Annotated in this window: 53 protein-coding genes, 4 pseudogenes and 4 other annotated features (2 of these 61 running past the window's edge); of the genes and pseudogenes, 14 read left to right on the top strand and 43 right to left on the bottom strand. The window is 35.2% G+C overall.

Features of this window, described 5'->3' with window-relative positions:
• From BAU28_RS16910 to BAU28_RS16875, 8 genes are all read right to left on the bottom strand, one after another.
• Nucleotides 1–366, bottom strand: the 5' portion of a protein-coding gene (locus tag BAU28_RS16910) for an NUDIX domain-containing protein (RefSeq protein ID WP_071719248.1). The gene continues 90 nt to the left of window position 1, outside the view; the window shows 366 of its 456 coding nt (coding positions 1–366); the start codon lies at nucleotides 364–366; its stop codon lies off the left edge, out of view.
• Between the two features lie 241 nt (nucleotides 367–607).
• Nucleotides 608–1,768, bottom strand: coding sequence for a GNAT family N-acetyltransferase (locus BAU28_RS16905; protein WP_071719247.1), 1,161 nt, complete (start codon nucleotides 1,766–1,768; stop codon nucleotides 608–610).
• 246 nt (nucleotides 1,769–2,014) lie between these two features.
• Nucleotides 2,015–3,304 carry a 3-phosphoshikimate 1-carboxyvinyltransferase gene (aroA, locus tag BAU28_RS16900; RefSeq protein ID WP_071719563.1) on the bottom strand — a complete coding sequence of 430 codons (1,290 nt, stop codon included), beginning with the start codon at nucleotides 3,302–3,304 and terminating at the stop codon, nucleotides 2,015–2,017.
• Nucleotides 3,305–3,320: 16 nt separating this feature from the next.
• The gene (gene tyrA / locus BAU28_RS16895) at nucleotides 3,321–4,421 is read right to left on the bottom strand and encodes a prephenate dehydrogenase (RefSeq protein WP_071719246.1); all 1,101 of its coding nucleotides are present in this window, start codon (nucleotides 4,419–4,421) and stop codon (nucleotides 3,321–3,323) included.
• Nucleotides 4,414–5,514 (bottom strand): histidinol-phosphate transaminase, encoded by a 1,101-nt coding sequence (hisC, locus tag BAU28_RS16890; protein WP_071719245.1) that lies wholly within the window; start codon nucleotides 5,512–5,514, stop codon nucleotides 4,414–4,416. The genes tyrA and hisC overlap by 8 nt, the downstream gene beginning before the upstream one ends.
• 18 nt (nucleotides 5,515–5,532) lie before the next feature.
• Nucleotides 5,533–6,705, bottom strand: coding sequence for a chorismate synthase (gene aroC / locus BAU28_RS16885; RefSeq protein ID WP_071719244.1), 1,173 nt, complete (start codon nucleotides 6,703–6,705; stop codon nucleotides 5,533–5,535).
• A gap of 53 nt (nucleotides 6,706–6,758) precedes the next feature.
• Nucleotides 6,759–6,977 (bottom strand) — a binding site (T-box leader).
• Nucleotides 6,978–6,986: 9 nt separating this feature from the next.
• On the bottom strand, nucleotides 6,987–8,063 hold the full coding sequence (locus BAU28_RS16880; RefSeq protein WP_025150835.1) for a bifunctional 3-deoxy-7-phosphoheptulonate synthase/chorismate mutase: 1,077 nt from the start codon (nucleotides 8,061–8,063) through the stop codon (nucleotides 6,987–6,989).
• A 195-nt stretch (nucleotides 8,064–8,258) separates the two neighbouring features.
• Nucleotides 8,259–8,495: a binding site (T-box leader), on the bottom strand.
• Nucleotides 8,496–8,549: 54 nt separating this feature from the next.
• Nucleotides 8,550–8,786: a binding site (T-box leader), on the bottom strand.
• 108 nt (nucleotides 8,787–8,894) lie between these two features.
• A complete protein-coding gene (locus BAU28_RS16875; protein WP_071719243.1) occupies nucleotides 8,895–12,377 on the bottom strand; it encodes a DUF4020 domain-containing protein in 3,483 nt (1,160 codons plus the stop codon).
• Between the two features lie 180 nt (nucleotides 12,378–12,557).
• Between BAU28_RS16875 and BAU28_RS16870 the strand changes: the two genes are divergently transcribed.
• Nucleotides 12,558–12,995, top strand: coding sequence for a YndM family protein (locus tag BAU28_RS16870; RefSeq protein ID WP_025150834.1), 438 nt, complete (start codon nucleotides 12,558–12,560; stop codon nucleotides 12,993–12,995).
• Nucleotides 12,996–13,173: 178 nt separating this feature from the next.
• On the opposite strand, the gene BAU28_RS16865 is transcribed toward BAU28_RS16870, so the two are convergent.
• The 4 genes and pseudogenes from BAU28_RS16865 to serS form a co-directional block, all read right to left on the bottom strand.
• Nucleotides 13,174–13,698, bottom strand: a complete 525-nt coding sequence (locus tag BAU28_RS16865; protein ID WP_071719242.1) for a cysteine hydrolase family protein — start codon at nucleotides 13,696–13,698, stop codon at nucleotides 13,174–13,176.
• Nucleotides 13,695–14,252, bottom strand: a complete 558-nt coding sequence (locus tag BAU28_RS16860) for a GNAT family N-acetyltransferase (RefSeq protein WP_071719241.1) — start codon at nucleotides 14,250–14,252, stop codon at nucleotides 13,695–13,697. Before BAU28_RS16860 ends, BAU28_RS16865 begins: the two co-directional genes overlap by 4 nt.
• Before the next feature lie 9 nt (nucleotides 14,253–14,261).
• Nucleotides 14,262–14,435, bottom strand: a pseudogene (locus BAU28_RS16855) (YfzA family protein); the annotation flags it as partial.
• Nucleotides 14,436–14,720: 285 nt separating this feature from the next.
• A complete protein-coding gene (gene serS, locus BAU28_RS16850; RefSeq protein ID WP_071719240.1) occupies nucleotides 14,721–15,995 on the bottom strand; it encodes a serine--tRNA ligase in 1,275 nt (424 codons plus the stop codon).
• 106 nt (nucleotides 15,996–16,101) lie between these two features.
• Nucleotides 16,102–16,334 (bottom strand) — a binding site (T-box leader).
• A gap of 288 nt (nucleotides 16,335–16,622) precedes the next feature.
• Here serS and BAU28_RS16845 point away from each other — a divergent pair.
• Nucleotides 16,623–17,126 carry a kinase gene (locus BAU28_RS16845; protein ID WP_071719239.1) on the top strand — a complete coding sequence of 168 codons (504 nt, stop codon included), beginning with the start codon at nucleotides 16,623–16,625 and terminating at the stop codon, nucleotides 17,124–17,126.
• Between the two features lie 29 nt (nucleotides 17,127–17,155).
• Here the strand turns inward: BAU28_RS16845 and BAU28_RS16840 are convergent.
• Nucleotides 17,156–17,464: pseudogene (locus tag BAU28_RS16840) on the bottom strand (hypothetical protein); the annotation flags it as partial.
• Between the two features lie 22 nt (nucleotides 17,465–17,486).
• On the bottom strand, nucleotides 17,487–18,362 hold the full coding sequence (locus BAU28_RS16835; protein ID WP_071719238.1) for a LysR family transcriptional regulator: 876 nt from the start codon (nucleotides 18,360–18,362) through the stop codon (nucleotides 17,487–17,489).
• Nucleotides 18,363–18,652: 290 nt separating this feature from the next.
• On the opposite strand from BAU28_RS16835, the gene BAU28_RS16830 reads away from it, so the two are divergent.
• Complete coding sequence (locus tag BAU28_RS16830; RefSeq protein ID WP_071719237.1) at nucleotides 18,653–19,960, top strand: purine/pyrimidine permease; 1,308 nt, start codon at nucleotides 18,653–18,655, stop codon at nucleotides 19,958–19,960.
• A 28-nt stretch (nucleotides 19,961–19,988) separates the two neighbouring features.
• Nucleotides 19,989–20,450 carry a nucleoside deaminase gene (locus tag BAU28_RS16825; protein ID WP_048371213.1) on the top strand — a complete coding sequence of 154 codons (462 nt, stop codon included), beginning with the start codon at nucleotides 19,989–19,991 and terminating at the stop codon, nucleotides 20,448–20,450.
• A gap of 219 nt (nucleotides 20,451–20,669) precedes the next feature.
• On the opposite strand, the pseudogene BAU28_RS31435 reads toward BAU28_RS16825, so the two are convergent.
• Together BAU28_RS31435 and BAU28_RS16820 are read right to left on the bottom strand one after the other, a co-directional pair.
• Nucleotides 20,670–20,897: pseudogene (locus BAU28_RS31435) on the bottom strand (GNAT family N-acetyltransferase); the annotation flags it as partial.
• 51 nt (nucleotides 20,898–20,948) lie between these two features.
• Nucleotides 20,949–21,440 carry a nitroreductase gene (locus BAU28_RS16820; protein ID WP_071719236.1) on the bottom strand — a complete coding sequence of 164 codons (492 nt, stop codon included), beginning with the start codon at nucleotides 21,438–21,440 and terminating at the stop codon, nucleotides 20,949–20,951.
• Between the two features lie 261 nt (nucleotides 21,441–21,701).
• On the opposite strand from BAU28_RS16820, the gene BAU28_RS16815 reads away from it, so the two are divergent.
• Nucleotides 21,702–22,082, top strand: a complete 381-nt coding sequence (locus BAU28_RS16815; protein WP_071719235.1) for a VOC family protein — start codon at nucleotides 21,702–21,704, stop codon at nucleotides 22,080–22,082.
• 52 nt (nucleotides 22,083–22,134) lie between these two features.
• Nucleotides 22,135–22,620 (top strand): GNAT family N-acetyltransferase, encoded by a 486-nt coding sequence (locus BAU28_RS16810; RefSeq protein ID WP_071719234.1) that lies wholly within the window; start codon nucleotides 22,135–22,137, stop codon nucleotides 22,618–22,620.
• A 337-nt stretch (nucleotides 22,621–22,957) separates the two neighbouring features.
• On the opposite strand, the gene BAU28_RS16805 is transcribed toward BAU28_RS16810, so the two are convergent.
• Entirely contained in the window at nucleotides 22,958–23,515 is a 558-nt protein-coding gene (locus BAU28_RS16805; protein ID WP_002172441.1) for a class I SAM-dependent methyltransferase, read from the bottom strand.
• A 549-nt stretch (nucleotides 23,516–24,064) separates the two neighbouring features.
• Between BAU28_RS16805 and BAU28_RS16800 the strand changes: the two genes are divergently transcribed.
• Nucleotides 24,065–24,901: a COG4705 family protein gene (locus BAU28_RS16800; RefSeq protein ID WP_071719233.1), complete on the top strand. Its 837-nt coding sequence runs from the start codon at nucleotides 24,065–24,067 to the stop codon at nucleotides 24,899–24,901.
• A gap of 133 nt (nucleotides 24,902–25,034) precedes the next feature.
• On the opposite strand, the gene BAU28_RS16795 is transcribed toward BAU28_RS16800, so the two are convergent.
• The 5 genes from BAU28_RS16795 to BAU28_RS16775 all read right to left on the bottom strand — a co-directional run bounded on the left by BAU28_RS16795 (nucleotide 25,035) and on the right by BAU28_RS16775 (nucleotide 29,515).
• Nucleotides 25,035–25,580, bottom strand: a complete 546-nt coding sequence (locus BAU28_RS16795; RefSeq protein WP_071719232.1) for an NADPH-dependent FMN reductase — start codon at nucleotides 25,578–25,580, stop codon at nucleotides 25,035–25,037.
• A gap of 118 nt (nucleotides 25,581–25,698) precedes the next feature.
• Nucleotides 25,699–27,249 (bottom strand): MFS transporter, encoded by a 1,551-nt coding sequence (locus tag BAU28_RS16790; protein WP_071719231.1) that lies wholly within the window; start codon nucleotides 27,247–27,249, stop codon nucleotides 25,699–25,701.
• An 11-nt stretch (nucleotides 27,250–27,260) separates the two neighbouring features.
• Nucleotides 27,261–27,845, bottom strand: coding sequence for a TetR/AcrR family transcriptional regulator (locus tag BAU28_RS16785; protein WP_071719230.1), 585 nt, complete (start codon nucleotides 27,843–27,845; stop codon nucleotides 27,261–27,263).
• Between the two features lie 103 nt (nucleotides 27,846–27,948).
• Nucleotides 27,949–28,947 carry a hypothetical protein gene (locus BAU28_RS16780; protein ID WP_071719229.1) on the bottom strand — a complete coding sequence of 333 codons (999 nt, stop codon included), beginning with the start codon at nucleotides 28,945–28,947 and terminating at the stop codon, nucleotides 27,949–27,951.
• Nucleotides 28,937–29,515, bottom strand: a complete 579-nt coding sequence (locus BAU28_RS16775; protein ID WP_071719228.1) for a sigma-70 family RNA polymerase sigma factor — start codon at nucleotides 29,513–29,515, stop codon at nucleotides 28,937–28,939. Before BAU28_RS16775 ends, BAU28_RS16780 begins: the two co-directional genes overlap by 11 nt.
• Before the next feature lie 128 nt (nucleotides 29,516–29,643).
• Between BAU28_RS16775 and BAU28_RS16770 the strand changes: the two genes are divergently transcribed.
• Nucleotides 29,644–30,126 (top strand): hypothetical protein, encoded by a 483-nt coding sequence (locus BAU28_RS16770; RefSeq protein WP_071719227.1) that lies wholly within the window; start codon nucleotides 29,644–29,646, stop codon nucleotides 30,124–30,126.
• Nucleotides 30,127–30,205: 79 nt separating this feature from the next.
• Here BAU28_RS16770 and BAU28_RS16765 read toward each other — a convergent pair whose 3' ends face one another.
• Nucleotides 30,206–31,252, bottom strand: coding sequence for a DUF2332 domain-containing protein (locus BAU28_RS16765; protein WP_071719226.1), 1,047 nt, complete (start codon nucleotides 31,250–31,252; stop codon nucleotides 30,206–30,208).
• A 430-nt stretch (nucleotides 31,253–31,682) separates the two neighbouring features.
• Between BAU28_RS16765 and BAU28_RS16760 the strand changes: the two genes are divergently transcribed.
• A complete protein-coding gene (locus tag BAU28_RS16760; protein ID WP_071719225.1) occupies nucleotides 31,683–33,185 on the top strand; it encodes a malate:quinone oxidoreductase in 1,503 nt (500 codons plus the stop codon).
• 161 nt (nucleotides 33,186–33,346) lie between these two features.
• Here the strand turns inward: BAU28_RS16760 and lsrB are convergent, their stop codons facing one another.
• Genes lsrB through BAU28_RS16740 form a run of 4 tightly spaced genes read right to left on the bottom strand, consistent with a single transcriptional unit; the run spans nucleotide 33,347 to nucleotide 37,840 of the window.
• Nucleotides 33,347–34,390, bottom strand: a complete 1,044-nt coding sequence (gene lsrB / locus BAU28_RS16755; RefSeq protein WP_071719224.1) for an autoinducer 2 ABC transporter substrate-binding protein LsrB — start codon at nucleotides 34,388–34,390, stop codon at nucleotides 33,347–33,349.
• On the bottom strand, nucleotides 34,387–35,385 hold the full coding sequence (locus BAU28_RS16750; RefSeq protein WP_071719223.1) for an ABC transporter permease: 999 nt from the start codon (nucleotides 35,383–35,385) through the stop codon (nucleotides 34,387–34,389). The genes lsrB and BAU28_RS16750 overlap by 4 nt, the downstream gene beginning before the upstream one ends.
• Nucleotides 35,382–36,350 (bottom strand): ABC transporter permease subunit, encoded by a 969-nt coding sequence (locus tag BAU28_RS16745; protein ID WP_071719222.1) that lies wholly within the window; start codon nucleotides 36,348–36,350, stop codon nucleotides 35,382–35,384. The genes BAU28_RS16750 and BAU28_RS16745 overlap by 4 nt, the downstream gene beginning before the upstream one ends.
• Nucleotides 36,347–37,840, bottom strand: a complete 1,494-nt coding sequence (locus tag BAU28_RS16740; RefSeq protein WP_071719221.1) for a sugar ABC transporter ATP-binding protein — start codon at nucleotides 37,838–37,840, stop codon at nucleotides 36,347–36,349. The genes BAU28_RS16745 and BAU28_RS16740 overlap by 4 nt, the downstream gene beginning before the upstream one ends.
• A gap of 197 nt (nucleotides 37,841–38,037) precedes the next feature.
• Between BAU28_RS16740 and BAU28_RS16735 the strand changes: the two genes are divergently transcribed.
• The 4 genes from BAU28_RS16735 to lsrF are packed head-to-tail and all read left to right on the top strand — an operon-like array spanning nucleotide 38,038 to nucleotide 41,709.
• Nucleotides 38,038–38,970 (top strand): sugar-binding transcriptional regulator, encoded by a 933-nt coding sequence (locus BAU28_RS16735; RefSeq protein ID WP_071719220.1) that lies wholly within the window; start codon nucleotides 38,038–38,040, stop codon nucleotides 38,968–38,970.
• A complete protein-coding gene (gene lsrK, locus BAU28_RS16730) occupies nucleotides 38,970–40,532 on the top strand; it encodes an autoinducer-2 kinase (RefSeq protein WP_071719219.1) in 1,563 nt (520 codons plus the stop codon). The genes BAU28_RS16735 and lsrK overlap by 1 nt, the downstream gene beginning before the upstream one ends.
• Nucleotides 40,533–40,557: 25 nt before the next feature.
• Entirely contained in the window at nucleotides 40,558–40,920 is a 363-nt protein-coding gene (locus tag BAU28_RS16725; protein WP_071719218.1) for a cupin domain-containing protein, read from the top strand.
• 6 nt (nucleotides 40,921–40,926) lie between these two features.
• Nucleotides 40,927–41,709 carry a 3-hydroxy-5-phosphonooxypentane-2,4-dione thiolase gene (gene lsrF, locus BAU28_RS16720; protein ID WP_048376645.1) on the top strand — a complete coding sequence of 261 codons (783 nt, stop codon included), beginning with the start codon at nucleotides 40,927–40,929 and terminating at the stop codon, nucleotides 41,707–41,709.
• Between the two features lie 140 nt (nucleotides 41,710–41,849).
• Here lsrF and BAU28_RS16715 read toward each other — a convergent pair whose 3' ends face one another.
• The 8 genes from BAU28_RS16715 to BAU28_RS16680 all read right to left on the bottom strand — a co-directional run bounded on the left by BAU28_RS16715 (nucleotide 41,850) and on the right by BAU28_RS16680 (nucleotide 50,194).
• Nucleotides 41,850–42,353 (bottom strand): GNAT family N-acetyltransferase, encoded by a 504-nt coding sequence (locus BAU28_RS16715; RefSeq protein WP_048376646.1) that lies wholly within the window; start codon nucleotides 42,351–42,353, stop codon nucleotides 41,850–41,852.
• A 386-nt stretch (nucleotides 42,354–42,739) separates the two neighbouring features.
• The gene (locus BAU28_RS16710) at nucleotides 42,740–43,159 is read right to left on the bottom strand and encodes a VOC family protein (RefSeq protein ID WP_071719217.1); all 420 of its coding nucleotides are present in this window, start codon (nucleotides 43,157–43,159) and stop codon (nucleotides 42,740–42,742) included.
• 236 nt (nucleotides 43,160–43,395) lie between these two features.
• Nucleotides 43,396–44,100 (bottom strand): nucleotidyltransferase family protein, encoded by a 705-nt coding sequence (locus tag BAU28_RS16705; protein WP_071719216.1) that lies wholly within the window; start codon nucleotides 44,098–44,100, stop codon nucleotides 43,396–43,398.
• Between the two features lie 206 nt (nucleotides 44,101–44,306).
• Nucleotides 44,307–44,729 (bottom strand): VOC family protein, encoded by a 423-nt coding sequence (locus BAU28_RS16700; RefSeq protein ID WP_002084855.1) that lies wholly within the window; start codon nucleotides 44,727–44,729, stop codon nucleotides 44,307–44,309.
• 182 nt (nucleotides 44,730–44,911) lie between these two features.
• Nucleotides 44,912–45,238, bottom strand: a complete 327-nt coding sequence (hmoA, locus tag BAU28_RS16695) for a heme-degrading monooxygenase HmoA (protein ID WP_025147923.1) — start codon at nucleotides 45,236–45,238, stop codon at nucleotides 44,912–44,914.
• Between the two features lie 108 nt (nucleotides 45,239–45,346).
• Nucleotides 45,347–46,549 (bottom strand): MFS transporter, encoded by a 1,203-nt coding sequence (locus tag BAU28_RS16690; protein WP_071719215.1) that lies wholly within the window; start codon nucleotides 46,547–46,549, stop codon nucleotides 45,347–45,349.
• 62 nt (nucleotides 46,550–46,611) lie between these two features.
• Nucleotides 46,612–47,655 (bottom strand): ArsR/SmtB family transcription factor, encoded by a 1,044-nt coding sequence (locus tag BAU28_RS16685; RefSeq protein ID WP_071719214.1) that lies wholly within the window; start codon nucleotides 47,653–47,655, stop codon nucleotides 46,612–46,614.
• Between the two features lie 247 nt (nucleotides 47,656–47,902).
• Nucleotides 47,903–50,194, bottom strand: coding sequence for a glycoside hydrolase family 3 C-terminal domain-containing protein (locus BAU28_RS16680; protein ID WP_071719213.1), 2,292 nt, complete (start codon nucleotides 50,192–50,194; stop codon nucleotides 47,903–47,905).
• Nucleotides 50,195–50,453: 259 nt separating this feature from the next.
• Between BAU28_RS16680 and BAU28_RS16675 the strand changes: the two genes are divergently transcribed.
• Complete coding sequence (locus tag BAU28_RS16675) at nucleotides 50,454–51,686, top strand: helix-turn-helix domain-containing protein (RefSeq protein ID WP_071719212.1); 1,233 nt, start codon at nucleotides 50,454–50,456, stop codon at nucleotides 51,684–51,686.
• A gap of 259 nt (nucleotides 51,687–51,945) precedes the next feature.
• Here BAU28_RS16675 and BAU28_RS16670 read toward each other — a convergent pair whose 3' ends face one another.
• The 8 genes and pseudogenes from BAU28_RS16670 to BAU28_RS16635 all read right to left on the bottom strand — a co-directional run.
• On the bottom strand, nucleotides 51,946–52,320 hold the full coding sequence (locus BAU28_RS16670) for an HsmA family protein (RefSeq protein ID WP_071719211.1): 375 nt from the start codon (nucleotides 52,318–52,320) through the stop codon (nucleotides 51,946–51,948).
• A 560-nt stretch (nucleotides 52,321–52,880) separates the two neighbouring features.
• On the bottom strand, nucleotides 52,881–53,279 hold the full coding sequence (locus BAU28_RS16665) for a DUF1259 domain-containing protein (protein ID WP_071719210.1): 399 nt from the start codon (nucleotides 53,277–53,279) through the stop codon (nucleotides 52,881–52,883).
• Nucleotides 53,280–53,549: 270 nt separating this feature from the next.
• A pseudogene (locus BAU28_RS16660) lies at nucleotides 53,550–53,630 on the bottom strand (histidine phosphatase family protein); the annotation flags it as partial.
• 105 nt (nucleotides 53,631–53,735) lie between these two features.
• Nucleotides 53,736–53,966 (bottom strand): hypothetical protein, encoded by a 231-nt coding sequence (locus tag BAU28_RS16655; protein ID WP_025147917.1) that lies wholly within the window; start codon nucleotides 53,964–53,966, stop codon nucleotides 53,736–53,738.
• A 235-nt stretch (nucleotides 53,967–54,201) separates the two neighbouring features.
• Nucleotides 54,202–55,137: a GNAT family N-acetyltransferase gene (locus BAU28_RS16650; RefSeq protein WP_071719209.1), complete on the bottom strand. Its 936-nt coding sequence runs from the start codon at nucleotides 55,135–55,137 to the stop codon at nucleotides 54,202–54,204.
• A 150-nt stretch (nucleotides 55,138–55,287) separates the two neighbouring features.
• On the bottom strand, nucleotides 55,288–56,001 hold the full coding sequence (locus BAU28_RS16645) for an ABC transporter ATP-binding protein (protein WP_071719208.1): 714 nt from the start codon (nucleotides 55,999–56,001) through the stop codon (nucleotides 55,288–55,290).
• Entirely contained in the window at nucleotides 56,001–57,065 is a 1,065-nt protein-coding gene (locus BAU28_RS16640) for an ABC transporter permease (protein ID WP_071719207.1), read from the bottom strand. The genes BAU28_RS16645 and BAU28_RS16640 overlap by 1 nt, the downstream gene beginning before the upstream one ends.
• A 179-nt stretch (nucleotides 57,066–57,244) precedes the next feature.
• Nucleotides 57,245–57,671: the final stretch of a sensor histidine kinase gene (locus BAU28_RS16635; RefSeq protein ID WP_071719206.1), read on the bottom strand. 977 nt of this gene lie beyond the right edge of the window; the window shows 427 of its 1,404 coding nt (coding positions 978–1,404); the start codon falls outside the window, past its right edge; it ends in the stop codon at nucleotides 57,245–57,247.

The raw sequence follows: 57,671 nt of genomic DNA, 5'->3' as shown, positions 1-57,671 counted from the left end.
AACCTGGCTTATTTCATTATCTTTTGGATTTAAATCTGTTCTATCACCTATATATTCTACATAAAACATAGTAGTTTCTTGCTTTTCATATCCAATTTTAACTTTGAGTTCTTCAGGAAACTCAAAGCAAATCTTATCTTCAAATTGGCTAATAACTTTAAATTTTCTAGAGCCTGTTTCTTCTTCCAACTCTCTCAACATAGCACTTTCTAAGTCATTATCTGTATGTTTTACACCGCCTTTAGGAAAATCCCATTCCCCTTTTGACAAAGTATATTCTCCTTTTATATCACTAATTTTCACCTTATGTATTAATAACAATTCATTATGTTGGAATACGATTGCACCTACTGCTTGCCTAATCATTCTACTTTCCCTCCTAAAACTTCACTAAACATTTTTGAGGTTTTGAACTCTTTCTAGCATTTACACTCCATGCTAATTTATAAAATAGAATATAAATTCCGTTATATATATTTTTGCATGTTTGTATTACTCTCTTACCTCTCTTAAATCAATGGTTTCACACTATTAATAGAAAAGTACCATAATAAAAATATTTTCATTATAGTACTTTTTCTTGATCATATATAGCATATAGTATGAATTAAAAGAAATCATAAATAAATACTTCACGCACCGGTACTACATTCTCAAATGCTCGTATTTCCTCTTTATTTCCGCTAATTAATTCTAGTTCATATAGTTCTAACGGACGTTTGTAGCCAAACAGTATTGTCGATAACGCATTGATATCTAGTCTAATTCCTTTATTTAATGTCTCTTCTTTTATAATTGTTATTTCATGATTTGCAAGCCTCACTGTTACGTTATTCCACGGAGCAAATGAATCAGTAATATGTAAAATCACTTCTTGCTGTACATTGTTCCAGTTCAACTCATATTGATTTAAGAACGCCTGCACATCTACAATTCTACCCATAAAATATGGTTTCATTTCTGCCTTCACTCGTGGCTCTTGCAATGTATATAACAACGGTTCTTTTTCACTTAGTATCATTTCAAGTTCTTTAATCATAGAATCATGTTGGCAGATGAAGTTCCAAAGGCCATTTCTCGCTTCATTATGCAGTGGAACAAATTCTTCTACTGTCATTTTATAATTTTCTATTTTATATAACATGTAACCAGCTGCAGTTTTATTTTCATCATAGTAAATCGCTAATGTTAAGTCATGGTAAACCGCTTGTAACCACCATTTTTCACTGCGAACTAGCATACCTGAAAAGCGTTCAGCAAATGTTTCATAGATCTTCTCTACTTCTTCTGAGTGATTTTCTTTATTGAAACGTTTCACAGTACCTTTCACTTGTTTTTTCATTACTAAATCGCTCTTCTCCATATGACATGCAAGGCGATTCGCACAAAGTTCCCAGCCATATTTACGGTAAAAAGACACTGCAAATGGATGTAACATCGATACTGTATAACCATCTTTTTTCATCGTTTGAAGTGAGTGTTGAAGCAATTCTTTCACATACCCGCTTCTTCTATACTCAGGATACGTTGCTACCCCTGCAACGCCAGCCATTTTAAATTTTTCTTGTCCTATGTAAATATGAAACGGAATAAGGTGGAGTTTTGCTGCTAATTCTTCCCCCTCCATAATGCCGTATATTTGATGACTTTCCTTCATTCGTTTAATTTTCTGCTCTACCCATTCTTCATTTGCTTTATATTGAAAAGCATATTCTGATAAACGTATTGCTTCTCTAAACTTATCTTCTTTTAATTGTATAACGTTCATATATTTCTCCTCCATTCCTTGTTTGAATTGTACCATAATTCTCAATATTACAGTTCGGTGAACGAAATGATATGAACGGAAAATGAAATATTGAGAAACACAACTCCAATTACATCGACGGAAACTGGAATATATCGAATACAACTTTATATCGACGCTTCGACATAGAATATCGATTTACCGACAAATATCAACATCTATCTTATATAAAAAAGCAGATACATTATGTATCTGCTTCTCACCATATTATTTAGCTAACGTTTGCAGCTCTTCAAAAAATGTAGGGTATGATACACCTACTGCTTCTGCATCTTCAATCGTTGTTTTCCCTTTAGCTATACAGCCGGCAATCGCAAGCATCATTCCAATGCGGTGATCTCCGTGACTATGTACTGTATCGCCCTTTAAAGTTGCTTTACCGTAAATAATCATTCCATCATCAGTTGCTTCAATGCGGGCTCCGAGTTTCGTTAATTCAGCAACGACTGTATCGATACGATTCGTTTCTTTCACTTTTAACTCGTGTGCATCTTTAATGACTGTAATTCCTTCTGCTTGTGTTGCTGCTAAAGCGATAATTGGTATTTCGTCGATCAATCTTGGAATAATGTCTCCGCCAATTTCAATTCCTTTTAGCGAAGATGTTTCAATTGTAATGTTTGCAGCAGGTTCTGATGCATCTTCATTAATTCGTTCTATAGTAAATGTAGCGCCCATTTGCTCTAAAACATCTATAATACCTGTTCGAGTCGGATTCATTCCTACATTTTGTAATAGTAGTTTACTATTTGAAATAATCGCTCCTGCTACTAAGAAAAATGCGGCTGATGATACGTCACCTGGAACTTGAACATCTGTTCCTTTTAGCTTTTGTCCACCAGCTAGTTTTACAGTTTTTCCTTCACGAGTTACTGTAACGCCAAACGCCTCAAGCATTCTTTCTGTATGATCACGAGAAATATGCGGTTCTGTAACAGCTGTTACACCTTCTGCACGAAGACCTGCAAGTAAAATAGCTGACTTTACTTGTGCACTTGCGACAGGTGAAGTATATTCGATCGCTTTTAAATCTCCACCACGTATTGTAAGCGGCGTAAACGTTCCTTCTTCTCGGCCATCAATATTTACGCCCATTTGCTTTAATGGATTTGTTACACGTTGCATCGGTCTCTTCGCAATTGATGCATCACCCTGTACACAAGAAAAGAACGGTGTGTTTGCCAATATACCTGACATTAATCGTATCGTTGTACCAGAATTACCTACATCTAAAACTTGTTTCGGTTCTTGTAAACCTTCTAATCCTTTTCCAACTACCGTAACTTCGTCTCCATTTTGCGTAATTTCTACTCCCATTTCTTTAAAACAAGAAATGGTACTTAAACAATCTGCACCAGGTAGAAACCCTTGAATTGTTGTTTTTCCTTCTGCGATTGCGCCAAACATGACAGCGCGATGCGAAATGGATTTATCACCAGGGATTTTAATTGTGCCATTCAATCCATTAGTTACAGGTTGTATTGTTGTTTCTTTCACGTTCTCACCTTCTTTTTTAAATTGTTTCATACGTTTGGTATTCTTCTATTCCTAGTGCTAGCTTTGCCTGCATGCGATCTTCTTCTCTTTGGAAACTAATTCGTAACACTCCAAGTAGTCCTTCGCGCGCTTCTAATATTTGCAAGTTTGTAATACTAATTTCTTCTTCTGCCAGAATACTCGTAATATGAGCTAAAGCCCCTACTTTATCTAAAACATCGACGTATAAGTCGTGATAGGCAGGAATTGCGCCCCTCTTTCGTACTGGTAAAGAATCACGGTATTCTTTTGCGTCAGCAAAATAGTTTTGTATTTCACCTTCGTCTCCTTTAGAAACCGTCTTATATAACTCTTCCATTTCAGAAATCCATTCTTCTAATAGTTCCAATAAATGCTCGCGGTTTTGTTTTACAATATCACTCCACATTTTCGGACTACTTGATGCAATACGTGTAATATCTTTAAATCCGCCTGCAGCTAGTTGATGAATAAGCGGATTATCACCAGCGTGCTTCTCAACTTGTTTCACTAATCCTGCTGCTATCAGATGCGGAAAATGACTAACAATTCCTGTTACATAATCGTGTTCCTTTGTATTTAAAACGAGAAAATGCGAGCCTGTTCCTTTTAACCATTCTTTTAGCTCATCCACTTGATCAGTTGGTACGTGATTCATTGGTGTTAAAATGTAAAATGCGTTTTCGAATAAGTGTGCCTTTGCACTTTCAACGCCAGTTTTATGAGAACCTGCCATCGGATGTCCGCCGATAAAAGAAACTTTCTTTGATAATAAAGCTTCCGCTTCATTCATAATTGTCCCTTTTGTACTTCCTACATCGGTAACGATAACATCTTCTCGTAAATGAAATGATGCTAGTTTGTGTATTAACTTTTTTGTTTCTTCAACTGGAGAGGCAAAAATAATTAAATTTGCCTCCTCACATGCACGCTGTATATCTACTGCTACTTCGTCAACTACATGTAATTCTTTTGCGCGCTCTACTTGTTCTTTAAATATATCATAGCCGATAATCGTTGCATCGTGCTCTTTTTTTATCGCTAACGCAAGAGAGCCTCCTATTAATCCTGCTCCAATTAATACTACCTTTTTACACATGTGCCTCATCTCGAGACTTACTTTTTTTATTTTCAAAGTGTTGTTTTAACACTGAAATCACTCCCTCATTTTGTTCCCTTGTACCAATTGTAATGCGTACGCCATTTGGAAACGGACGAATAATAAACCCAGCGTGCGCACAAGCTTCATAAATTTCTCCAGCATTCTCTACTGGCAAAAAGATAAAGTTCGTTTGTGATGGATAAAACGGGATTTCATTTTCTTTACAAAAACTTTCGTACTGTTGTAATCCCTCTTCGTTAACACGTACTATTTCTTCAATAAACGCTTCATCACTAAAGGCAATCGTTGCAGCTTTTTGTGCTAATGAAGACACGTTAAACGGCAAACGAACGACATTTAATTTCTCGATTAATTCTTCTTGTCCAATCGCATACCCAACGCGAAATGATGCTAAACCGTACGCTTTAGAAAACGTTCTTAATATAAGAAGGTTTTTATGTTTTTCTAATAGTGGTAACGTCTCTGGGAAATCTTTCGCGGTTACATATTCATAGTATGCTTCGTCAATGACAATTAACGTCTTTTCACTAACTCCCTCAATAAATTGATTTAATTTTCGCTCATTAACATGTGTGCCTGTCGGATTATTCGGGTTACAAATCCAAACGATTTTTGTATGTTTATCAATCACTGAAGAAATTCCAACTAAGTCATATACACCGTTATTTAAAGGAACTTCTTTCACTTCACATCCTTCAATAACCGCATGATGACGATACTGAGGAAATGTTTCGCCAGCTGTTACGATATTATCTCCTTTACATAGCACTGCACGGCTTATAATTTGAATAACTTCATCAAGTCCACTACCACAAAGCACTTGTTCCATTTGCACTTGTAATTTCTCTGCAATCGTTTGACGGAGCTTTGCAGCACCTCCGTCAGGATATAAAGCATGTTCTTGCCACGATTTTTGTAATTCTCCTAAAACACGAGGTGAACAGCCAAATGGATTTTCATTTGATGCTAACTTAACAAATGAATGATTCCCGTATACTTCTTTCATTTGCTCTGGTGATTTACCTGGTTTATACGGTTGTAATGATGATAGTTGATCTTTTACTCGCATGTTAAACCCGCCTTTTTATTAAAATTCTTTTGCGTATTTGTTATGTTGCGTAATGTTTTGCTTTAATAATGCCATGCGATCTTTTCCGAATTGTTCGACTAGTGCATCTGCAAGTTCCCATGCCACAACAGCTTCAGCTACTACACCTGCTGCGGGTACTGCACAGCTATCAGATCTCTCAATACTCGCTTGGAACGCTTCCTTCGTATCAATATCTACGCTTGCTAACGGTTTATATAATGTAGGAATTGGCTTCATCACACCTCTTACTACAATTGGCATACCTGTTGTCATACCGCCTTCTAAGCCACCTGCATTATTTGTTTTTCTTGTGTAGCCTTTTTCTTCATCCCACTTAATTTCATCGTGCACTTTACTTCCTGGCTGTCTTGCCGCTTCAAAACCAATTCCGATTTCAGCACCTTTAAACGCATTCACGCTCATAATAGCACCGGCAAGTTTTGCATCTAATTTACGATCGTAATGAACGTAGCTACCAACTCCAATTGGCATACCTTCTGCAATTACCTCAACAATACCACCGATTGAATCTCCGCTACTTTTCGCATCATCAATCGCATCCATCATTTCTTGTTCTACTTCTTTATCTAAGCATCGAACTGGTGAGTTTTCAGTAATCATTTGAATTTCTTCAATCGGTAAGTGAGTAATATGCTTCGCTTTTACTCCGCCAATTTCAAGGACATGCCCTGCAATTTCCACACCTAATTCTCTCAAAATTTGTTTCGCAACTGCACCAGCTGCAACTCTAACTGTCGTTTCTCTTGCAGAAGAGCGCTCTAACACGTTTCTTATATCACGATGGCCGTATTTAATTGCCCCGTTTAAATCCGCATGTCCTGGACGTGGTTTCGTTATAGTACGTTTCATTTCTTTACTTTCTTGTTCTGAAATTGGCTCTGCACCCATTACTTTCGTCCAATGTTTGAAATCATCATTTTTTACGATTAACGTAATTGGTGAACCAAGTGTCATTCCGTGACGTACACCACTTACAATTTCAACTGTATCTGTTTCAATTTGCATGCGTCTTCCGCGTCCATGCCCTTTTTGTCTTCTTAATAACTCTTTATTAATATGTTCCGCCGTGAGTGTTAAACCTGCTGGTACACCTTCTAAAATAACTGTTAACTGCGGACCATGTGATTCTCCAGCTGTAATATATCTCATTTCTCTTGCCCCTTTATTATTTTTTTGTACAAAAAAGTCCCTACTGAGCGCTCAGTAGGGACGATGTTTATCGCGGTACCACCCTAGTTGTAGACTTATTTCGTCTACCTCTCTTCTTCTTTAACGATCATTTGACCGTCTTTCCCTCCATAAGTGGCGGGAAAGATGCTCCAAGGCTGTAATTCATGCTTACCTTTGTACTGATTCACACCGACCATCAGCTCTCTTTAACAGTGAGATAAGCACTACTGTTTCCTCTTCAGCGCATATATGATATGGAATTAAGATAATTTATTTTTGAAACCTTTTAACTCATCCATGAATCTATGGAATTCTGGAATATCCATTTGCTGTGCAGAATCTGATAACGCAACTGCTGGGTCTGGATGTACTTCCGCCATTACTGCATCTGCTCCAATTGCAAGTGCCGCTTTCGCTGTTGGTAATAATAGATCTCTACGTCCAGTTGAATGCGTTACGTCAACGATAACTGGTAAATGTGTTTCTTTCTTTAAAATCGGTACTGCTGAAATATCTAATGTGTTACGTGTCGCTCTTTCGTATGTGCGAATACCGCGCTCACAAAGAATAATTTGGTCGTTACCTTGCGCAATAATGTATTCCGCTGCATTAATGAACTCATCAATTGTTGCTGCTAAACCACGTTTTAATAATACTGGCTTGTTAACTTTACCTACAGCTCGTAGTAAATCAAAGTTTTGCATGTTACGTGCCCCAACTTGAATTACATCAACGTATTTTAGCGCCATTTCTACGTCATTCGGATTTAAAATTTCACTAATAATCGCTAAGTCGAACTCATCTGCTACTTGGCGTAAAATTTGTAAACCTTCTACTCCTAAACCTTGGAAATCGTATGGAGATGTTCTCGGTTTGAAAGCACCACCACGCATTAATTTAAGTCCTTGATCTTTCATCGCTTGCCCTACTTGGCGAACTTGCTCTAAGCTTTCTACTGCACAAGGTCCCATAATGAACGTTTGTGTTCCGTTTCCAATTAATTCACCTTTAACATTAACAATTGTATTTTCTTTTTTCTTTTTACGTGATACTAGTAATGCTTTACGGTTATCATCTTCTTGTAGTTCTAAGCTTGCTTTGAAAATCGTTTTGAAAATATGTTGAACCGTTGACGTTTCGAATGGTCCTTCGTTATGCTCTGCAATCATATCAAGTACTTCACGCTCACGTACTGGATCAAAGCGTTTCGTACCTTGCACTTGTTTTTGCTCCCCAATTTTTTGAACGATTTCACCTCGTTTGTTTAAAAGGTGTAGTAATTGTAAATTGATTTCATCTACCTGTTTACGTAATTGATCTAATTCATGATTTGCCATTTGGAAATCCTCCTCTAATGTTTTAAAAGTATAGTAAGAGAATGGAAAATTCTCTATTTTCTGAACTGATAAATTATACAAATTCATTGTGGAATCGATACCTCTTCTTATTTTAAACTAATAATTAGTACAAAGACACTATCTACTAGTTAAAATCCCACTTTTTTTGTACAAAAAATCCCTACTGATCCAATCAGTAGGGACGATATTTATCGCGGTACCACCCTAGTTGTAGACTTATTTCGTCTACCTCTCTTCATTGTTAACGATCATTTGACCGTCTTCCCCTTCATAAAGACAATAAGTATCTTTACTTTGAAAAAGATGCTCCAGGACTGTAATTCGCTCTTGTTTTTGTACTGGTTCGCACCAACCACCAGCTCTCTGTTACAGGGAAACAACAACTACTCCTTTTCCTTTCAACGCATGTTTATTTTATTTTCAAGTTGGGCCACCAAAATACAAAAAGTCCCTACTGAATAAATCAGTAGGGACGATATTTATCGCGGTACCACCCTAGTTGTAGACAATATTTCTGTCTACCTCTCTTCACTGTTAACGATCAATTGACCGCTCTTTCTTCATAAAGACAATCGTATCTTTACTACGAAAAAGATGCTCCAAGACTGTAATTCATGATTATCCCTGTACTGGTTCACACCAACCACCAGCTCTCTGTTACAGTAAGACTAACCACTACTGTGATCTCTTCATTGCACTTTGTTTATTCAAATGTTTTTGAAATTGAATAAGTATGATTCGTATTATAGAACGCTTTTTAAAATACTGTCAACAACTTTTTATTTATTTTTTAAAAATTCCGCTACCGCCCTATAGTCCCTCTTGTAAATTCCCCATTACAATTCCGATACGAATCATCTCATTTTCAATTAAATTTAATACATGTTTTTCTACTTCATACTGGATTAATAGTTCTTTTATTTGTATGATTTCATTTTCAAGTAAATCAGCTTCTTGACGTGTTTGAAGTAAAATAAAAAACACATTTGCAAACAGCTCTTTATATTCTTTCATACTATCCTTCTTTTCAAGCATCTCAATAAATAACTGTTTCATTTCTTCTTGATTACATTGCCCTTCTACACCTAGAAATTTACTCGAAATAATACAAAGTCCTTTTTCTAAAATTTCATCCATGCATAAAACAATACGTAAAAGCATCATATACTCTCTCGTTGTTATTACGCCCATTTTCGGACGTTCTCTTAAAAATACACTTAGCCACGCTGTCCAAAATTTTTGTTGTTCCTTTCCGCTTAACGTTTTTACGTAGTAGCATACATACTGCATAAATTTAATTTTATTATTTTCGTTTACTTGCATTAAAAGTGGATACAACCAATCTGTTTTTTGCTCCCAATACAGCACACATTTAATAAATACAAAACTAAGCCATTTTAAAAATGCTTCTCTCGTATACGGATGTAGCGCCTCTAAATGCTCTACTGCATATTTAATATATCTCTTCATTTCTGTAAATAGAGGTAAATTAATTTGCGTATAACATAATCCCGCCCACGCATATTTGGTCAGCTCATTTTCTTTCTTTAAATCTAAGTAAGGTAATACATATTTTCGACACCATTGCTTCTCAATATGGTATAAAAACGTAATATCTGCTGTTAAACGAGCTAACATAAAGTTCGTTCTTTCCGAAGAAACCCTTACCTGTTCCTCAAATAAAAATAAATATTCATACACATTGCGATCATATAAGTGATCGTATGCTAACAGTTTTAGTAATACAGCAGTCATCTTCCCCACCGGATGCTGTATAGACTCATTGTAAAACTCTTGTTTTCCAATTTTAAAATCCGTTTCCCCTCTCATAACTTGTGGAAATACTGAAAAAGCAAAGCGCTTTACAACCCGTATACTATTCTCTTCTAGCTCTTCTAATCGATTGCTAATTTCATATAAAAAACTACTAATTAACCAATGAAAAGTAGTATTTCTAACAAACTTCTGTAATAACGGAATGATCCTTTGAATTTGCTCATTCGTCAAATTCCTATTATTTCGCCATTCTCTAATACAAACAAACCAAACTTCATTACTAATTTCGTGCACGCCTACTAGTTGATAAGCAAACGAAATACTCCACTCTACATTTAATTTACATGCTTTTGATAACATCTCTAAAAAATGGCGTTGCTCAAAAACACCATCTTGAGAAAACTGCCGAACTTGCTTCATTATTTCATCGTCTTTCAGCTGTAGTAATCCGTCTGCTGTTACATTACACGTAATGCTTTGTTCAATAGACTCTTTCTTTGGAACACTGTATCGATCAGAAGAAAAATGAGGGTGCTTCTGTTTCATTAATTCATATCCTTCTATCGTGCATCGACTATTCGAATCGCATGCAAATAATGAATCTAAAACGAGACAAGCATCAAACGCCCTCTCTTCTGCAAGATGTTCTAATACATTTTGAATAATTTCTTCTTTTGTTTCTTCTAAAGCGTCAGCATAATAAATCTTTAAAAGTTGAAACACTTCATGTTTATATGTGAAATCTAAAAGAAGGCCTTCATATAGTAACCACTTTAATTTGACATCCGCAGTAACGAATACATTTTTACTCATTGCTTCAATCGCAATTCGCTTTTGAAGTACACTATCTGTTTCTATCATTTCTGTAATATAATAATTCGCTTTTTTCTCATTGTTTTCACATAAATATGTAAGACATTCTTTTACAATTTGAATTAAAAATGTAAAATCATTTTGCTGTAACTCTTGCTCTGAAATTTCTCTATCTCTTTTTTTCAGTGCATTTTGTCTTAATGACAATAATTGTATCTTTTCTAATCCCATAACCATAATCGGAGCGGCATAGTAAGAGATATGTGGTCTCATTTTCTCCTTCCAAATTCGCTCTACATGAGAAAAAATAGGCACCGACAAACGACTCGATTCCTCAAGTTCTATCGATTCTTGCGTATCATTTCCCCATTTTCTTACACGCTTCAATTTCAGTTTTCCGTCCAAAATAAACGTTAACAACAACAAGCCAATTTCTTTATGTTCAGGGAAAGAACATTTTTGCAATAAGTATGAAATCATTTCAATAGAGCTACTATCTTTTTCTGCCGTTTCTAATACAAGCAATGTCCATTTTGCAAACAACAAAGGGTCCATCGTTTCTTTCGTTTCGTTCAAGTAAGTACAAATTGTTCGCCATAATAACGGGGATATTTTAGAATGATTTTTAAAAATCAATTGAAATAGTTCTTTTTGATGGCTAAAAAGAAATTGCTCCACTAACCATTCCGCAAGTAACTCATCTACTTCATCATAATTTGGCGTAAGCAAAAATAAATTTCTTAGTTTCCCCTCTGCTTCAAGCCATTCCACCCATTCATACTCACGTGCAAATTCAACAAAGTACCGAACTGTTTCTATTTTTTTTATTGACTGTTTTACATACGATAATTGCTCCTGCTCTACTGATGGAGGAACTGTTACAATATCACGAATACGCATTCTTTTTGTAATATAATTATCACCCATTAATTCCGCCCATCGCTTCACCGCTTTCACAAGTGATTGGTGATTATTTGCTTTATTTGGATACACAATTGGTCTTATCCCTAAATGCTCCCAATGGTATGTATTATCACCTTGTGCGACGAAAGCATAACGCCTTGTACTCGGTGGTAAACCTGTTGCTAAATATTTCATTACTGGGTCATTATGACTATACCCAACGAATAAAACGGTGTAATTTGAGAATAGATCCACTAAAAATCGTCTCGCCCAACCTTCCGTTAAGTAAGCCCTTCCAAAATCACCATCTGTTAAAATTAAAGCTTCTTTCTCCTGTTCTATATTTCCATGTATGTAAGCCAATCCTTTAAACGCTCTCCCTGTCGGTAAAGCAGGTGCATAATAAATATTCAGCTCTCTATTCATTTCAGCAATTACAGACGTAAAATGTTGATCAAAGTTTGTCGTTACAATTCGAACATCCGTATCTAATGGAAACAACCTTGGAATGGCATAATGTAATGGGTTCGGTTTTGATTTTTCTATATTAACGAGATCTCTTGCAACTTGATGCACATCTTTCGTTTTCGCAATTTTACCAAGATAATAATCGTGGGGTTCTGTCATCTCACGCTTTTCGACATATAAAGCTTTCGAAATTTCATCAACTAAATCATCGAAATTCGGTAAGTTTGATTTCCCCTTCATAGAAACTCCTGCTCCAACGAATAATACTAACTTCCCTTGTTCAAGGTGATCGATTAACTCATCTGGAATTTCTACTTCTGAAGTAATCCACATTTGGATTCCCCCTTACCTAAAAATGTCATACGCTCTCATTTTACTATAACATTTTTTCGTTGTTTTTTTAATATTTAGACAAAAAATCAAACATGAAAAAGTTTTATATAAATTAAACCGTTACAATGTATGAACTCCTGAATTTATTGTAAAACTATGTATAAATCGGAGGTGTAAATATTGAATGATTTTACTGTAATAGTAATCAAATTTATATCGTGTATCATCGCTTTTAGTATCGGATTAGCTTTATTTTTCCCAGCAACGCTCGTCCAAATTATTTCTTTTAGTCTATTTGTCACAATCGTTTCTTATATGTTTGTTAATAAAATTATTTTAAATCGAATTGGCGATTCTGCTGCCATTATGACAAACTTTTTACTAACGTATTTAAGCGTTTGGATTTTCGGTAATATATTATTAGACAACTACATGCAAATTGCATGGGGTAGTATCCTTTCTGCTATCGTCTTTACATTATCAGAAGTAATCGTCCATCGTTTTTCACATTCACGCACGCGTCATAACAACGATAATATTCGTATTAATCGCAGATTTGCATATGGTACAGAGTTCGCTGAAGAGCAAAATATATTAGATAAAGATAAGAAGAAATAACATTTTGGTGAAGGAGCTCCCTTTTTGATAAAGTGGTGCTCCTTTTTTTTGTACAATCATTTCGGTACATGAAATTACACCGGCGATTTTTTAGATAGATCGGTTCTCCGACATTATTCGACAACTTGTCTTTCAATAAAAAAAGCTGCCTCCCATTCAGAGACAGCAACTTCTGTAATTACGCTTCTACTTTTAAATCTTTTAACGTAATAACATCCGCAAATGATCCAAGCACTACGTTATGATGTTTCACAATATCTTCAGCACGTAATACATCTGTATCAAACGTGCTATGGGCATCACTTACTAACGTTACTTTATATCCTTCACTAAACGCTCTACGCGTTGTTGTATCAACACAATACTGTGTTTGCATTCCTGAAATAATAACATGTTCAATTCCTTTTTCTTGTAAAACTTCATTCAAGTTCGTCTTATTAAATGAATCGGGTGTTGTCTTTTCAACAATACTATCACCCTCTTGCGGAGCTATCGCCGCATGTACTTTCCAACCATCTGTCCCCTTTTCTAACGGATGATCTTTTGGCCCGTTATGTTGCACATAAATAACCGGAATACTATTCGAACGACATTCTTGAATAAGTCCTTGCAACGTTTCTAATAACTTTTCCCCATTATGTACTGGCATTCCCGCTGTATACATACCCGCTTGTACATCAATAACTATTAATGCTTTTTTCATTTCACACAGCTCCCTTTATTTTTATTATATTCCACCATCCAACAATCTTCTAATTTCCCCTCATGTAATTCATGTTCTTTTAGTACTTTCACCTTTCTAAACCCGCATTTTTCATAACAGCTTATCGCACGTACATTATTTACTCTAGGGTCCATCGCTATCGCTTCCACACCTATTTTCTCCATAATGTATGTAATTGCTGCTTGAACGAGATCAGTTCCAATTCCTTTTCCCCAATACGCTGGTTCACCGATGAATTGGTCCATGCCCCATACATTTTGTGATTCTTCATATCCATATAAAGCTTTCCATTCGGAATCAACAGGGTACATTTGTATGTAACCAATCGGCATTTCATCAAATTCTACTAAACATCTTTTTTCATTACTGTTTGGGTTATGTATAAAATGATCGAGTACCTTTTCTACAGATTGCGGATTATCTCTTCCTTCGTAATACTGTAAAACTTCTGGATCTGTTAACCATTTAGAGATGATAGATGCATCTTTGTCGTTAACATATCTAACAAATAAATTTCCTTCTTGAAATAGCATGTGACACCTCTATTGTTCATTTATATTTTTTCTTGATGTTAAATCTTTAATTGCACCTATTAATGCGTATGGTAGTAATGTAAGGGTAAAAAATGCTGTATACAAGTTGAATTGTGAGGTTTTATACGGAGCAAATGTTTCTGTAAAGAACTTTGAGTTTGCAATTCTTTCAAATAATCCCCCTTTGTTATTCATCATATTGATTATACAATTAATTGTATTTACCTTCCATAAACTCTTAAATTATGTAACTTTCAAATAAAGTTTGAGCAAAATTCAGCTACTAAATTGATTTTTCAGCCAAAGAAACCCAAACATTTCGAAAAAATATTTTTCAAAGTGTTTGGGTTGTTTATTGTTAGTGAATAATTTGTTATTAATTTAATAAAAATTAATAACTATTTTATATACACAACGATTTGACTCTTCTGTAAATAATTAGATTTACACTTCAAATTAGCATCTTACTTATTTAATAACTTCTAATCCACCCATGTATGGACGTAATACTTCTGGGATAATAACTGTGCCATCTTTTTGTTGGTAGTTCTCTAAAATAGCTGCTACTGTACGACCTATAGCTAATCCAGAACCATTTAATGTATGTACAAATTCTGGTTTAGCACCTTGTGTACGACGGAAACGTATACTTGCACGACGCGCTTGGAAATCTTCACAGTTTGAGCAAGAAGAAATTTCACGATATATCCCATAGCTAGGTAACCAAACTTCAATATCATATGTTTTCGCAGCTGGAAATGCCATATCAGCTGTGCATAATACGATTACTCGATAAGGTAATTGTAATAATTGTAGTACTCTTTCAGCATTTGCTGTTAATTTTTCTAACTCGTCGTATGATTCTTCTGGCTTTGTATATTTAACCATTTCAACTTTACTAAATTGGTGCCGACGAATAAGTCCTCTCGTATCACGTCCTGCACTACCAGCTTCAGAACGGAAACATGGCGTATAAGCGGTAAAATTAATAGGTAAATCTTCACCATTTAAAATTTCATCACGATAATAGTTTGCTAATGGCACTTCCGCCGTTGGAATTAAAGAGTAATCTGTGTCTTTTAATGTAAATACATCCTCCTTAAATTTCGGGAATTGTCCTGTTCCTAATAAACTATCGCTATTTACGATAAATGGTGGAATCACTTCCGTATACCCATGTTCTTCAACATGTAAATCTAACATAAAGTTAGCTATTGCTCGCTCTAAACGTGCTCCCAAGCCATTGTAATATACGAAGCGACTTCCTGTTACTTTTGCTGCCCGTTCAAAATCTAGTAATCCTAATTTCTCAGCAACTTCCCAATGTGGTTTTGCTTCAAATGAAAATTCGTTTATTTCTCCCCACTTACGTATTTCAACATTATCATCTTCTGATACTCCAATAGGCACTGCTTCATTAGGGATATTTGGTAATGCCAATAATATAGAATTCAATCCCTCTTCTACATTGCGTAACTCATCATCTAACGTTTTAATCTTGTCGCCTACTTCACGCATTTCACTAATAAGTTCATTAGCACCTTGTTTTTCACGCTTTAACTTCGCAATTAGCTCAGATACCTCGTTACGTTTACTTTTTAATTCTTCAACTCCTACTAACAATTCACGACGCCTTTGATCCAATTCTTCAAATTTATCTAATTCAAGAAACTCTCCGCCGCGATTAATCAATTTTTTCTTTACTTCTTCAAAATTAGCACGTAATACTTTTACATCTAACATGTCTTATCTCTCCTTTAATAAATGAATAATGCCATCTTCTTCGTTCACGTTAAACTTTTAAGGTAGGGAATTTTACTAAAAAAACACAAAAAACTCCCGTCCCTATAAAAGGGACGAGAGTTAACCCGCGTTGCCACCCTAGTTAAAAGCGCAGAAAATATACGCCTTCCACTTAAAATATTAACGGCTTTTAGCCGGAAACGATTACTAACTTCATATTTTGAAGTGTTCCACATTTCGCTCAAGGACGGATTCACAAGCTCTTTCTATCGGTTCACACCACCCACCGACTCTCTAAAAGAAAAGATACCTGTTACTATTTCCTTTCATCGTTTTCAAACAATATAAATTTTAATTATCATTACTTTACAATAATTCTGTTTACTTATCAAGGAATTATTGCATCTTTAAAATAAAGAGTTCATATAATCAAACCACAAATACACTGGAGGTTTTTTACGATGATTTTACATATTCGTTTTATCTTAAAAATCCCCAAATCAAATCACAATAAGAGCTTATACTGTTCAACTCAAATTTAATATCATAAACTATTACTTAACCAAATAAGAAATTTTCCATATAAAGATATTTTTACAAAAACTAAAACAATCTGGAGATGAGACTTTGAAATCAACATTAATCATTCTTCGAGGAAACTCCGCAAGTGGCAAGACAACAATCGCAAAAGAACTGCAAGAACATTTCGGTCAAGGTACACTATTAGTCTCTCAAGATGTTGTGCGTAGAGATATGTTAAAAGTCCACGACACTATGGGCAATCTATCTCATGATTTAATTTTTGAGATTACGAAGTACGGAAAAGGAAAATGCGAATTTGTTATTTTAGAAGGTATACTAAACAGTCGTAGGTACGGTGATATGTTAAAAGAATTAATACATTATTTTGAAGGAAACGCTTATACATATTATTTTGACTTATCACTTGAAGAAACGATTAGACGGCATAATACGAGAGAAAAACGACTTGGATTTGGAGAAGATTTATTAAGTAAATGGTATAACCCGCACGATACAATTGAAGTTGATAGAGAAACTGTCTTTACAGATGATTTTACGCAAAAAGGCATATTTCATGCGATTGTTAATGATGTGACGCAACAAAAATAAGACTGACTCATCATGTCAGTCTTACTTTATTATGTTCCTTGTATTTCAGTTTTCATAACTGAACACTCTTTACATAAGTAAAAATATATCTTCATTTCACCAAACCGAGAATCAACTACTGAAATAAGTTCCCGTTCTTCAAGATCTTGTGTAATTGTAGCAACATATTTCATCTCTTTAGAACAAGTGGGACATCCTAAATCTTCTGGAACATCATCGTATAAAGGCACTCCTAACAATCTACATACATATTCCGAACCGAATAAGTCAAAGGCTTCCCAATAACTGTCTTCATCAGTAGGTATATCTTCATTTTTCATATTCGTTAGCTTTACATTAACTCAGTAGGTCCGTGTTTTGCTAGATGTTCATCCTTAACAGTTTTATAAAGTTTTGAGCGTTTTTTGATAGGTAATGATTCTTCAGCCATATTAAGCTCGCGGATGCAGATAGCTCTGCATCTGTAATTTTGAAAGCCTGGATATTGTAGTTTTTGTATTGCTTAATTACAGTTTCTGGTACAATAGCTTCTCCAAAATTACCTGCGACTAACTCTAATAAAAGTGAGATGTCAGAGCATTCGGCAATAATATTCGGATGTAGTTGCGCTTTTGAAAATGCCTCTAAAATCATATAATAAACTCCCAATCCTTCTGTACTCGGTATTATTAGAGGGCAGTTTTGAATTTCAGCAAGCGTAACTTGATGATTAAAAGGGTGCTTTTTATTTGAAGTAATAAAGTAAAAAGGTTCTGTATAAAGATGGATAGTTGAAAAATCATCTAACTCGAGCGGTAATCGTATAATCGCCAGCTCTACAATCCTGTCTCTCACTAATTGACAAAGATGAGATGACTCATTTTGATGAACTTTATATGTAACCTTAGGATATTTTTTGTGAAATTGGTTAAGTAATTCAGGTAATCCGTCTACTGAAAAAGTATTGATACCTATCGTTAGTCTTCCGCTTACCCCGTTTCCGACCTCCTTTACTTCCATTTTGGCTTCTTCCATTAAATGAGTCATTTGTAGTGCATATTTATATAAGGCTTTTCCTGCTTCCGTCACTTCTAAAAATTTCCCAGTTCTCTCTATTAATTTCGTTCCTAATTCCTCTTCCATTGCTTTTAGATGCTGGCTTAGCGGCGGCTGGGAGATATGAAGTCTTTCAGCAGCAGCAGAAATTTTTCTTTCTTCTACAATTGCTATGAAATATCGCAGTTGTCTAATATCCATAAATGGAAAAAACCCCCTCATCATATGAAAACCTTTAGTAAAATTAATTTTTTTTATATTTTTCATATACCAAATTCTAAGATATCATAATTTTAGATGAAAAGAAATTTCCCGTAGTAGCCTTAAAAAACGATGCACTTTTAAGCAAAAAAATTTACAGAGGTTAGTTAGGGCATCTAGATAGATTAATAAAAGCTTTTCTCGCGGGAAATCTTCATTTTCAAGTCAATTAGAACTAATTTCTATTGGTACTTGGAAAAAATAAATATTTTATATGAAGGTGAAACAATATGGAGAAACAACGTTTTTACAGCGCATTAAGCATCTTTCAATGGTTCTTTTTCCTGCTGGCCACTTCTGTTGCATTGCCAATCGTAATCGGAGGCGTATTTCATTTATCAATCGAGGAAATATCCAATTTGATGCAACGAACTTTTTTTGTGGTGGGCATTAGCTCTTTTATACAAGGATGTTTCGGACATCGCTATCCGATCGCTGACGGACCTGCAGGTTCATGGGTCAGTGTATTTGTCATCTTAGCGGGTATGGCGACCCAGCAGGGAGAAAGCATGAAAGAAACATTACAACTTTTAGAAGGTGGTTTGCTAGTTACAGGGTTTTTACTAGTTATTCTTGGCATAACCGGCCTGGTTAATCGGCTGTTGTTTTTGTTTACTCCTTTAGTTACTGGTTCTTTTCTTTTGATTCTGAGTCTTCAACTTAGTGGTGTTTTTTTAGAGGGAATGCTCGGTATACAAGGACAATCCAACCTAGATTATCAAACAGCAGCGATTTCATTTGGCGTATTTGTTCTAGTAATAGTGCTATCAATTAAAGGAAAAGGATGGATGAAAAGTTACTCCGTACTGTTAGGGATTTTATTTGGATGGTTACTATATTTCTTATTAGGAAAAAGCTCCAACACGATTTCCACACCAGATTCCTTTATTAAATTACCAGACATTTTTGCTTGGGGGACTCCGCAGTTAAATGCTGGAATGGTTATAACCTCAATTATATTTACGTTTATTTTAGTCTCTAATACGATAGCGGCCGTTACGGCTGTTAAACAAGTGGTTCCAGAATCAGGAGAATCCGAAAAACAAATCATTAATCGCGCCAGTTGGGCAGGCGGTATTACACATGTTATATCAGCTCTTTTTTCGACAATTGGAATTGTACCATTGCCAGTATCGGCGGGTTTTATCCGATTAACCGAGCAAAAACGAATAATGCCTTTCCTAGTAGCAAGTTTAGCCTTAGCAGGTATAGCCGTTGTTCCGTCAGTCGTCGACTTCTTAGCTACGCTTCCTGGCCCTGTCGCTTGTGCCGCAAGTTTAGCATCCTTTGTCCAAATGATTGGGATCTCGTTTCAATCCCTTTTGAAAGACGAATTAGATCAACGTCGGCTAACTATATTAGGAATCACATTGCTAATCGGTATTGGATTAATGTTTCTGCCTAAAGCAATATTTAATGGTCTGCCTACTATTTTTCAATATATTTTAAGCAATGGTCTCATTGTTGGGACAATCATCGTAATTGTGCTAGAACAACTATGGAAAACAAAAAACATGAGTGAAAAAAATCATATTTAAAATTTAATTTTTAAAGGGGTGTTTTTTAATGAATCACGAAAAATTCATGAAATTGGCAATTGATTTAGCTTACGAAAATACCAAAAACAAAAAAGGAAAACCATTTGGTGCAGTGCTTGTTAAAGATGGTGAGATTGTTGCGAAGGGAGTAAATGATGTTCTTAAAACACATGATCCCACTGCGCATGCTGAACTTCTAGCTATCCGTCAGGCTTGTCGCATTCTTGGTACATCTGATCTTTCCGACTGCATACTATATGCAAGTGGAGAGCCCTGCCCGATGTGTTTAAGTGCCATTTACTGGGCGAATCTTCAACATGTTTATTATTCTTATACTGCACAAGAGGAAGAAGAAATTGGATTAGGAACAAAATACGTTTATCAGCAAATAGCTCTTCCAAAGGAACAACGCGACATAAAATTATTAAAACTCGATAAAAATCATCACGAAAAGAATCCTTTTGCACTTTGGAAAGAAAAGAATAAATAAATTTTATATGTAACAGAATGTGTTTTCTAAGAGAGAACACCACAGAATATAAAAACATCCACTCCTCAAATAAAAAGAGTGGATGTCACTTTTACATAAAGTCACGGTGTTTATAAAAAAGACGCTATGTTGTGCCCTTTAGATTTGTTTATCTAAGGGGCTGTTTTATAGTGAAAAGAGATCCCAATTCTTTTTCACTATCATAACTTCTACGATCTAGTTATGTGAGAGCGCTATGTAAATCATTTAATTAGGATTATTTATATATTCATTTTACGCTAGTTCTTCATCTTCTTCGTATTGATCTTCTAAATAACTTTTTTCATAGCTAGACACTTCTTCGACTGTATATTCCATTTTGTTATTTATTTTTGAAACAGAAAGAACTAACCGAGCATTTACTGTAAAACTATCATCTATTTCTAATTCTCTAATCAAAAAGCTAATTATTTTCTCTTTTAAGTATAGTATTTACGTTTCCTCCCCCTCTTCCTTATACTAAATAGTTGTCGCAATTCCTGCCAAAAATAAACTTACAATTGCTAAAAATGGCGTTCCGGCTATTGCACATCTTAAGTGAAACATATAGTCTTTATACCCTTTCATTCCTTCTGTACTAGGAATAACAACAAACCTTGGAGTAATCCAGCAAAATATAAGCCAATCGATTATTAATAAATCTACTAAATTGAAAATCATTACAATCTCGAAAGTATGTAAATAGGCCTCAATATACAATAATTTTTCATGGTGATGTAGTATATGTGTAGAAATTACAGGTGTTCCGAAGAGAATAATATTGTAAATAATTCCGAAATAAAACGTTTGTTGTTTTTCATTTATCGATTTTGGCAAAACTACTTTTTGAATATCTTTTGGATAATCATTTAACCAAAGGCGAGGATTATAATATGTAGACCCTAATATCATAATAGACAGTATAAAAGACAAAGAAATGCCGACAATTATCATTTGTTCAATTTGCCCCACAAATGTCCCTCCTTATTTGCAATTTTCACGTACGTAATTCACTTAATTAGACATTGTATGCATGTTATGGCCTAAAAATTATCTAATACCATTATTAAAACTTTTTCGTTACAATTTGATTTTTCCTAACGTCCATTCTTATTTCTTGCAATATGATTGCAAATTTAATAAAGTGAACATCTAATTATTGTTGTTCACCTTCGCTAATTATTTCAGAGTACATATTTTTTAATTTACATAAAGAAAGGATTGGTGAAACGAATGAAAATCGAACATATTGCAATTTGGGTAAATGATTTAGAAATGATGCGTAATTTTTATACGAAGTATTTCAACGGCAAACCAAACTCTTTATATCATAATGAAGCAAAACAATTTGAATCATATTTTATTACGTTCGCATCCGGAGCGCGCCTTGAAATTATGCGTAAGAAAGGTATAGAAAACGAGCCTAATCTTAATATAACTGGCTATGCACATATAGCTTTCTCTGTTGGAAGTGAAGAACGTGTAAATGAACTAACAAAAACGTTAAAAGAAGCTGGTTATCCTTTATTAAATGGACCACGTTTCACTGGAGATGGCTATTACGAAAGTGTAATAAGCGACCCGGAAGGCAATCAAATAGAGATCACCATTTAACTATTGTTTATCTTTTCTGAAGAACAAATAAAAATTCGTTTGGAGGAATCATATGCATAAACTACATTTCAAAAAATTTGAAGCAACAGATTTTAATCAATACTTCCAGCTCGTATCAAATGAAAGCGTGATGGCACAAATTACAGAGCGTGCTATTCCGTTAGAAGAAGCGCAAAACGACTATGAAAAATTGTTAAGGCGCAATCAAAAACATAAACTGTTTGGGTCTTATAAAGTTTATGACAGTGCAACAAATGAATTTATCGGCCTTGGACATGTAACAGTGAATGAGGATAATTTAAAAGAAGCTGAACTTGGTTATATGATATTGCCAGAACACTGGGGAAAAAGATATGGTAGTTGTATTGCAAGAGAATTAATTGAAATAGCGAAGCAGACAGAAGTGAACGTACTAAAAGCAATTATCGATCCAAACAATATCCCCTCTCGAAAAATATTAATAAACGTTGGTTTTACATCAGATATAGTTTGTGAGATTGATGGATTACCTGGGGAGATTTTAAATAAATATATTTAACTTTATTTAGTCAATACTGCATTTGAGATTCATGTAGTATTGACTTTTATTTATTATTTCGATTCATTGATAGGTCCGAAAACCTCATTCTAGGAATAATCACCCTAATGCAAATTCGAACATATCAATATTCGCCACTTAGGATCAAGAAGAAGGTGCTGCCGCAAAGTATTCCACCCTTTTAATAGTCCAAAATGAAAGTTATAGTTTATATTTCTGGCAAAAAAATGAACGATTCTTTCTGTAATTTTCACAGGAAAAATCGTTCATTTTTTATGTTGGAAATAATTCATTTCTTTTGCGTAATAGTGATTTAGTTTCGCACCTTCCCATCACCTTACATAAAGCAAGTGAACACGAAAGCCGGTGGAATATTCCAGTTTATTTTCTTCACCTCAATATTTGCAAAAAAAGAACGGAAAAATTGTTGTTTAAAGCGTGTATATTGGAAAGTAATAAATTTTCCTTCTTCCCTTAATACTTCTTTTGTTACCTGTAATATCTTTGTAGAAGTATCAAGGGATAAACTGGTAAATGGCAATCCTGAAATAATATAATCCACTTGGTTAATTTTATATTTCTGAACGTACTTTTCCGTATATTCGGCAGAGTCATGAATAATGTACACATTTTCCATGTGTGAATATCGCTCATGAAGTATACGGTAAAACCGTGCGTTATTCTCAATGATTAACAATACTGTTTCATTATGTTTATGTTGAATGAGCTGTTCCGTAAACACTCCAGTTCCTGGTCCATACTCAATAATGCATTTTGCTTGTTCAAAATTTATAGGGGCTACCATTTGTTTGGCAAGTTGCTTAGAACTTGACAATACTGCTCCTACAGTTCTTGGGTGTTTTATATATTCACTTAAAAAACGTAGTACATGCATAGTCTTCTTCCTCTTTCCTTGTAGGATACAAGGTATACTCTACTAAAAAAACATTAAAATATGATGAGAAATACATAAGATATTCTTAATGTCCCCCTAAATACAAAAGACACTTAAACGATTAGTCACCAACTTGTTGTTTGTAAAACAAAAATACATAGTATTACAAACAACAAGTCACACATGCTTTAACATGGAGAAACAAGTATAATAGCACCAAATGCTTGTTATTATGACGTTCTTGGCATGTGAGTCATGCTTGTAGAGACTCCATGTCAAACTAATATTGCTCGGCACTTTTATTTTGCAGAAAACGACCAACTTAGGATATCAAATGAAGAGTGTCAATTTTGCTGTATTTTCTATTCTATTCCGCAATCAAAGAAAGGATATAGTTTTTTAACTGTATTTGTTAAATAAAAAAGACACTTTAGAAATTTCTTTTTTTCATCTTTTTTTAATGTTTTTTTCATCCTAATTTCATCTGAATCTCATTCTTATTAGTTACACTCTGTTTATACATAAATAACTAGTAAGGAGGAATCAAACATGAAATATTATGAGAAGGATCAGGATAAGAATAGAGAAAATCCATCTATTTCTAATGAAGTCGCTCCCGTTGCATCACGAGGCTGGCAGATGCTGAACAAGGTTCCAGAAGTTACGATTTTCTTCTGGATTATCAAAATCATGGCAACTACAGTGGGCGAAACAGGCGCAGACTTCTTAAATACAAACTTGAACTTTGGCTTAACTAAAACGACCTTTGTTATGAGTGCTCTCTTGTTCATCACACTAGTATTCCAGTTCAGATTGAAGAAGTATGTTCCAGGGATTTACTGGCTCACTGTCTTGCTGATTAGTGTTGTTGGTACGCTGGTCACCGACAATCTTACGGACAACTTCGGGGTCGCTCTTGAGACGACCACCATCGTTTTCACCATTGTCTTACTGGCAACTTTTGCTGCTTGGTATGTGAGTGAGAAGACACTGTCCATTCACTCTATTTACACAACAAAGCGAGAAGCATTCTACTGGCTGGCTATCCTGTTCACCTTCGCCTTAGGTACTGCAGCTGGTGATCTCGTAGCAGAGAGTCTCAACTTAGGTTACTGGATTTCAGCGCTCATATTTGCCGCATTAATTGGGGCTGTAACCGTCGCTTACTACCGCTTCAAATTAAATGCAGTGTTGGCCTTTTGGATTGCTTATATATTAACTCGTCCTTTTGGCGCCTCTTTTGGCGACTATCTATCACAGCCTCACGATGCTGGTGGTCTTGGTCTCGGTACCGTGGGAACAAGCGTAATTTTCCTCGCAACAATCTTGAGCTTAGTTATTTATTTGACCAAGACGAAAAAAGACGTGAACCCGAGCATAAATTAATATATTTTATCTAAACCTTAAAATAGGTGACATGATTTCCTAATCATTAGTACAAAATTTCAGCCAAAAGAAAATGAAAAGGCAATACTACGTTTAAACTAACGGTAGTATTGCCTTTATATAAAACAAATCATTATTCCCTTATTTCGTCTACTATACTTTGGATTAAAGAAATAAGAGCTTGCTTTGTATCCTCATCTGTAACTTTTGCATCATCACTAAATTTAGTACGCACAGATGGGATTAATACCGAACCATTTTGAACGACAACTGTATCAATCATACCCAGTGTAAGTAACAAAGATTCATGGGCTTTATCCCCTCCCGTAATTGACGGTGAAGCTGTTATGATAGCCACTGGTTTTTTATATAGTTCCGCTGATGAAACAAGCCATTCTAATGCATTTTTTAAAACTCCTGGTATGCCTTTTGCGTACTCTGGTGTACAAATAATAAGTGCATGTGATTCACTTAATGTCTTTCGAAACTCTTCAACAACAACCGGTGCTCCCACTCTATCTATATCCGGATTGAAATGAGGAAGTTTCTCTATTCCTTTATAAATGGTGTAATCTACTCCATCTGGAATAAATGCTGCTAAAGCTTTTAATACGTTTGTGTTGGATGATCTTTCTCTAATACTGCCTGAAATCGCTATGATTTTTTTGTGTTTACTCATATGATCCCCTCCTACGAATACTATATTTTTGTAACCAAAGAAAAATCAAAAATATTGAACTATTTAGTTAGGTGTACATACTCTAATTTTGTTTACATAATAATATTATGCAATAAAACTAACCTATTAACGAAATTGTACCTTTTTTCCTACTTACATACATACCAACTACATTACAAATGAGCGCTAAAGTAAAAATAACTGAACCCATTAAAAATGTTTTATCAAAACTATATACAATTCCTTGTTTATATTGTTGCTTCATTTTCTCGTAAAGCTTATTCGCCTCTTCAGACTTTAACATGCTGTTTTGATTTTTATCAATTCCTTTCATCGCTTGCAACACTTGTTCTCTTTCTATATTTGTTAAATTACTTTTTTCAATCACAGTTATTACTTCCCTATCTACTTTTTCTTTTTCAACTAACAATTGATGATTCAAAAACATGACCAGTATTGCTACCCCTACAATACTTCCGACCGTTCTAGAGATATTACATACACTTGAAGCAACACCTGATTTTTCACCCGGCACACTTAAAACCGCAATTGTTGTATACGGTGCTAAAGTGCAACCTGTTCCAATTCCAACGATCACTAATCGCCATATATAATCCCATGTAGTAAAGTTTGAATCTATCTGACTAAATAAATACGAAGTTATGATAAAAGCAATCATCCCTATACTACCTATTAATACACTACCTCGTTTTGCTGCGATTGGTGTTACTACTCCAGTAACAATCATTGAAACAATGGCTAAAGTGCTAATAATTAAACCTGACTGTAGTTCAGACATTCCTTCTACTTGAACAAAATAAAAAGCAAGTATAAATAAAAAATTCATTAACCCCATCCCAACGAAAAATAAGGAAAGGTTTGAAATTGAAAACTCTTTATATGAAAACAACTTTAAAGGTAACATTGGATTATTACTTTTCTTTTCGATAATGAAAAATAATATAAAACTTATTAATGAAAGCATAAAAAGAAGAATTAAGCTTATCGTGCTTAAATGATTTGTATTTACTTGTATGAGTGCATATACAAGTAAGCATAGTGCAGATGCAGAAGTAATCATACCCGCCCAATCTATTTTAGAGCTTGCAGTATGATCATACGATTCTTTAATACAAAGAATCACGAAGATTAAAGATAATATACCAACTGGGACATTAATAAAAAACACCCAGCTCCAATTCAATTTATCAGTTAAAACACCACCAAGTGAAGGCCCAATTGCCGCTGCTAATCCTCCGAAAGCTCCCATAATACCACCTATCATACCTTGTTTCTCTTTCGGTACTAACTTAAGCCCAAGAGGCATAGCAACTGGTACGATTATTGCTGCTGAGATTCCCTGTATTATCCTAAAAGCTACTAATGTATGAAAAGAAGTGGCAATACCACACATAAGCGAACTAATAGAAAACCCTAATAAACCGATAATATACAGCTTCTTGCGACCAAACTGGTCCGCAAGACGTGCTGCAATTAATAAACACGATACAAAGGCAACATTATAACTATTAGCAATCCAAGAAATGGTATCAATTGACGTATGAAATGTCTTTGTCATTTCTGGTAATGCGATATTCACAATGTTTGAATCTAAAATTGCCATAAAAAAACCTGCAATTAATGCAATTAATGCAAATGTATTCCGCAATTCCCCCACCCCTATTCGTTTTCTTTATTTAAAATCCCATTCATAAATAAATTTACACAAGTCTCTATATACTCTTCTAACTGAATTTCTTCTTCCGCTATACTAACATTCATAATGTATAAAAACAGTTGTCCGTAAAACATATTCGCTATTAAACGGTAGTTACAAGAAGAAATATGCCCCTTCTCTCCAAGCTGCTTTAAATAGGTTTCTAAATGATTCACTAAATGTGAATTTAACTCATGTAGTAATGTTTTCATTTCACTATTTTGTCTTGATTCTATTAACGCAGCCCAAATATAATTTAGCTTTGGCAAATTGATTTGAATATATGTTTCTGCCACTTTCGTAAGGTCCTTATGTAAATCACCAGTAAATTGCTCTTCTATTTCCTCTAATAAAGCAACTGGTGTTGTTCGTAAAATAATACTTTCTCTAAATAAATTTTCCTTATTTTTAAAATTACGAAATATAGTTAACTCGCTTACCCCCGCTTTTTCTGCCACTTCACGAATTGTTGTCGCTGTATACCCCTTTTCACCAAATAATAAAGTAGCAGCTTCCATAACTTTTTCTCGCGCTGTTAATTTCCCCATCTTTATTCCTCCATCCAATATGTAAGTAAGTGATTACTAACATATTATCATAAAAGAAAAATGAAAGTAACTACTTACTTTCATTTTTCTGAAATTTCATTATCTATTCAACAACCGAAAGTAAAACTTTCTCAAGCTCTTTTTTAGATAGCATACTATCGTTTATATACACTTGATATGCATTTCTTCCTTCTTTTGCAGGTACCACTATTTTCATAGCCCTTACATGTGACACTTTATGCTCTCCAAATGTAACATCATACCCATTTAGTTTATATTTCTTTATATCTCCAGAAAAATTAGGTCCTCTTTCAGAGGGATTATCAAATGGTCTGTCAATAAAATAATCTTTATATTCTCCCTCAATGATTTCTAAAAGATGAATTGTAAAACCTAATTCTGCATCTGAAGTATGTGGCTGTTTTTTTACATTACGATTTTCATATCTCATCGTAATAAGCGGCATAGGTTTTCCTAATGTCGCTTCGGCTTTTACCTCTTCAAATACTAGTTGATGTCCAACTGGAATATATGTAGGATGCTTAATCGGAAAACCAGTTATTTTTTCAGCTTGTTCAAATGTATAGGTAAAATGTTGATTTATTCTTTCTTCATATGTATTTAATTGTTCCATTACCTCTTTATCTCTTTTTTCTTCATCAGCATTTAGACGATCGGTAGCTGTATATTGTCTTTTTCCATTCTCTACGACACTTACTTTCTTATAAAAATGGTACGATTCCTGTAATAAAGCAACATACTTTTCAAAGTCCTCTTCTGTAAATATACTTTTAGCAATTTCTATACGTTCCATTACCCCATTATAACCATCCTCAGTCATTCCCATATCTTGCCTTGCTTCTTCTGGTGTCCCAACAATTTTATCCATTAATGTTGTACCTGCAAAAGTACCGGTTGGTATTAGAATCGCCGCAGCTACAAAGCCCAGTAATAACTTTTTCTTCATAGATGTTTTCCCTCTCTTTTTCAATTGCTGGTATTTATGAAAAGAGGCTTGTACTTTATCTTCTAGATTAGGAGACGGCTCTAAATTCTCTGCTTTTCTTTTCAATTCATTCGTTACATATTGTTCAAAATCCATTTATTTCTCCCTCCCTAAAGGTTGGCATATGCTCCATTTCAGTTCTTAATCGTTTTAGCGCTGTATGTAATCGAGATTTCACTGTACCAACTGGGGTTTGAAGAAGCATAGAAATTTCATCCAAGCTATATTCATGGAAGTAACGCATAATAACTACTTCACGATGCTTATAAGATAAATTTTGTACAACTTCTACTAATTCACTTCTTGTTTCCTTATGTAAAATAGCTTCATCCATTATGTAAGACCGATCTTGTTCATACATTTTCTTCTTTTCAAAGATTCGAAATCGTCGCCACGATTTACGACGCCAATCCTGTACTTGTTTGACAACTAGTCCATGTAACCAAAAACGAAATGAACGATTCATATCATAATTTGTTACGGACTTCCACATTTTGATGTACACCTCATTAACTATATCGTCTACATCTTGGTTTTGACTCCCTACTAAAAATACTACTGTTCTATAAATATCTTTACATGTGTACTCATAAATAAACTGAAAGGCTTCTTGGTCCCCGGACTCCATTTTATATAGCCATTCTTTTAATACTACTTCATCCAAAATTACGTTCCCCTCTCATGATCTTTCACACTATATTCGTCCGTTTCTCACAGTAGGTTCATTTTACACAAAATTTTATTTATTACAATAAAAAAATAATATATATTACAGAAAGGAGGATTCGTATAATGAGCAAAGAAGACAAACTTTATGCAGAAAAGGTATTAAAACATCTCTTCATAGGAGCACAAGTTGATGGGGTTCAATTTGGTATTTCTTCAGCAACTATAAAGATTCATTTTACAGATTTTGAGGCTGCAGTTGATTATGATGGGCAATTACATGTCAACATTGAATCGAAATGGTGTTTATTTAATACTCCACCTGAAAAATATCCATCTAATGAGGATGAATTTGACGATTATTCCGAGGAAGAAGAATATAAGAGAATATTTGAAATGAGAAGACAAAAAGTTACAGACATACAACTAGGTAAGGAAACTCCGCATTTAATTATTACATTTGAAAACGAGCAAATCATGTTTATAAATGGTTTTCACAACTATTATGAATGTTGGCAAGCTGGGGTCCAATGTGAGGATTGGCTTGTAGTTGCTGCACCTGGGAATGAAATCGCTACTTGGACTCCTGATGAGTTTAATGAAAAATAAAAATAGCTGATGGAGTGTCTTCCATCAGCCATTTTTATTACGAATATTGGTGATGAAGCCCATGACTATTAGGTTTGCTTTAGCAAAAAGTTCTATCCCCAAGCCTCCAACTAAACCATCTTCCATGCCCTTCTGTTTCCCCAACCGTTTCACAATATTCGTTTCCGTTAATATAATAATCAATATGAAGGTTCCGGTCCCACATGTTGTTATATAGGTGGAATACATCACGATTTGCACCGATTTCTTTAATTTGTTTTTCTAGCGTATGTTTGACATTGTCAGGTATTTGGTTTGCTACATGTGTATGGAAAATACAAATCACCGCATCTTCCCTTATTTGATCTGCAATGGATGGGAGAAGCGCTACACCGTCTCCTTCAATTAATTGTACTGATTTTTCTTTTACAAGCGCTGCTGCTTGATCGAATAGTTCAAGTCTTTCTTTATGTTCTGGCCAAATAAGCGCGCGTAACCATAAATAATCTTCATCATCATTTAAATCGTTCACATGTAAATCTAGTCCGATTCTTTCTACGACAGGTGGACTTTGTTTTAAAAAGGATGGCTTCTTATCCCCTTTTATTTCTGATTGTAAATGAACATTAGACTGTGTGTTTCCAAATACTTCTTCCGTTCCATATGAATAACGATATTGATCCCAAAACAGTTGTAATCCAGAACTTGTACCAATTTCAATTAACGCTAACGGTTTGTTCACTTTATTAAATATGTAACAGAAAATTGGATACAAATAGGCACATCGTCTTACTTCATTCGTTTGAACGAGTTTCGTTTGTAATAAAGTAATTATTTCTTCTCGATATACAAGGCAAAAATCTTTAAATTGGTGAAAGGCATTTTCAAAATTGGTATCAGCATCTTCAACTAAACTATAATAATACCTTTTTAAACTGTGTTCTATTCCTTTTAACAATAAATAATGGACTGCACCTAATAATAAGTTTGGGGTTGGTTGACCGGGTTGTGCGTAGGAAGCTAACGTAAGAACTTCCTCATCTTCAGAAATTTTTATTGATAAATACTCGTATAAATCACTTGATCCTTTACATTCATTCACAGAAAAATTTCGAAATAAGTTTGCGATTTGTTCTTTTGTAAGCATTGGTATCCCTCCTGCTTTATTTTCAGAATAATCTTACCAATTATTTGTTATTTATTCTATTTCTTCAAATTAGATATCACAAACACAGATTCTTACAAATTTCCAAAGATAAAACATAAAAATAAAAGTATTAGTAAATTTTTTTAAGATAACATCAAACTGGAATTCTTCTCCAAATTCCGCTTTACTACAATGCTTTTTACCCTTATGACAGAAGAATTCTATGAAATAAAACGTTAAATAGTTTAAAATTATCAGATAACACTAGATATTTTAGTCTATTAATTATTATAATAGACTATGAGATGGTTATATAATTGAGACAAAAAAGATAGATTCCTAGGTGGGGCCTAGGCGGTGTTTACTTTTTACGGCTTAGAAATAAAAACACCTTTTCTTTTTTGCCAATATAGGGGATGGAGAGATTATCATGAGCAACATGCAGCAAAAAACAGACGTTATCTTAATTGGCGCTGGAATTATGAGCGCAACGTTAGGATCATTACTGAAAGAATTGGCACCTGAATGGGAAATTAAAGTATTTGAAAAACTCGCAAATGCCGGAGAAGAAAGTTCTAACGAATGGAATAATGCCGGTACAGGACATTCTGCGCTATGTGAGCTTAACTATACATCCGAAAAATCTGACGGATCTATAGATATTGGTAAAGCTGTCAAAGTAAATGAGCAATTTCAACTTTCAAGACAATTTTGGGCGTATCTTGTAAAGAGAAACCTAATTCGTAATCCACAAGATTTTATTATGCCACTGCCTCATATGAGTTTAGTGCAAGGTGAAAAAAATGTAGAGTTTCTAAAAAACCGTTTTGAAGCGCTTTCAAAAAATCCTTTATTCGAAGGAATGGAATTTTCTGATGCACCTGATACATTAAAAAAATGGCTTCCACTCATTATGGAAGGCCGTAACTCTAATGAACCAATGGCTGCAACGAAGATTGATTCTGGAACAGATGTTAATTTCGGTGCGTTAACGCGCATGTTGTTTGATTACTTAAAAACTAAAAATGTCGAGCTAAACTACAAACATAGTGTCGAAAATATTAAACGCACGAAGAACGGTTTGTGGGAAGTAAAAGTTCACGATATGAATAGTGGCAAAATCGAACATCATACTGCGAAATTTGTCTTTATCGGCGGCGGTGGCGGTAGTCTACCTCTACTTCAAAAGACTGGTATTCCTGAGTCAAAACATATTGGAGGATTCCCAGTAAGTGGACTATTTATGGTATGTAAAAACCAAAAAGTTGTAGAGCAGCATCATGCAAAAGTATACGGAAAAGCTAAAGTTGGTGCTCCACCAATGTCTGTACCTCACCTTGATACAAGATATATAGACAACAAAAAAGCTTTACTGTTTGGACCATTTGCAGGCTTCTCACCTAAATTCTTAAAAACAGGTTCAAATCTTGATTTAATCGGCTCTGTAAAACCGAATAACGTCTTAACGATGTTAGCAGCAGGTGTAAAAGAGATGGGATTAACAAAATACTTAATTCAACAAGTTATGTTATCACACGAAAAACGTATGGAAGAATTACGTGAGTTTATTCCGAACGCGAAAAGTGAAGATTGGGATATTGTAGTTGCTGGACAACGTGTGCAAGTAATTAAAGATACTGATGCTGGTGGTAAAGGAACACTTCAATTTGGTACAGAAGTTGTTAGTGCATCTGACGGATCAATCGCTGCGTTACTTGGTGCTTCTCCAGGTGCTTCTACTGCTGTTCACGTTATGCTTGAAGTATTAGAAAAATGCTTCCCAGAACGTATAGTAGCATGGGAGCCAAAGATAAGAGAAATGATCCCTTCTTATGGCATGTCACTAACGGAAAATCCAAGACTGTTCCAGGAACTTCACGCTTCAACAGGACGCACACTTGGGTTAAATGAAAAAGAAGCTGTGCATAATTAATGAATAGATTTTAAAAACGACATAATAAAAACGTCCGATATATTCGGACGTTTTTTTACTTTGTATAACGAAGAAATATAGTGAATGAAATTATATCGGCGATTTTCAAATCATATCGACTTACCGACAAAAAACGACATATATTCAACTACCAAACACTATTAAAAATTATATTTATCGATATTATCCTTCGTAAATACAACTCGTTCTGGCAATACGATTATACCATTTCCTTCGGCCTCATAATCATACCCTTGAATAGAGTTTGGTTCTACTTTCACTTTCCCGATTCCTTTTACTTCGAAGCTATCCCCTACTTTTAATTTTTTCCCTTTTACAACAATTTCATTTGCAACATACGTTGCGAGTGCACCTTGTTGTTTTACATCCCATAATCCGAATTGTTGTACCGTTCCTCGTTTTACATAATCACGCATAACGTTTGGTGTCGAAAATCCAGTTACGACTACTTTTTTATCCATTTTTAAATTCTCTGCTGCTTGCGCCATTGCTGGAAGTGCCGTTGCATCTGGACAAATGACTGCGTTAATATCCGGATACGTTTTTAAAATACTCTCCCCGACTGATAAAGATTTTTGTGCATTGTTTTCACCATATTGCGTCGTTACAATTTCCCAATTCGGATATTTCTCTTTAATAATCTCTTTCGCCTTCGTTACCCATTGATTTTGATCTGTTACTGTCGGGCTTGAGTAAAAAAATGCTACTTTTCCTTTATCTCCAATTTGCTTAGAAGTCATTTCAATTAATAAGTTTGCAAGTTGTTCTGGTGTACCTTGGCTAATATAAAACGAACGGTCTTTCGGATTCACATCAGAATCCCACGTTAATACGGTCATCCCTTTTTTCTTTGCGCGTTGTAATGATTGTGAGAGACCATCAACTGACGTAGATGAAACCATAATCGCATCGTAGTTTTGATTAATGAAATTGTTTATATATTTTACTTGCCCTGATACACTTGCCTCAGACGGTCCATCATACTTCACTTGTACGCCTAACTTATCTCCCATTTCTTTTGCACCTTCACCGCCCGATGTGAAGAACCCAACCCCTGTTAATTTCGGAATGAATGCAAATTTTACATCATCTGCTTTTTTCTTATCCGCTGTTTGACTAGAACAAGCGATTAAGCCGATTAAACAAATACACATAATAATAACAATCCCCAGTTTTTTCTTCATGACATTTCCCCCTTATGCAAATTCCTTCTTTTCCCCGTAGTGAATCGTTGTAATTTGAAATGTCTCATAATAACAGAAACAATAAGGATAATACCAATTACTACATTTGATTGTTCATTCGTTAAGCCGGTCATTTGCAAACCGTACTGCATGAGTCCTATAAAAATACTCGCTAGTACTGTCCCAATAATACTCCCTTTTCCGCCTGTAATAAGTGTCCCGCCTAACACAACTGCCGTAATTACTGGCAAAATCGTTTCACTTCCAATATCAGCACGAGCTGAACCAAAATATGCAGTTAAGAAAGCTCCTCCTAATCCACCTCCTAACCCCGAAAGTACGTAAGCAATAATAACTACTTTCTTCGTTCGAATCCCGGAATATTTCGCCGTACTTTCATTTGCTCCAGTTAATTTTGCGTGGCGACCGTATGTTGTACGATGAAACAATATCGTAAATACAATCGTTAATATGACAAGGAGCCATAATAAATTAGGAATCCCTATAAAACAACCATTTGCCAGTTGCACATACGTATCCGGCAAACCACTTATCCCTTCATAACCAGCGGCTCCTGATCCTCCTGAAATAACAAGGGCGATTCCTGCATATAAAAACATCGTTCCAAGTGTTACGACAAGAGGTTCTACATCTGTCATTTTAATAATGAGGCCATTTAAACCGCCCGCTATACAACTTATTACAAGAGCAACGATAACGGCTAACATTATAGGCATACCATTCATCCAAAAGGCTCCGATAAGAATCGAAGTAAGCCCCATAATTGATCCTACTGATACGTCAATTCCGCCTGTTACAATGACGAATGTCATCGGAATAGCCGCGATTGAAATAATGAGGAAATCATTCATACTAAAAAGGAGATTACTAATGTTTAAAAAATCACTATTTACGAAACCAAAGAGAATGAATTCTACGAGGAGCAATAAGAGAAGAACGCCTTCCCATCTATACAAGCTACGTATTCCTTTCATAGATTCACCCTCCTTTCTTCTAGTTGCCGGAGTTTCTTCCATTTTTTTAATACACTATCTAATATGATGATGAGTAAAAGTAAAAATCCTGATATAGCACTATTCCAAAATGCAGGTATTTTTAAAAAGACGAGTGAACTGCTTATCACTTCTAAAAATAACGCACCTAGCGCGGCTCCAAATATAGAACCTGTTCCTCCTTTTAATTGAATACCGCCTAAAACAGCTGCTGCGATAACTTGTAGTTCTATCCCTGTACCTGTTTGATTTGGAACGAATCCAATATTCATGACGAATATACACCCAGCGAGCCCGGCGCTTATGCCCGATATGATGAAAGCAAATATTTCCACCTGATCTACAGGTATTCCAATTAGTCTTGCGCCATCTTCATTATCACCTACCGCATAAAAATATCTTCCAATTTGAACTTTCATTAAAAAGAAATATAGTAGTAGTAATATGATAAGAACTATCCATACCGTTATCGGAATACCGAGCATCATAATAGAAGAAATTTGTTTATACTCATTAGGTATATCTTCAATCCACTTTCCGCCCGTGAATATTAACATTGCTCCTCTAATAATCCCGAGCATTCCTAATGTCATAATAATAGCTGGTACTCGAAACTTCGTAACGCCAATCCCATTTACCAGACCGATTAGTGCGCCAAGTATAATTGCCGCAAATATTGAAATAAAAGTACTGTATCCATCTGTTAACAACATCCCACAAACCGCTGCACTTAATCCCATACTAGATCCTACTGATACATCTATATTTTTCGTAAACAATACGAAAGATTGACCGATTGCCAAAATAACTAAAATAACGCTAGATTTCATTATTAAAGATAAGGAACTAAACTGAACAAAACTAGGGTTCATTACTCCAACGAAAGCTATGTATAGAAGTAATAAAATAATAATAGACGTCTCATGCATTTTAAATACACGTTTCACTCCGTTACACCTCCCTTTCCTCCATATGCAAGGCGTGTAACTTCATCTATACTCATTTCCTTCTTCTCTATATGAGAGACGAATTCTCCGTTCCTCATCACATATACACGATCCGCTAATTGAACGATTTCTTCCAGATCTGAAGAAATTAATATGATCGCAAGGCCCTCTCTCTTCAAACTTTGTATAGTTTCGTATACTTCTAGTCTTGCTTTCGCATCAATACCCCGGGTCGGTTCATCAAGAATTATCACTTTCGGATTACATGCAAGATATTTCGCTAGCACTACCTTCTGTTGGTTCCCACCTGATAAAGATGTCATCTCTTCATTCATATGAGGGACAACAATTCGAAACTGGTTTATATACGAATTCGTTAAAGCGCTTTCTTTTTTGTTATTTAAAAAGAAGCTACTCGTACTGTTTAAAGATGCAGACGTTATATTTTCTTTCACAGACGCAATTGAAAAAATGCCATTCCCAGCTCGGTCTTCCGGTACATACACCATACCTTCCTCTATTCGCTTCTGTATCGAATACTTTGTAATAGATTTCCCCTCTAATAAGACGGAACCTGATTTCAAAGGCATTAATCCAAATATTGATTCCGCTAGTTCAGTCCTACCGGATCCGACGATACCTGCAATCCCAACAACTTCTCCAGCGTGTACAGTAAATGATATATTTTGAAATGCATAACCGGACACATTCGTGACATCTAATATTTTTTCCGAATACTCTGTTTCCTCTTGGATGATCTCTTTCTTCTCCTCAAGTTTATATCCTTTCGGTAATAACCCCTCCATTAGCATGTCATATGTATAACTCGATACATCGCCTTGACTTACAATCATTCCGTCACGTAAAATCGCTACTTTATTCGCAATTTCAAAGATTTCTGGAAAACGATGTGTAATGTAAATCATACCAATACCTTTTTCTCTTAAACTTTTCATCAACACAAAAAGACTTTTAATTTCGTGAGTTGTTAATGTCGATGTTGGCTCATCTAAAATAAGAATCTCAGCTTCCCTTATTAATCCCCTCAATATTTCTACTAATTGTTGCTGGGCAATTGATAATGATAACCCTAGCTCATGAAGTTGAATGTTCCATCCTAAATCTTCTAGCAACTTATTAATCTTATTTCGAAGCTCTTTCTTTTTCACTTTCATTCCGATACAAATGTTCTCTTCAATTGTCATATGAGGAAAGATGAGTGGCTCTTGTGGTATTAAATAAATACCATGTTGATGTGCTTCTGCTGTGTTTGAAAACTGTTGTACTTCCCCTTTCACATACATCTTGCCTGAATCGTATGAATACAAACCTGTTAATATTTTCATTAACGTTGATTTCCCGGCACCATTTCCTCCAACTAAAGCGTATACATCTCCGCACTCTAATTGTAAATTGACTTCTTTTAATACGAGTTGATCTGAAAAAGATTTACTCATCTTTGTAACTTGTAATAAGGGCACATTCTCCACATGATGTCACCTGCCTTTATGCAGAACATTTTTTGAGAAAATGATTTTTTGTTCTACTTGTTTTGTAGCATTGTATATTCCTTTTTTCATATCTAGAACATTTTTTTCACTGGGCTAATTATCGTTTCAACTGGAATAAACAAAATAACGAACACATATGTTTAAGCATTGGTCATTTGTTGAAAGGAATGAAGAGAATGTCACAGCTGAACTTTGAAGAAAATTTGTTAACTAAAGTAGCTTGGTACTATTATAAAGATCAACTAACGCAACAGGAGATTGCTTCACTTCTTCACATTTCAAGAAATAAAGTCGTTCGGTTGTTAGATAAAGCACGTACGGAAGGTGTCGTTACATTTCACGTAAAAGGTACTGGTTTACACTGTTTAAGCATCGAACGTGACCTTATGAAAAAATTCCATCTAAAAGACGCTTTCGTTATTCCAACGCCAACTGAAGATTATACATCTTCACTCGGAAAAGCTGCTGCACAATATTTAGAAACTCATCTGCAACAAGGAGATTTACTTGGCATTGGCTGGGGAGAAACGATAAGTAAAATGCTAGAAAACATTCATTTTGAAACTTCTATGAGTCTTTCAATCGTTACTCTTACAGGCGGTGTTAACCACTATATTCCGAGGAAGCAAAACTATTTGAACTACATGCAAGGAGACCTTCACATCATTCCTACCCCTTTTCTAGCATCCACAAACGAAATGGCACAAAGTATTCTATCAGAGCCGAGTGTGAAAGATATGCTTCACGTCGCTTCACTCGCACATACAGCAGTAGTTGGCATTGGAGGTTTATCACAAGATGCCACAATTGTGAAAGAAGAAAAATTAACGCTACATGAAATGACGTATATACGTAGTCAGAACGGGGCCGGAGATATTTTAGGTCAATTTTATAATACTGACGGAAAACAATTAGAACTTCCCCATCATAACCGTCTTATCGGCACACCACTCTCTGTTCTTCAAAATATGAAACATGTCGTTGGTGTAGCTGGTGGCACTGAAAAGTTAGATGCAATTTATGGCGCCTTAAAAGGAAAATTCATTCATACATTAATTACCGATGAAGAAACTGCCCTCTCCTTATTAAGAAAGGAAGGTGACTCTTAATGTCCTCTTTATTAGCTTACGATGCTGGTACAGGAAGTATTCGAGCAGTCCTGTTTGATTTACAAGGAAATCAGCTTGCAGTTAGTCAAAAAGAATGGGTTCATAAATCAGATCTTCGTTATCCTGGTTCAATGAATTTTGATGTAAAAGAAAACTGGAAGCTCGTTCAAGAATGTACGAAGGATGTTCTGCAAAAAAGTAATACGTCCCCCTCTTCTATTAAAGGTATAAGTGCAACGAGCATGCGCGAAGGATTTGTTTTATACGATAAAAACGGGCAAGAAATATGGGCTTGTGCAAATGTTGATGGCCGCGCATCAGCAGAAGTTAGTGAACTAAAACAAATTCGTTCCGAAATTGAAGAAGATTTATATAAAAAGTCAGGTCAAACATTTTCATTAGGTGCTTTACCTCGCTTGCTTTGGATAAAAAAGCATGAGCCAGATGTATACAGAAACATTCATTCCTTTACGATGTTAAACGATTGGATTTTATATAAATTGTGCGGAATCTTGCAAATTGATCCTTCCAATGGATGTACGTCCGGTATATTCGATTTACAAAATAGAGCGTGGGATAACTCGGTTGCTGAGCAATGTGGTCTTATGCTAGCCTTTTCACCAAAAGTAAATGAGGCTGGCTCAGTTATTGGGAATGTCACAAAGCAAAGCGCTGAATTAACAGGATTACATGAAGGAACACCAGTCGTTGCTGGAGGCGGAGATGCACAAATGGCATCGCTCGGAACTGGAGTCGTGAATCCAGAACAAACATTTATATGCGGGGGCAGTTTTTGGCAACAGGAAGTAAATATAACAAAACCAGAAACAGATTCAAATGCACTTGTTCGTGTAAATTGCCACGCTATTCCTAACCTATGGCAATATGAAACAATTGCTTTCTTCCCCGGCCTTGTTATGAGATGGTTTCGAGATGCTTTTTGCCAAGAAGAGAAAAGACTCGCTGAAAAGCTAGGTGTAGATGCTTATGATTTACTAGAAGAACAAGCGAAAGAAGTACCTACCGGCTCACACGGCATTATCCCTACTTTTTCAAATGTAATGAATTATATTTCTTGGCGTCACGCGGCACCATCTTTTTTAAATTTAAGCTTAGATGCTGATAAGTGCGGAAAGAAAGAAATGTTTCACGCGATCGAGGAAAATGCGGCCTTCGTTACACTCGGCAACTTGAAATTAATAGAAGCTCTCACTGGTAAATTCCCTTCTGAAGTAATCTTTGCTGGCGGTGCTGCTAAAGGAAAGCTTTGGCCGCAAATTCTTTCAGACGTTCTTGGAATCCCAGTCAAAGTACCCGTTGTAAAAGAAGCAGCTGCTTTAGGTACGGCTATTGCTGCTGGAGTTGGCGCAGGTATTTATGAATCAATGGCCGAAACTGCCGAGCAATTTGTACAGTGGGAAAAAACGTTTGAGCCAAACGCTGAAAATCATGAGCGTTACAAAGAGTTCTTTGAAACATGGAAAACAGTGTATGAAAGTCAACTTTCCTTAGCCGATAAAGGTCTCACATCCCATATGTGGATGGCCCCAGGTGCACTGTAACACATTACATAAAGGAGTGATTTCTATGCTTAAAGTGAATGAAGATGATTTCACCTATCGTTTCGGTGATAACGGGCCGAAATATTTATTACAAGGGCCAAATATTGATCTCGGCCTAGTCATTATTCAGCCTGGGCAAGAGTTTCAAAATCATTTTCATACAACGTGCGAAGAAGTCTTTTATGCGTTAGAAGGCGAAATAGATTTCTATGTAAATAACGAAAGAGTTCCGATAAAACAAGGTGATGTCTTGCAAGTTCGTCCTCATGAATCTCACTATCTTATTAACCATTCTGATAAACCTTTTAAAGCTGTTTTTGTTAAGTCACCACATTTACAAAATAAAGATACAGTACAAACTGAAAATCCAACATTAACGAAGGAGTGATTTCTAATGACTTGGGGATTTAAAAATCGATTAAATACAATTTTACCTGACGGCAGAGCGGTTATGTTAGCGATAGATCACGGCTATTTTTTAGGACCAATTCACGGACTAGAACAGCCGTTAGAAACCGTTAAAAATTTGCTTCCTTATACGGATTCACTCTTTTTAACGAGAGGTATACTCAGCTCCTGTATTCCTGAAGACTGCAGCACACCGATGGTTATGCGCGTTTCAGGTGGACCAACTGTAGTCGGCAAAGATTTAGCGAATGAAACAATTGTTACACCTGTGAAAGAGGCCGTAAAGCAGAACGCAATTGGCGTCGGCGTTTCTGTTTTTGTTGGATCAGACTATGAAACACAAACTGTTTCAAATCTCGCAAACGTAGTCTCTGAAGCTCACGATTATGGGCTGCCAGTACTCGGTATTACCGCCGTTGCGAAAGAACTACAAAAACGTGAAGCTCGCTTCCTAGCACTCGCTTCCCGCGTATGTGTTGAAATGGGAGCTGACATTATTAAAACGTACTACTGCGAAGGATTCGAAAAAATTACGAGTACATGCCCTGCCCCAGTCGTCATTGCCGGCGGTCCCAAACTTGATTCAATCGAAGATGCATTAAACATTACGTACAATGCGCTGCAAGAAGGTGCAATCGGCGTAGACATGGGCCGAAACATATGGCAATCCGAACACCCAACTGCAATGATTCAAGCGATTCATGGCATTGTGAAAAATGGATTGAATGTGAAAGAAGCGCTGGAATTATATGATGATGTAAAAAATTAAAGTAAAAGACAGACTATTACACTTAAATATATACAAAATCAATATTTACTATAAGGAAAAGCCCATATGTTAGATTACTGAGCAGTCTAACATATGGGCTTTCTTTTACATTTTTCATTGTTCCGAATTTGGTCAGGTCTCTACAGATCACGTACGTTCCAAACAATCTCACCGCGCTCGTCCCACGTACTGTGATGTCGCTCAAATCCTATCTTTTCTAATACCCGGAAGGACGCAACATTCCAAGCGCCTACAGTCGACCAAAGTCTGTGGCGCCCGGTAGCAATCGCAGCCTCCAGCACAGCGGATGCTGCCTCTGTCGCATAACCCTTGCGATGAGCACTGCGGAACAACTCGTATGCAATCTCCGGCTCTTCAAGCGTGGAACGACCGATAATCAAGCCACAGTATCCGATGAAATCGCCTTCGTCTCGCCTACGAATAGTGAGAAGGGAAATGCCATCTTCAGCTGCTCTCTTGCGCATCTCAATAAGATAGCTACGAACAGATTCAATGGTTGGCATGTCCACACCACGTTCACCAATTAATTTTCTCAGCCAGACTGCATCGGATTCCTCCCACATATTCAGATCGAGTCGTTCCGTTTTCAGCTGGAACACCATATCTTTAAATACAGCTGTCATAGTGGCAACCTCCTAGTTATGTCACTGTACCTCGCACCACATCAGGTAAGAAACCCAGTTGATTCACGAAAGTTTATAGCGACAGTACACAAAAAAATTTTGTTATTTTATGCATAAGTAATTCCCCTACAAAATAGACCTTTTTATCAAACTTTATATTAAATCTACAACATTTGGTTTAAGATGGTATGCCGTTTATGAAAAATCAAACTGTGCTTGAATTTGAAATTAAGTTAGATTAATAAATATAGGAGCTGTCTCATAAGTCGAATTTTTGACTAAAAGACGCTTCTTTTTTACTTTGATGTTCCATTAAAAAAGCGAATGAAATGGTAACAAGCCCCTTTCTAAACTTGATAAGAGGCTATATATACACCTTCCGACAATTACTCTTGATGAGTGCTATTAAGTTTTGAAACTTTCTTACCATCTCTATAGTCAAGGCAAGAAACTTCAATTAATAAGCCATTAAATATTGTAAAATAAAAACCATAACTACTACCTCGCATTGCATAAGGTTCCTTTTCTATTTCAATGCCCCCAGCTACTAAACGATTATACGCCTGATCAACTTCGCTTGAAGTTTCCACCAAAAAGCCAATATGAAAAGCCTCAGGATATGTAACGTCATTCTTCCCCTTGAATGCTTTTGGATCACTTAATACAAGTATAAATCCACTCTCATCACTCATCACTACAAGGGCCTTTCCCTTTTGCTCCAAAAATTGAAAATCAAAAAATGTTTCAAAGAAATGTCTAGCTTCCGATAAATCATCAACACATAGATTCAAATGATTTAACCTCATTCACTCATCTCCTTTTAAACAGGGGTTATACGAAAGTATATTGCCCCATATTCATAACACCTGAACGTTACAGGGGTTGTATTCAAGTGTTCACTTTTTAATAGTCTAATACTTTTTTCTATCGTCTAGAACGATTTTTAAAATGCAACATTTGGAATACAGTTAATGACTTCATATGAACAATTCGACGTGGAATATCGATTTACCTATATAAATCGACAGTTGTAATAGCCATATTATCTATTCTCCAAGTTGAGTAAAACCCACTCAATTAAGAAAACTGCTGAAGAGATGCGCTCTGTCGTATTCCCTAAAAACAGTATATTTATTAAGTGATCAAAATTAATTGGTACTTTAGATAAAGTTTGCATATACTTCAAACCAGATCCTGCTGGTGGTGCAGGCTTATTATTAATAGCCCATATCCCTTCTACAATAGTCCAAGTTGATGTGTGAACTATGTAGGAAGCTTTTAACTTATCATTTGCTTTCAAAGCAGACTGAACTTTAATTAGCGAACTATTGAGCCAATGAGAAGTACCCTTTACTTTATCACTAGAGACACAATAATTTTCATATGTATGTTGAGCTATTTTCTTTAGTCTTTCCAACTCATCGTTACTATCAAATAAAATTTTCCCTTCTAAAAATGAATATAGTTCCATCGGATTGTTTTTAAAGCTTAATTGTATTTGATTAAAATCTGCACACTTATATTCAACTAAAATATCATCTCTCAGTTCAGAATAAAATTTCTTCTTTTGTCCGCGCTCTAAAAGAATATAGAAGTCTAAATCGGATTCAGGATAAGCGTCACCTCTTGCGACAGATCCGATAAGCATTAACCCACTTACTTCATTCCTAGCAATATATTCATTTAGAATTTTATGCACTAACCCTTTATGATTTTCATAAGTAATAAATGAAAGATTTTCTATCATTTCTACCCTCCAAGCCATTGAGCACGTAATATTATTCTTATAAGAATAGATCGATATTTCTCAGTTTCTAAAATAAGCAAACACATTTTAAACGATATTGAATTATATTTTTCCTCATACATTTCCATTATACATACTGCTAATTGTTACAAACCTAGCTCTATTTTATTTTCACATACTTGTAAAATGCCCAGTTGAATTGCTTTCTACTTAATTCTTTGTGCAATTGGGTGATCATCTTTTAGTTGCAGAAGGTCCCATAAATTCCCGTATAAATCCTTAAACACTGCAACAATTCCATATGATTGCTCTTTCGGTTCTCTCACAAATTCTATTCCTCTTGAAATCATTTCATTATAATCTCTCCAAAAATCGTCAGTATTTAAGAAAAGAAATACTCTACCACCTGATTGATTACCAATAAAGGGCTCTTGCTCAGGTTTAGATGCCCTAGCTAGTAATATTGTGGTGCCGACTGAACCTGGAGGAGATACCACTACCCACCGTTTATTTTCTTCTGGCTGATAAATATCTTCAACTAATGTGAAATTTAGTTTCTTTGTATAAAACTCTATCGCCTCATCATAGTCTTTTACTACTAATGCAATATGAACTATCGATTGAACCATTATTACCACTCCTAATCTTCTCACTGATCGGATTGTATTATAGCATTTCTATTTTTAACCTGTCTGTTAATTCTTCTTACATCACATGCAAATCATTCTCTTTATTCAATGTTAATAACCATCTATCAATAAGTAGATAGATGGTTATATATTGGAAGGATTAAAATGAAACAAATGTATTTTTACGACTGCTGATAAGCCGATTTCGATGATTTTACATAATAAACTGCGTGATCGACGTTAATGATATGATCTGGTTTCGGTTTACCACGGTTCGCTCTATGTCCAGCTAAATGTTCTTCACTTGTTTCCCAGTTTTTCCATGCTTCTTCCGATTCCCAGCGAATCATAACGACTACTTCTTCGTCTCCGCGTCTTACTTTTTTTACGAGAACGCTTAAGTCGATAAAGCCTTCAAATTTTTCAATAATTCCTTCTCCAGTGAAACGTTCTACAACTATATTAGAAGTACCTTCTTTTACTGTAAATGTCTTAGTTTCGATAAACATATATCCCACTCCCTTTTTGTAATACGAATACTAGTATTCTTTTATTATAATTGATTATGATAATTATTTTCAATTATAATGTTTTTAATTTTTGAATTATGCAGACTTCTATTCGATCGACTCATCCAAAAATTTAAAATATGGAAGCAATATCCCTATTAAAGAAGTGATACATATAAGCGCACCTATGATATAGTATAGTGTTCTTATTCCCCATATCTCACTCAATATTCCCCCTAGAAACACACCTAATGGCATAGCCGATCGAATTAAAAATAACCGCACTGAAAATACTTTCCCTATCATATTATTCGGGACCGTTTGTTGGCATATCGTCGTGTTATGAACATTAAAAAATGAAATACATATACCGGCAATTACTTCAATTACAATCGCTATTAGAATACTATTGTTTAAACCTAGTGAAATGTAAGTGAGACCCCCTACGAATAATCCTCCAAGCATAAGTAGTCGACGACTTCTATACTTCACTTTCCCAACTAACATGGAACCAACTACATAGCCAAGCGGGAAACCTGCCATGAAGTAGCCGTACTCCGCATATCCTGCCGACAGTTCGTCTTTTATATAAGGAAGATTCGTAACCATCGTTACTCCTACTCCAAATTGAACGAATGCTAGAAATACCCCAAGCCAAACGATAACTGGTTTTGTGAAGAAGTATGTAAAGCCGTGAAGAAATTGCTCTAGCCACGTTTTTCGAAGTTCTTGCTTTACCATTTTTTCTTTTATGAAAAGTAACAATCCTCCACTAATGAATAGACAAACACAAACGAACAATATTGTTAATTTGATTCCAATGAATTTAATAACGATGCCACCTAATACCGGCGCCAAAAACATCATAAGACGAGTCATTCCATCTATATACGCATTTGCATTTTGAAGCTGCTCTTTACTTACTATGCTCGGTGTAATCGCTTGACTTGCAGGTGTATATAGCGGCGTAATGAACCCTACTATAATTTGAACAACGTAAACGTGCCATACTTCTATATTATTAGTAAAAAGCATTACTAAAGGCAGTAAGAAAACAGAGGCCCGCGTCCATTGCGAAAAAATCATAATCCACTTTCGGCTCCATTTATCAATAAATGGTCCACTTATAAGTTGCAGTATGAGAGACGGGATAAAATATAGTAACCACATGCTACTTAATGCTGTTTTCGACCCTGTTAGATCATAAACAAGAATCGAATTACATAACGTCCCGAAAGCCCCACCTAATTCTGAAATTGCACTGCCAATCCACATAAAAAAGAATGAACGATTTTTCAATACATTTTCCACTATAGTGCACCAACTTTTCTATATTAATTATTCCTCCTTTATGTACATTCTCTCGTTGTGTACTACCGATTCAAAAACATTTCCAATTCTTTCGCTAAAGACTGCACTGTTTTCTTTCTCAACACATATTTGCCGTCATGAATATCAACTAACTTCGCTGAACGTAAAAGTTTCAAATGATGATGTACTGTCGATTTTCCGAGTTTTAATCTTTCCGTTATATCTTGCAGCGTACGCTCTTGTTCAAATAGTAGTTTTACAATACGGAGCCTTGCCTCATCCCCAAGCGCCTTATGTTTATGTACTAAAAAATAGCTCGGCTCATATGGATCTTCTGGATGTATACTTTCATTCGCGACTGGATAATGAAACACTTTCGTATCTTCAATATCTGCTTCTATGTTCCACGGTCTGTATGTGATTTGCGGGATAAGAAGTACGTGATGCACACTTGGCTCTGGCATGTATATAACTCCACCTGTTGCCCACTCTACAAACTCTTCCGGTTTCATCTTTTTATTCATTTCATTTTTTGCTTCATAATCTCGCTCTAGTATAGAGAGTAGTTGCTCTTCTTCTTTCTTAATAACACTCTCATACCATCCTGTCATAACAGCGATTAAATGCCCTTTTAATAATTGCATATCTGTATTACATATAAAGTCAATATACGTAGAGAAAAATTGATGCTCCTGCGTTAGTTCCATTAATTCTTGTACCGCTGAAACTTCTCCGCTTGCTGCTAAACGTCTTTTTTCTTGATGCATTTCTCCTAAAAACGGTAAGCATACATACTTAAAATCTACTTCTGATAGCGAATTGATATTATGAATAAATTGAGATAAATCCGTAAAATCCCCATCATACAGTAACTGTAGCAACGCTTTCCACGTATTATGCTCCTCGACAAATTGTAAATGCTCTATCATTTCATGGGGTAAAGACTGTCTTATTTCTTCCCATTCACTTTGAGTCTTTTCGAGCGTGTCGATTAACCTCTTATGAGTAATTGCCGCAATGCCAAGTGCACATTCGAAAAGTATCGAATACTTCATTTGAACGTTGTACGTTTCCCTTTTTCTACTCGTTACGTGAAAGACTTCCATTTCATCCCCTCCTTATTTGCTATATGTTAAATTCTATATTCATCGAATTATACCTTCAATTTTTTTAGAATTTTAAAATCTTTTATAGCTACAATCCTTTAAATTTAAAGACTTTGATCATTCATTGAACGTTAAAAAAACGCAGTTTGGTTGCAAACTGCGTTTTTGTTTATATTGCGTATGAATTTTTGAAAGTAATTAAAATTCAACAATGAATGTTCCAATGGCTAGAAAATTCATTCACCGCTTATCGATTCATCTGCGCATCGTTTAATAGCCCAATTATTTCACTCAACATTTCCTCTGTAAAAGCACCTGCGCTAAAGTTCACTAACGCTCGTAACGGCATATAGTTTAGCATAGCCTCCATCATTTCAGAGGTATCACTATCCCCTTCAGCCATACTACCAAATGGGCTGTCTTTTAATGCCTTTTCCATAAGCTCTTTTGCAATTGGTGCTAAAATTTGGTCCGCGAATATGTCCCCTAGTAAAGTATTACGATGGACTTGTTTTCGAATTATTGTCGTTGATTGAACATATAGGCTATCATGTAAAACAATCTCTTTTGAAGACTTTCCTACTAAAATTTCGAATTCACCTGTTTCAACATGCCAGTCCTTCAATTCAACATTATAATAAGCAAATGATCTTTTATTTAAAGTAAAGCTAACCGTTTTTTCTTCTCCCGGCTGCAATGCTACTTTTTCAAATCCTTTTAATTCTTTTTCAGGACGAATCATAGTGCTTTCAACATCTTTTATATACAGCTGAACAATTTCTTTCCCTACCGTACTACCAGTATTTTTCACGTTTACATGAACAGAAACAGTATCTGTATCCTTTATTTCTTTCTTATCTATTGAAAGATTACTATACTCAAAGTTTGTATAGCTTAACCCAAAACCAAATGGGAATAATGGTTCAATATTTTTCGTATCGTAATAACGGTATCCGACGAACACCCCTTCTTTGTATTCCACTTTATCGCCCTCACCAGGGAAGTTTAAGTAAGAAGGATTATCGCTTAAAACTTTCGGGAATGTTTCCGCTAATTTCCCGCTTGGATTCGCATCACCAAATAATATATCAGCAATCGCTCCACCTAATGCTTGCCCACCTAAATAGCCTTCAAGTATTCCTTTTACTTTACCTATCCATGGCATTTCAATTGGCGCACCGTTACTTAATACTACAACGATATTACTTTGCACTTCAGCGATAGCCTCAATTAATTGCACGTGATTTTCTGGCATTTGTAAATGCTTTCGATCAAAGCCTTCTGACTCATAACGATCTGGTAGTCCAACGAAAAGAACAGCTGTATCTGCTCGTTCTGCTGCTTTTTTTGCCTCATTAATCATGTTTCCATCTATATCATCGCTAGCAAGATCATAACCTTGTGCAAATAATATATTCGTTTTTTCACCTGATACAGTTTCAATTTCTTCAAGAATACTTTCAAGCTTTGTTGGATTAATATGAGAGCTTCCGCCGCCTTGATAACGTGGTTGCTTTGCAAATCCTCCAATTACCGCTACCGTCCCCTCTTTTTTTAGCGGAAGGATGGAATCTTCATTTTGTAACATAACCATACTTTCACTTGCAACTTCTCTTGCAAGCTGATGATGCGCGTCCTTACTATACACAGCGTTTTCTAATTGGTTATCATATGCTTTAAAAATAATGTTAAGAAGACGCTCTACTGCTTGATCAAGCTTTTCTACAGATAACTCTCCACCGTTAACTGCAGCAACAATCTTCTTCTCACCAATTCCAAAGCTTGAAGGCATTTCTAACTCCAAGCCGTTAGCTAAACTTTCTACACGCTCATTTACTGCACCCCAATCAGAAACGACAAAGCCTTCAAAACCCCATTCATCTTTTAAAATATCATGTAACAAATAGTTATTTTCCGAAGCGTATTCACCATTTATCTTGTTGTAAGCACTCATTACTGTCCAAGGTTGTGCTTCCTTAATGACATCTTCAAAGCTAGCAAGATAGATTTCACGCAATGTTCTTTCATCAACAATTGCATCAACAGACATTCTGCGGTGCTCCTGATTATTAGCAGCGAAATGTTTTAATGACGTTCCAATTCCTTGGCTTTGTACGCCTTTCACATGGTTTGCAGCCATTTGTGATGATAAATATGGATCCTCTGAAAAATACTCAAAGTTTCTTCCGCAAAGTGGCGAACGTTTTATGTTTGCACCTGGTCCAAGGAGTACACCTACATTTTCAGCCTGACATTCTTCTCCTAATGCAACTCCTACTTGTTTGATTAATTCTTTATTCCATGTACTTGCTAATCCTACTGCTGATGGGAAACAAGTTGATGGGATACTGTTATAAATCCCTAAATGATCTGCTCCCTCTGCTTGTTTTCTAAGACCATGTGGTCCATCAGTTACCATAATTGAAGGGATATTTAATCTTTCAATCCCTTTTGTATTCCAAAAGTCTAATCCAGAACATAGACTTGCCTTTTCTTCTAATGTCATTTGTGAAATAATTTTCTTAATATCTCTTTTCATAATAGATAGACCTCCTAAAAAATAATTAAGTAAACGCTTTCTTATCGCTATTATAGTTATTATTTTTTAGATATTATGGTATATTCTTTAGAATACTTGTAAAAATTTTAGTTAATTATATATATGGTTACTATGCAGAGGAAAAATGACCTGCACTCGCTTTCGCCCTTATTTTAAAATCCTTGCTTAAGATAGGATTTTATGTTGCTTTTAACTTGTACACATATTGGCTGATTTTTAAAGAATAGAGGCTAAAATAATGAATTGCTCCAAACTAGAAGATTTATATTATATTTGTAAGCTAGTCTTTGACATACATAAAACACCTATCTTTTTTATTGATTACAAAGGAAATTTGGCATTTGAAATCTCTCCAAATTTTCAGCATAACCCTTTGTATCCTTCAACAGAGGAGTTACTTAATCAACTATTTAGGGAACATCCACCCTATACTTTTCCGGTACTAGAAGAGACTTCTTTTCTTGAAAATTTCTTCTCAATTAACTTACGTTTGAACGATCAACTTAGTGGGAACATCATCGTTGGACCAGTCCTTTATTCCAGACTATCAGAAGCCTCAATTAAAGGTCTCATAAATGATCTTCATCTAAAAATAAACAAGGAGGAAATGGTTCAATATTATCAATCTCTCCCCGTTTTAAGCAATTTGAAATTTTTAAATGTAAGCATGATTCTGTATTACATGCTATATCAACAAAAATTAGACGTTGCTGATATTCTGCAAAAAAATATACTGGTCAAAAAGGCGGAATTTGAAATTGAACAGCCCGATATACATATATCTGAGCAACGTCAAAGTACATTAACTCATATCGATCCACTGGCTGAAAGGAAAATATTTGAGTGTATTAAACAGGGGAAAAAGGATGATTTAATTAAAAATCTAAGGAGACTACCTGAATCAGGAGATCTTGGGGTGTTGTCAAAAACAAGTCACTTACGAAGCCAGAAGAATTCTGCCATCGCCGCAATTACACTTGCGACGAGAGCTGCTATAGATGGTGGACTATTTCCTGAAATCGCATATACTCTCAGTGATTTATTTATTCAAAAACTTGAAGAAATAAAAAAAACTGAAGCCATTTCCCCATTTTTGGAGAATGCTTTACTTGAATTCTCAGAACGAGTTAAAAATGGGACGATGCAAAAACATTCAAAACCTATAAATGTATGTCAAAATTATATATTTACTCATCTTTACGAAGAAATCACCCTATCCCATCTAGCAGAAATAGTCGCATTGAACCCTAGTTATCTATCTTCCCTTTTCAAAAAAGAAATTGGAATTTCACTAGGCGAATATATACAGCGTGCTAAGATTGATGAGTCAAAAAGTTTAATGACCTATACGAGACATTCTATATCCGAAATTTCTACACTATTAAATTTCCATGATCAGAGCCATTTTACAAAGGTCTTTAAAAAACATACTGGTGTTTCACCTAAACAATTTAAAAATGGATGTTTTTAATGTTTATCATACTACCAAGAGCAGTCTTCCCTCGTTCGACCAATAGATTTATTTAGTTGCTTTACATTATTAATAAAAATCCCCTCGACTCATGTTGAGGGGATTTTACTAATAATGTAATATACGTTTTTTCTGTTTCCTTTAGCTCTCAATACACGAATTGTGAGCTAAAGGAAACCAAATGGTGTAATTATTTTTCTAACTTCCTCTTATATCTCCTAATGTATGAATAACTTTATTTTCGTACAGAAAATTCAATTTATGAGTTGTTTTTCATTCCATATATAAGCCCTGAAATATATGGAATTAACCAAATGAACCAAACAATTACACTTAATGTGTGAAACTTTGCAATCATTTTTATATCCTTCTTCTTCAAAACTACAGTGGCCCACACAGCATGAAATAACATAAGTAAAATTGCTGATAAACCCGTTATCCCATGAAAGCTGAATAGAGAACCTTCTGAAGCCATTTTCTCCATTAATGTAGTACCAATCGTATCGCATGCTAATCCAACCCAAAATATAAACACATGCCAAGGTTTTAGCGTCTTTTGAATTTTTTCACTCCAGACCCCAATTGAATAAAAAATAAGTGCTGCCGTAATAAATGTAATAGCTGATGCTAGCACATCAATCACCCCTTTACAAAATTTCTCTTCCTATTACAAGTTTTATATTACCTAAGGATTATGAACAGAGTATGAATGGAGCATTTTCCTTCCAAATAAATTTAGGATTCTCATTCGTATTTTAAGGGGTACCCCTACACATTCATCAACTTAAGGTATATTTTCATACAGAACGCTGTCTTTTCACGCAGTATTTTATTATCGTTTTTATATGTTATAAAAGTAGGCATATCAAATGCATTTGGGACATATGATACCTACAGACAATCCAACACCTCTAAAGATACCTCACCTAGTTCTTGTTGTTGCAAGATGAGCAGCATGTAATCAATTAAAATAATTTAACCACCCACATTAGCAACAAAACATCAAGAAAAGGCATTCCAAATATGGAACGCCTTCTTTTATTTTATAAAATCATCAACTTAAATTTATTTTTCAAATATACTCCTCAACAATCTGAAATATTCTAATTAACATAATCGATTACTTTTGAGCAATATAAAAGGATCTTTTAATCGAAGATCCTTTTATATTGCTCATTTAACTACAGAATTTCGTTAGTTTCTTAACGCTCTTCTGACTTTTCTTGCGAAAATTAGTGGATCATCAACGTCTTCGATATTAACGTAAATCAAATTTGGATCATCACATAGCCACTCATTGTGTATAGACGAAACTAATATTCCTTGTTTAATAATTGTAGCAACAAATTCATTGACTTCCTTTTGCAAGAGTGCTACCCGGCCTAGACATAATGCCCGTCCAGTTTTACTATCTCTTGATTCGAATGAGAAAGAAGTTGTTACTCTAAAACGTTTTCCCAAGATTGTTGCTTGTATTTCATCCCGATTTATTGTTGCCACGCATTTCCCACCGGCGAATCCTTTTTGGCCGCCGATAATTCTCGCAAACTGTTGACAAATTGATTCATCATTAATCGTCATATCTTCAATCATCCCCTTTTACTGTTAGATTATGAATGAATACATCGGTCTGAAACAGTAATGAATCTATTCGATTACAAAAAAGATAATGGTAAACTAACGAAATCTGTTAGCCCAATTATTCTTGATCATATAAATTGCTACCAGAGTTTAAATGATGAATATAATATTCAGTCTTATTTTACATAACACCACTTTTCAGCAGTCAATGAACCTAAAAAAAGTCCCTTCAGAAACAGCCTGAACGGACTTTTCATTCACAAAATTTAGTCTTATGAGATATGGTATATCTTCTCTTCCTTGCAATCTCCCTTCAGAATTCCAATCTGTTTCACCATGTCTTACTAAACATATAACGGTCATATGTAATCACCTCCTAATTAATCCATCTTATCATCTATAAATTTATTAAATTCAGAGGTAAAAGCACCCCTTCGTTTAGAGAGAGGCGTGATTTGTTATTAAATACTACTGACGAAATTGTTTGTATCGTTGTACTATCATGTATAGCATTCGCTTAGCTATCACGAAAAAAATAAGACCTGCTACAAAGTCAAATGCAAATTTCCAATCTGTATGTTTTTGATTCATACTCATGGCTATAAACATAACGAGTAAACCAAAAACAAATCCCCATTCAAACTGATATTTCAAACCAGATCTCTCCCTCGTTCTTTTTGCTAGGAACCCTACTCTCACAAGAGAACCTTCTTTTTTGTTCTATGGATCTATGCATTTTTTTATACATTCCTATCCTGGCGCGGTTTTAGAGTTCTCATTTATTACTGGATTAGCCGAATAATTGTATAAAATCTTGCATGCTCTTAGCGTGGTTCTTTCCGAAATGCTAGCGTTATCCCATCTTTGTTTGCAATTTTAATTCCTAGTAGTACGAAAGCAAAGAAGTCCAGCAATTCACCACTGGACTCCTTCTTTATTTTCTAACAAAAACTTCCTTATCAAAGCGAACAAATTTACTCTGTACTTTCATGCCAGCAGTTTCGTATACGCGAGGTGCGCCTGTAATATTCTCAGAATCTACATTTAGATGAACTTTTGAAATCCCTTCTTGGTACAATTGACCAAATGCATGATGTAATAATGCTAATCCTAATCCTTGTTTACGCTTAGAACACTTTACACCTAAGTGAGTAATTTCAGCTTTATTGTCAGTACCCTTTTTACTAAAGATAAAGCCAACTACTTCTTCCTCAAGCATTGCTAGTGACCATAATGTAGGATGAAAACCATCTCTTTCGGTACGTTGCAAAAACTCTTCTAGCGTAGAAGGTTGCGAATTCCAGTGGTCAGCAAAGGCTTCATTAAAAGTTTGATGCAATCTCTCATTATCCACACCTGGTATGTAATGTCGTATAGTAATACCTTTTGGCCATAGTGGTAATGGTACATTTGCTTTCAATTCAATCCCCATCCCCCACCAAATACGGGTAGGAATAAAAGCAGCTTCTTCTAATACCTTTTCTTCATAGTAATTATTTGCTTGTGTTATAATCGTACCATTCAAGCAAGATGAATAGCCCACAAGCTCCGTAGCACGTCCCCCAAGCTTTGACCATATTAAATGTTCAATGCCTTGATTGATATAATTAGGATTTATTATTACGGCGGATGGAAACTGTCTTTCATTCCCTGTAAGAATTCCATATCCGATTATTTTTTCTTCTTCATTTATAACAACATAAGAGCTTTTACTAACATCAATACCTTTCCATGAGTTAGCAATATCCTCTGCGGTTGTATCAATTTCACCGTAAATAGCTTGATCATAAGTCGTACATAGTTTTAAAATTTGTTGTAAATCTTCTTGTATAGTTGCTCTAACAAATAGACCATTTACTAAATTCCGCATAGGTTCTGTCTCCTTTTTCTGAAAAGTACAAAAATGAGAATATTATCATTATAAACCTAGATATTATTGTTTTTAAAGAGAAATTTCTATTTTGATAAAAAAACTCTCTTACATCTAATTCTGCAAGAGAGTTTTTATCCTTACTTATTTTCAAATCTCATTTTTTCGTAGTAATTTCCCATCTCTTAGCGTCAATATACGATCACATACATCAAGCATTTTTTCATCGTGCGTAATCATAATTGCTGCTTTTTTATTTTTCTTTACTTCATGCTTCATCATTTCAACAACTTCTCTAGCACGTTTTGAGTCTAAACTAGCAGTAGGCTCATCGGCTAAAATTAAATCTGGATCATTCATAAAAGCACGAGCAATGGCTACACGTTGTTTTTCACCACCAGAAAGTTGTCTAGGATAATGGTTGATTCGATGTGTTAATCCAAATGTTTTTAGTAATTCAGTTGCATATTCGTTTGCTTCAGTTTTATTTTCTCCTTTTAATTTTGCAATATATAGAAGCTGTTCTTTAACTGTTAAGAATGGCACAAGGTTTGCAAACTGAAATATAAATCCGATTCGTTTCAAACGAACATCCGTCATTTCTTTTTCCGATAAACTAGTTATATCTTGACCAGATACATAAATATTACCTTTAGAAGGAGATAAAAGTGCTCCCGCAATGGAAAGTAATGTACTTTTACCTGATCCAGATGGCCCAACAATACCAATGAATTCCCCTTCCTTTACATCTAGTGTGATGGGATGTAAAGCTGTCACTTCCGTATCGCCTTCCCCATACACTTTACTGACTTTATCTAGTTTTAATAATGATGCTGGTGTCTCCCACTTTAAATCTGTCACCATTACATCCCACCTCCGATAGCTTCTAATGCATCTACTTTCAACACTTGATATAGAGAAATCAATGTCCCTAACACGCTAATTACGATAAAGATAATAGAATACTGCACCATCATTGTCGTTGTTAGTAAGAACGGCATACTTTCAGGGAACACAGTTTGTACCGCGAGTGTTAAACCAATACCTACTATTAATGCAACAACAGTTAAGAATACAGCTTGTACTACTAAACTATTAGCTAAATAAGAGTTTTTCGTCCCGATCGCTTTTAATACACCTAATTGTTGTGTTTTTTGTAAAGTAATAACATAGAAGAATACACCAATTAACAACGCTGTAATCACAAGTAAAAATGCAATAATCATTGTTAAAGTTCCTTGCTCTTCTTTATATCCAGGAATACTTTGTAATACTTCTTTTTTATCAACCACTTTTGCATTATTAATTTCTTTATCAGTATTTAAAGCAATAACGTTGTACTCTTTTTGATGTGGAAGTGCAATGCTTTCCCATACTTTCTCATTCATATAGGCAACTGGGGCATGACTAAACATTTCATTTTCTGTAAATCCAACTACTTTAAATGCCTTTTTGGATATAGGATCTACAATTTTATCATTTAATGCTAGCCCTTTATTTTTCGCTGATTGATCAATAATAATTTCATTGTCTGCTAAGTCACTTGATTTTCCTTCAATAACCTTTGGAGTAATAAATGAATCTTGTTTATTTGTAAAGATGGCAATGTCAACCTTCTTCGAACTTCCCTCTTTCTCAAATGTAGACATTGCAATATGCATTGGAACCGCTTCTTTTTCACTAACTTGTGCTAATACATTATCTACATCTTCTTTCTTGATTTGAGACCGTAGTAATTTCCCTTCGGCATCTTCAGATACTACAAATTTCTCTGCTTTCATTTCAAGAATGGAAGAAGCATTCGCATTGGATAATCCATTCGCTAACCCCGATATGATAAGTACAAGAAATGATAATAAAATCATGATTGTACCAATTAATCCGTACCTTAATTTCGACTGTTTTAATTCTTTAAGAGCTAAAAACATTCCTTATTTCCTCCTTATTTTGTGCTTTGACTATACACTTATCATAAATAAGGAATATGAACAGATTATGAATGGAATATTACAAAAGACAATTTTAAATCGAAACTTCAACTTTTATAAGTACAAAGCCTTAATTATATATACGAAAAGAGACTTGTTCTAAAGAAATATTTTAGTTATTAATCAGCTAACTCCATTCCTTCTCTATTTTTTGGAAGATAAATAGTGAAGGTTGTACCAATCCCTATCTCGCTCTCCACTGTTATTGCACCCTCATGAAGTTCAATGATTTCTTTTACAATGGATAATCCTAACCCGCTACCCTTAATATTTCTATTTCTAGCTGAATCGACTTTATAAAATCGATCAAAAATTCTTTTTATCTCTTCCTTTGGCATGCCACATCCTCTATCAGTAATAGCAATACGCCACTCTAATTCATTTTCTTCGGCTTCAAACGAAATACTTTTCCCGCTTTCTGTAAATTTGATACTGTTAGTAAATACATTCGTCCACACTTGATGAAGTAGGTTCTTATCTCCATAAATTTCTATATAAGGTATATCCGTTTCAATTGCAAGATCTTTTTCTTGCCATTCCCACTCA

Origin of the sequence: Bacillus paramycoides, from assembly GCF_001884235.1 — a bacterium.
In the GTDB taxonomy this organism is placed as follows: domain Bacteria; phylum Bacillota; class Bacilli; order Bacillales; family Bacillaceae_G; genus Bacillus_A; species Bacillus_A paramycoides.
The sequence above is the reverse complement of the archived record's forward strand: the minus strand, read 5'-3'. Positions and strand labels throughout refer to the sequence as shown.

What these genes read in the sequence shown, in the direction of transcription:
- BAU28_RS16905 (WP_071719247.1), bottom strand. Translation starts at nt 1,768, where the DNA reads ATGAACGTTATACAATTAAAAGAAGATAAGTTTAGAGAAGCAATACGT.
- tyrA (WP_071719246.1), bottom strand. Translation starts at nt 4,421, where the DNA reads ATGTGTAAAAAGGTAGTATTAATTGGAGCAGGATTAATAGGAGGCTCT.
- hisC (WP_071719245.1), bottom strand. Translation starts at nt 5,514, where the DNA reads ATGCGAGTAAAAGATCAACTATCATCATTACAACCGTATAAACCAGGT.
- aroC (WP_071719244.1), bottom strand. Translation starts at nt 6,705, where the DNA reads ATGAGATATATTACAGCTGGAGAATCACATGGTCCGCAGTTAACAGTT.
- BAU28_RS16880 (WP_025150835.1), bottom strand. Translation starts at nt 8,063, where the DNA reads ATGGCAAATCATGAATTAGATCAATTACGTAAACAGGTAGATGAAATC.
- BAU28_RS16875 (WP_071719243.1), bottom strand. Translation starts at nt 12,377, where the DNA reads ATGTGGATTACTTCAGAAGTAGAAATTCCAGATGAGTTAATCGATCAC.
- BAU28_RS16865 (WP_071719242.1), bottom strand. Translation starts at nt 13,698, where the DNA reads ATGAAAAAAGCATTAATAGTTATTGATGTACAAGCGGGTATGTATACA.
- BAU28_RS16860 (WP_071719241.1), bottom strand. Translation starts at nt 14,252, where the DNA reads ATGCTATTTCAAGAAGGAAATTTATTTGTTAGATATGTTAACGACAAA.
- serS (WP_071719240.1), bottom strand. Translation starts at nt 15,995, where the DNA reads ATGTTAGATGTAAAAGTATTACGTGCTAATTTTGAAGAAGTAAAGAAA.
- BAU28_RS16835 (WP_071719238.1), bottom strand. Translation starts at nt 18,362, where the DNA reads ATGGATATTAGACAACTGCGATATTTCATAGCAATTGTAGAAGAAAGA.
- BAU28_RS16830 (WP_071719237.1), top strand. Translation starts at nt 18,653, where the DNA reads ATGGAGAAACAACGTTTTTACAGCGCATTAAGCATCTTTCAATGGTTC.
- BAU28_RS16825 (WP_048371213.1), top strand. Translation starts at nt 19,989, where the DNA reads ATGAATCACGAAAAATTCATGAAATTGGCAATTGATTTAGCTTACGAA.
- BAU28_RS16815 (WP_071719235.1), top strand. Translation starts at nt 21,702, where the DNA reads ATGAAAATCGAACATATTGCAATTTGGGTAAATGATTTAGAAATGATG.
- BAU28_RS16810 (WP_071719234.1), top strand. Translation starts at nt 22,135, where the DNA reads ATGCATAAACTACATTTCAAAAAATTTGAAGCAACAGATTTTAATCAA.
- BAU28_RS16805 (WP_002172441.1), bottom strand. Translation starts at nt 23,515, where the DNA reads ATGCATGTACTACGTTTTTTAAGTGAATATATAAAACACCCAAGAACT.
- BAU28_RS16800 (WP_071719233.1), top strand. Translation starts at nt 24,065, where the DNA reads ATGAAATATTATGAGAAGGATCAGGATAAGAATAGAGAAAATCCATCT.
- BAU28_RS16795 (WP_071719232.1), bottom strand. Translation starts at nt 25,580, where the DNA reads ATGAGTAAACACAAAAAAATCATAGCGATTTCAGGCAGTATTAGAGAA.
- BAU28_RS16785 (WP_071719230.1), bottom strand. Translation starts at nt 27,845, where the DNA reads ATGGGGAAATTAACAGCGCGAGAAAAAGTTATGGAAGCTGCTACTTTA.
- BAU28_RS16780 (WP_071719229.1), bottom strand. Translation starts at nt 28,947, where the DNA reads ATGGATTTTGAACAATATGTAACGAATGAATTGAAAAGAAAAGCAGAG.
- BAU28_RS16770 (WP_071719227.1), top strand. Translation starts at nt 29,644, where the DNA reads ATGAGCAAAGAAGACAAACTTTATGCAGAAAAGGTATTAAAACATCTC.
- BAU28_RS16765 (WP_071719226.1), bottom strand. Translation starts at nt 31,252, where the DNA reads ATGCTTACAAAAGAACAAATCGCAAACTTATTTCGAAATTTTTCTGTG.
- BAU28_RS16760 (WP_071719225.1), top strand. Translation starts at nt 31,683, where the DNA reads ATGAGCAACATGCAGCAAAAAACAGACGTTATCTTAATTGGCGCTGGA.
- lsrB (WP_071719224.1), bottom strand. Translation starts at nt 34,390, where the DNA reads ATGAAGAAAAAACTGGGGATTGTTATTATTATGTGTATTTGTTTAATC.
- BAU28_RS16750 (WP_071719223.1), bottom strand. Translation starts at nt 35,385, where the DNA reads ATGAAAGGAATACGTAGCTTGTATAGATGGGAAGGCGTTCTTCTCTTA.
- BAU28_RS16735 (WP_071719220.1), top strand. Translation starts at nt 38,038, where the DNA reads ATGTCACAGCTGAACTTTGAAGAAAATTTGTTAACTAAAGTAGCTTGG.
- lsrK (WP_071719219.1), top strand. Translation starts at nt 38,970, where the DNA reads ATGTCCTCTTTATTAGCTTACGATGCTGGTACAGGAAGTATTCGAGCA.
- BAU28_RS16725 (WP_071719218.1), top strand. Translation starts at nt 40,558, where the DNA reads ATGCTTAAAGTGAATGAAGATGATTTCACCTATCGTTTCGGTGATAAC.
- lsrF (WP_048376645.1), top strand. Translation starts at nt 40,927, where the DNA reads ATGACTTGGGGATTTAAAAATCGATTAAATACAATTTTACCTGACGGC.
- BAU28_RS16715 (WP_048376646.1), bottom strand. Translation starts at nt 42,353, where the DNA reads ATGACAGCTGTATTTAAAGATATGGTGTTCCAGCTGAAAACGGAACGA.
- BAU28_RS16710 (WP_071719217.1), bottom strand. Translation starts at nt 43,159, where the DNA reads ATGAGGTTAAATCATTTGAATCTATGTGTTGATGATTTATCGGAAGCT.
- BAU28_RS16705 (WP_071719216.1), bottom strand. Translation starts at nt 44,100, where the DNA reads ATGATAGAAAATCTTTCATTTATTACTTATGAAAATCATAAAGGGTTA.
- BAU28_RS16700 (WP_002084855.1), bottom strand. Translation starts at nt 44,729, where the DNA reads ATGGTTCAATCGATAGTTCATATTGCATTAGTAGTAAAAGACTATGAT.
- hmoA (WP_025147923.1), bottom strand. Translation starts at nt 45,238, where the DNA reads ATGTTTATCGAAACTAAGACATTTACAGTAAAAGAAGGTACTTCTAAT.
- BAU28_RS16685 (WP_071719214.1), bottom strand. Translation starts at nt 47,655, where the DNA reads ATGGAAGTCTTTCACGTAACGAGTAGAAAAAGGGAAACGTACAACGTT.
- BAU28_RS16680 (WP_071719213.1), bottom strand. Translation starts at nt 50,194, where the DNA reads ATGAAAAGAGATATTAAGAAAATTATTTCACAAATGACATTAGAAGAA.
- BAU28_RS16675 (WP_071719212.1), top strand. Translation starts at nt 50,454, where the DNA reads ATGAATTGCTCCAAACTAGAAGATTTATATTATATTTGTAAGCTAGTC.
- BAU28_RS16665 (WP_071719210.1), bottom strand. Translation starts at nt 53,279, where the DNA reads ATGATTGAAGATATGACGATTAATGATGAATCAATTTGTCAACAGTTT.
- BAU28_RS16650 (WP_071719209.1), bottom strand. Translation starts at nt 55,137, where the DNA reads ATGCGGAATTTAGTAAATGGTCTATTTGTTAGAGCAACTATACAAGAA.
- BAU28_RS16645 (WP_071719208.1), bottom strand. Translation starts at nt 56,001, where the DNA reads ATGGTGACAGATTTAAAGTGGGAGACACCAGCATCATTATTAAAACTA.
- BAU28_RS16640 (WP_071719207.1), bottom strand. Translation starts at nt 57,065, where the DNA reads ATGTTTTTAGCTCTTAAAGAATTAAAACAGTCGAAATTAAGGTACGGA.